Genomic DNA, 55,653 nt, shown 5'->3' with positions numbered 1-55,653 from the left:
CTTTAGCCACGTCTGGCCATACGTGTTCATTATGCCGGCGGATTTGACCGTGTTCTTTAAGATTAAGAAACACTATACGGCGGTTTCAAAGCAGCTGCGCTTACAGTATTTGAATAATCCAAAACAAAAGCAAGAACCATATGCCGGTTCAACGGCGATTGTCTTGGTTTCCAATTTGACCCAGGTAACCGCTGAGGCGATTAACTATGCTGAATCAGTCGCTACTAAAGTGATTGCGATGCATGTTTCCTTTGATATTCGGCCAGAAAAGGAAGCGAAGATTGCCGCTCAGTTTGCCGAAAACTTCCCGGATGTGCGCTATGTCGACGTGCATTCGTCTTACCGGTCAATTGTGAAGCCAATCATTGGCTTTGTGACCAAGGTCTCGAATCAGTCAAAGAAGACGAATCATTCGGTGACGGTTGTGATTCCACAATTCGTTCCCAAGAAGTCTTGGCAGAACATTTTGCACAACCAATCGTCATTGCGATTACGGACCGCCTTGTCGGGCCTAGATAATATTTCCATCTCAACTTACTATTATCACTTATCAGAATAATTAAAAGCCGTGACTGTCATTGAAGACAGCCACGGCTTTTTGATTGAAATTAAAATGTTTCGGCGGGAACTTGGTCAAGTTTCGCTTGCCAGTCAACGTCTGGATACTTGCGTGTTAATGCAGTTGCCAGAACACGCTTGGCCAGGTTACCGTTTCGGGTAAAGATTGGTCCGTGGAAGTATGAGCCATAAACGTTATGGTAAATCACTCCTTCGGTCTTATCCATGCCGTTGTTTCCTTGGCCGGCAGTAACGGTTCCAAGGGCTTTTTCACCCTTGCCCAAGAAGGTCCGACCTTGGTGGTTTTCAAAGCCGTGGTATTCTTCACCGGTTTCGTTATTCTTGATGACGATGTCACCGGTTAACCGGCTGCCTTTCAAGGTTTTGACTTGGTCATCCGTCATGTTCGTGGTGTAGTGGTCCATGACCCCAATCCCATCAACTGTAGACCCATCGGCCATTTCCATATAGTGGCCCAATAGTTGAAAGCCACCACAGACGGCCAGTAATGGGCCATCATTTTCGATGTATTCCTTCAAGTCGTCGGCCTTGGATTTCAAATCGTGCGCCACGACGGTTTCCTCGTAGTCTTGGCCACCGCCAAAGAGGACAAAGTCATAGGCCTTGGGATCAAAGCGGTCATCCAGCGAGACGAGTTGGTCGTTAATTTCAACGCCAATTTGCTTAGCGTAGTAACGCAAGGCGATGATGTTACCATAATCGCCATAGGTGTTCATTAAGTCACCGTAGAGGTGGGCGAGTTGTAGTTGATAATCTGCCATTAATATTCCTCCTTGATGTACCCTTTAGCACGCAATGCCGCGCGAATTTGCAACATTGCTGTATAGGTAGCGGCTAGGTAGACCTTATTGGTTGGTGCTTGACTGATGGCCTTTAAGACGTCTTCTGTCTTCGGGTAGGTCCCAGCCAGATCAAAGCCGGCCATCTTCAAGCGGACCGTGACGTCCTTGTAGCGTTCACCACCGGTAGCGACGGCCTGTAATTTGGTATTGTGCAGCCGTTCAAATTCGGCATCCCAAATCCAAGAGGTGTCAATGCCGTCGGCATAGTTGGCGTTTAACAGCGTAATTAGGGTAAATGGTTCTGTTTCCGTTTCCATCATATCGATGACGGAGTTCGTTCCAACCGGATTTTTGATCAACAAAATCGTCACGTCTTTGCCGTTCACATTGACGGATTCTTGCCGACCAAAGACTTGTCGGTCTTCTTCGAAAGCCTTTTTGATATCGTCTTGGCTTACATCAAAGACACGGCCGACTGCGTAGGCTGCGAGGGCGTTGTAAATGTTGTAGAGACCACCGATAGCAATTTGGTAAGAAACGCCATCAATGGCAAAAGAAGAGGACTTTGGCGTGAGCTGGTTCAGGGCAGTCACTGCGTAGTCCAGCTTTGGTCGCTTAAAGCCATCGGTCACGGAGAAGTAGCGGCCGAGGTTGGCGTAAGTGATGAAGTTATAGTGCAAAACGGAATTGTCGGTTGGGGACAAAATTCCGTCGGTGTTTGTTGGCGCCTTGAGGTCTTGATAATCGGCTTCTGCTACTTGGTCAAAACCGTAGTAAATCCGCTTGTTATCATAGCGACCACGAGCAAAAATTGGTGAATCGGCATTGGTGATGACTGCGGCGTTTGGTGCCTCATTAATCCCGCCGATAATTTTTTCGTAAGTTGAATAAATTTCACCGTAGCGGTCTAATTGATCGCGGAAGAGGTTGGTCAAGACAAAGTACTTGGGTTCAATGGCCTGGGCCAGTGACTTAACGTTGGCTTCGTCGACTTCCAAAACGGCAATCGGCTTCTTACCATTTGGTGAGGGCTTCACCTTGGTGGTTAAAAGTGCCCCAACGATTCCTTGAACCATGTTTGATCCAGAGGGGTTGGTTACAACGGAGTAACCGCCGGCCTGTAAAACCCGGGTAATTAGGGCGGTTGTTAAGGTCTTTCCGTTGGTTCCGGTAACAATCACCAGGTCGAATTCCTTTTCGATGGTATTCAAAACCTTGGGGTCGATGCGGACGGCGAGTTTGCCGGGCAAAGAGGTCCCACCACGACGTAAGACATTATGTAGGACGAAATGACTACTTTTGGCCGTAAATTTGGCAAATTGACTTTTTATTGACATAAAAAAGCCTCCCTTTTCTAAAAGCTTATTTTAACATGCAAAAAGTAAATTTTCCCGAAAATGGTCTAGGCAGTCGAGTTATTGGGCGAAAATTGCTATAATAGACGGATAGAATAGTTTGGATGAGTGAGGCAGAAAGTTGGCACAGTTATACTTTGAATACGGGGCAATGGGCTCTGGTAAATCAATCGAAATCCTAAAAGTGGCGCATAATTACGAGTCACAAGATAAAAAGGTCCTCCTGTTGACCCCTTTGGTTAACGACCGCGATGGAATTGGTATGATTGCATCACGGATTGGCCTGAAACGCCCAGCCACCGTTGTTAGCAAAGACGATAATCTCTTTGATATGATTGACCACGACAACAGCAAGGAACTTGCCGCTGTTTTGGTTGATGAAGCCCAATTTTTGACGGTTGACCAAGTCGACCAGTTGGCCTACGTGGTTGATAAGTTGGGGCTGCCGGTGATGGCCTTTGGCTTGAAGCAAGACGCCTTTAATCACCTCTTTGAAGGCTCACGGCGCCTCTTAGAAGTGGCGGATAAGCTCGAGGAAATGAAGACGATTTGCTCATTTTGCGGTAAAAAAGCCACAACGCAATTGCGCTTTGCCGATGGCAAGCCACAGTACTCAGGTAACCAGGTACAAATTGGTGGGGATGAAGCCTATTTGCCAACTTGCCGCTACCACTGGTACCACCCGGTTTTGGAAATGATTGCAGCAAAATAAGGAGACACGATGGATCCAATTTTTTCACAATTACAAGCGGTTGTTGACCGTTACGATGAATTGAACCAAATGCTGGCCGATCCCGATGTGATGGGGGATTCCCAACACTATATGGCATTGTCAAAGGAAGCCGGCGGGATTCGCGAAACGGTGGAAACCTTTAAGCATTACCAACAGGTTGTTCAGGATTTGTTGGATGCGGAAGAATTACTCGGTGATGCTGAGATGGGCGAGTTAGCCAAGGAAGATGTGGCGACTTTGAAACCCGAAAAGGCTGAGTTGGAGGAAAGACTTAAGGTGCTGATGCTGCCAAAGGATCCAAACGATGATAAAAACATCATCATGGAAATCCGTGGTGCGGCCGGTGGGGATGAGTCTTCTCTGTTCGCGGCTGATTTGCTGGGAATGTATCGTCGTTACGCCGAAAATCAAGGTTGGTCACTGCAAATTATTGATGAAACCACGACGGAAGTTGGCGGTTACAAAGAAGTTGTCGCGATGATTACCGGTGATAACGTCTATTCCAAATTGAAATTTGAATCGGGGGCGCACCGCGTTCAACGGGTGCCGGCCACTGAAACGCAAGGACGGGTTCATACCTCAACGGCAACGGTCGGGATAATGCCTGAATTCGAAGAGGTTGACGCGGAAGGTTTGATTGATCCAAAAGACGTTCGTGAAGACGTTTATCGTTCATCAGGTGCCGGTGGCCAGCACGTCAACAAGACTTCTTCTGCAATCCGCTTGACCCACGAGCCAACCGGCATTACGGTCGCCATGCAAGATGAACGATCTCAGCAGCAAAACCGTGCCCGCGCTTGGAAGATTTTGAATGCCCGGGTCTATGACCACTTTGCCCAGGAAAATGAGGCCGAGTACGCCGAACAGCGAAAAACGGTTGTTGGTTCCGGGGCTCGTTCGGAAAGAATTCGGACCTATAACTACCCACAAAACCGGGTGACTGACCATCGAATTGGTTTGACCCTCAACAAGCTTGACCGGATTATTGCCGGTGACTTGGGTGAAATCATCGATGCCTTAGTCTTAGCTGAACAGACGGCTAAGTTGGCCGAATTGGGCAAGTAACGATGGCTAATCTCGACAAGAATAATTTGCCAAGGGATAAACGGCCCGTCAAAATTTCATTGTTAGAAGCGCGCAAATGGGCGATTGCGGAATTAACCGCGGCCGGCCAAGACCCTGAACAAGCAACTGATAACGTTGACTTCCTCTTGACCGGGGCCCTGAAAGTTAACTACGGGATGTTACGGGCCAATTTGTCCCGGCAAATGCATCCTTGGTTGTCTGAACGTTGGCCAACCTGGATTGCACGCTTGATGAAGCAGGAACCAGCCCAGTACATCTTGGGCCAGGCGCCCTTTTATGGCGAGGAATTTGCAGTGGATGACCGGGTCTTGATTCCTCGGCCGGAAACGGAATTGTTAGTTGATTGGGTCTTGCAAGATTTAAAGGCAGCCCAGAAGGGGCCGGTCACGGTCTTAGATGTCGGAACTGGTTCGGGTGCCATCATCTTGACCCTGGCGAAGCAGTGGTCAACCATACGTGGTGTTGGCGCTGATATTTCGCGGAATGCCCTCCAGGTGGCTAAGAAAAATCGAAACGATTTTGGCCTAGCTGACCGGGTGGGATTAGTGCAATCCGACTTGCTATCAGCCTTTGAGGGGCAGCGTTTTGATGTGATTGTTTCCAATCCGCCGTATATTCGGCCGGATGGCCAAGCGGAAATGGACCAATCGGTGGTGACCTATGAACCCGACCTGGCCCTGTATGCGTCGGATGGCGGTCTCGCCCTTTATAAGCAGATGGCTAAGACCCTTTCTGACCATTTGAATCCGGGTGGGTCGGCCTACTTTGAAATTGGCTATGACCAAGGAGAAGACCTCAAGGCCGTCTTTCAGGCGGCATTGCCTACGGCCAAAGTTACTTTGAAACAGGATTTAGCAAAATTGGATCGAATGATCCGGGTGCAATTAAAAAATGAAAACGATTAATTTAACGAATACAGCGGCAGACATTGACCAAGCAGCGGCCTTAATTCAGGCTGGTGAAGTGGTAGCCTTTCCAACTGAAACCGTCTATGGTTTGGGGGCGGATGCTACAAACGACCAGGCGGTCCAAGCGGTCTTTACCGCTAAGGGTCGGCCGGCGGATAATCCTTTGATTATGACGGTCGGTAGTGCCAGTCAGTTGACACCCTATGTCGAAGTTTCTCACCAGGCCCGCCAATTGATGAACGCGTTTTGGCCGGGATCACTGACCATCATCTTACCGGTGAAGGACAATGCGGTGTCGATGCTGGTGACCGGCGGGTTGCAAACTGCAGCAGTCCGGATGCCAGATAACGAGGCCACCCGGGCAATGATTCGCCAGGCTGGTGTGCCAATTGTTGGTCCATCGGCGAACCTGTCCGGTAAGCCTTCACCGACGACTGCTGCCCATGTCCACCATGACATGGATGGGAAGATTGCGGCAATCCTTGATGATGGGCCCACTCAGGTTGGGGTGGAATCAACGGTGATTGACCTGACTGCTGCTGTACCGACGATTTTACGAACCGGTGCCGTGACGCAAAAGATGCTCCAGGTGATTTTGCAAAAAGAAGTCGTGGATGGAACTAGCCAAAAGTCATTGGCGGCCGACGAGGTTCCAAAGGCGCCGGGGATGAAGTACCGCCACTATGCACCGGATAAGCCGGTGATTGTCTTTGACCCACTCGATTGGCAGGACTTATGCCAGCAGTTGGTGGCGGGGGATGCGGTGATGGCCCAAGAGGCATTGCTAGCTGATTTGGACCAGCAAACTTGGCCAAATTGGTCCCTTGGCGAAGATGTTGCTTCGGCGAGCGAAAACCTCTTTTCTGGGTTACGTTACTTTGATGACAAAGAAGACGTCAAGCGGATTTTTGTTCAATCAATGCCAGAGATGGAATTGGGGAAGGCCTATAACAATCGTTTGGGCAAAGCCAGTGGTGGCCAGCACTTTAATTCGTAATAAATGATAATCTTCTTGCTATTTTGTAAGCGCTTTGATAAACTGAAATTGATAAAAAGACTTTTCCAAAAAGGAGAAATATTATGGCAGAAACACAAGATTTTAACATCATCTCAGAGACAGGTATTCACGCACGTCCAGCAACTTTGCTTGTTCAGGCAGCTTCAAAGTTTGTTTCTGAAGTTACCTTGTCATACCAAGGTAAAGAAGTTAACTTGAAGTCAATCATGGGTGTGATGTCACTTGGTGTTGGCCATGGTGCTGACGTAACAATCAAGGCCGATGGTGACGATGCCAAGGAAGCTTTGGCCGCTGTTGCTAAGGTAATGAAGGATGAAGGCTTGGCCAAGTAATTTGACTTCACGCTGGTCAAAAAAGCCCATTCAATAAAGAGTCGCTTTTTGCGGCTTTTTTTATTTGAAATGATTATTTTTTTTAGTAAAATGTATGGGAAGTAACCCGACCACTTAAAATGGTCGAACTGTTTGGATAAACGCTGCAATGGAGGGGTTTATGAAAGTTTTAGTGATTGATACGAGTAATCAGCCGTTGCTGGTTGCCTTGGCCGATGAAGGTCAGCTTGTTCAAAGCTTTTTAACGGATAAGCCCAAAAATCATTCGATTGATTTATTGCCAGCGATTCAAGAATTATTAGCCAAGCAGGGCTGGGCTTTGACAGACCTTGACCGGATTGCGATTGCCAAAGGACCGGGGTCGTTTACCGGCTTGCGGATTGGCGTTACGGTTGGGAAAGTTTTGGCAGATACCCTAAAGAAGCCTTTGTTGGCAATTTCTTCCCTTCATGCCCTGGCCAAGCAAGTCGAATTGGCCATGCGAAAAGATGCCGAATTTGTCAAACAAGTGAGCCAAGCCAATCCACACCCGGGCCAGTTGACTGAAAATGCCGTGGTGCTGGCGCTCTTTGATGCCCGCAATGACAACGTTTTTGCTGGCGCTTACCTCGGTGAGACGGTGGTCTTAGAAGACGGTCACTACCCACTCGAAGAAGTCCTTGATTTAATCGATCAAGTCGGTGAGCCGGTTGTGGTGGTGGGCGACGGTGCTCACTTTACCGAAACAATTGAAGAAGCGTTGGCGAATAAGCCGTTGGTCATCTTGGACCATGACCAGTCGCTACCAAATGGGCACGGTCTCGCCGAACTGGCAAAAACGGCCGAACCGGTTGAAGACGTTGCCAATTTGACGCCATCATACCTCCGTAAAACCCAAGCGGAATTAAATTGGGAAAAAAATCATCAAGGCGAGGCACAAGATCAGCCCTATGTTTTTAAAGTTCAAGAAGAAAAATAAAGAAAAACCAGTTGCTCAGCGGCTCATTAACTTTCCAAGCGAAATGTTTGAAGCGGCGGGGGAACAATTGCAGCTACGGGTAGCGACGGTCTCGGATATTCCCGGCCTCGTTGCTATCCAAGAAGCGGTTTATAACGGTTATACTCCCTGGGTTGCCCGTGATTTTTATCATGAGCTAACCCAAGAAAAAGACCGACTATATTTGGTGGCCTTGCGCCGGGACCAGGTGGTCGCTTTTATCGCCTTGGTCCGTCGTGATTTGGTGACCGACTTACATATTGCCAACATCGCGGTTTTGCCCATTTGGCAGGGCCGGCAAGTTGGTTCGTACCTGTTAAATACAGCCAAGGCGGTTGCCCGAGAAATCGGCCTGCCAACTTTATCGTTGGAGGCCCGTCGATCAAATACCGGGGCGCTTTCCCTATACGACCGTCATGGTTTTGTGGTTCAGGATGTGATTACTAGTTATTATATTGATAACCAGGAAGACGCGATTTCGATGGTGCTAGACCTTGAACATTAGACAAGCCACAATCGAAGATGCGGCTGCCATCCACGCTTTGGCCATGGCCGCCTTTGGCCGCGATCAAGTCCCCCTGACACTAATTGAGCAGCAACTAAATTTTGGTCGGGTGACCTACCTCGTGATGGAGGATTTTTCTGCCTTTTTGTCCTACCGGCAAACCTTGGATGAGGTGGATTTAAGCTTTGTTGCCGTTAAGCCAAATGCGCAGGGAAAAGGCCTTGGTCAATCTCTGCTGCAAGCAATGCTGGCACAGCTGCAAGATGTGACGGTTTATTTAGAGGTGGCGGAAAATAACCAAGTGGCCCGCCACCTATATGAAAAAGCCGGCTTTCAAATTTATGCCAGGCGTGAAAAGTATTACCATGACGGTCAGACCGCCATTATGATGGAGAAAAGTCTATGACAACCCTAATTGCATTTGAATCGAGTGCCGATGAAACCTCAGTTGCCTTGGTGAAGGATGGCCGAACGGTTTTAAGTAACGCAGTGGCCACCCAAATTAATTCTCACCAACGTTTTGGTGGCATTGTCCCTGAAGTGGCATCTCGTCATCATTTGGAATGGATTACCAAGACCTTGGATATTGCTTTAGAAGAAGCCAATGTGCCAATTGACGAAATTGACGGTGTGGCGGTGACCTATGGACCGGGCTTGGTTGGCTCGCTCTTGGTTGGCCTGATGGGCGCTAAGACCTTTGCGATGGCGCATAACCTGCCATTGATTCCAGTGAACCACTTGGCGGGGCATATTGCTGCCGCTAACTTTAACGAGCCGATTGTCTACCCAGCCTTGGCGTTAATGGTTTCTGGTGGTCACACGGAATTGGTTTTGATGAGGCAAGCAAATGATTTTCACATTTTAGGTGAAACCTTTGATGATGCGGCCGGTGAGTCCTATGACAAGGTTGGTCGCCTGTTAGACTTGCCATATCCAGCGGGAAAAGCCATCGATGAGTTGGCCCAGCAAGGGCAAGTGACAATTGACTTTCCGCAGGCGATGGCCAAGGAAGCCGGTTATGATTTCTCTTTTTCTGGTCTGAAATCAGCCGTTATCAACCAAGTGCACAATGCCGAACAGCGTGGTGAAACCATTGACCGCGCTGATTTGGCCGCTTCCTTCCAAGCAGCGGTGATTAAGGCCTTAATTGACCGGACTCGGCGGGCATTAACGGACTTTCCAGTGCGCTCACTCATTTTGGCGGGCGGTGTTGCTGCCAATTCGGGTTTGCGTCAAGCATTAACCGACTTGATGGTTGATTTCCCAGAAACGAAGTTTATTCCCGTGCCAAAGCAGTACACGGGTGACAACGCAGCGATGATCGGGGCAGCCGGCTATTGGAACTTCCAAGATCACATCTTTGCTGGGTTGGATTTAAATACTAACCCTGGCTTGGACTTCCCTTTGTTAGCGGAAGAAGAAAAATAATTCACAATTAATAATTGTGAAAAGTGACGAATTAATCGAAAAAGCCTAAATTTATGCTATAATAAAAACGATTTAGTTCACAAAGAACGGAGAAGCTCATGGATGAACAAGCAAAAATCCCACGTGCAACGGCGAAGCGGTTGCCAATTTATTATCGCTATTTAACCTTTTTAAATGACGCCGGAACGAACCGGATTTCTTCAGCTGAGTTGGCCGAAGCCACAAAGTTCGATGCTGCGACGATTCGCCGTGATTTTTCTTACTTTGGTGCACTAGGAAAGCGTGGTTATGGCTATGATGTTGAAGCCCTACTCGATTTCTTTGCCAAAGTTTTGGACCAAAACTCATTGATTAACGTCGCCTTGATTGGGGTTGGTCACTTAGGCCAGGCCCTGCTAAACTTTAACTTCCACCAATCATCAAACATGCGGATTGCGGCGGCCTTTGATATTAATGAAAACCGCGGCAAAATTTTGTCGGGTGTGCCAATTTATGATATGGCCGAATTAGAAGAACAAATTAAGGCGCAGCGGATTAATATCGCGATTTTAACGGTGCCACAAGATGTCGCCCAAGACATTACGGATACCCTAGTCCAAGCCGGTGTGAAGGGAATTATGAACTTTACGCCTTTGCGTGTCTCGGTTCCTAAGGGAGTCCGCGTTCAAAACGTTGACCTAACCAACGAATTGCAGACGTTGGTCTACTTTATTCAAAATTACGCCTCAATTACGACGGGAAAGTAAAACTATGACGGTCCTAGATTTAAGCGATGCCAAGCAGGTAGCGCGTTACCAAGACTTTGTGAAGACGATGCCGAAAGGTCAAGTAACTCAAGACCCACTTTGGGGTGAATTAAAGGCCAATTGGGGCCACTTGTACTTGTACCATGAAAACCAGGCTGGTGAAATCGACGCTGCCATGGCAGTGCTAACGGTTGAATCCGTTCCCGGTAAGTTGTTGGCTTATTGCCCAAAGGGGCCAGTCGCTGATGTAACGGATGTGGCTTTGGTGAAGAACTTGGTCCAAGAAGCTTTGGCTAATTTGCCCGAAAATGTTTTCTTGGTACGGATGGATCCAGAAATTGCCTATAGTCAGGAATTAGACCAGGCCTATCAAGCGGCTGGTTTCCAGACTCGCAATGTTAAGGTTGAAAATATGCACGGCAACATTCAACCGCGGAAAAACGTTGTCTTGTATTATGATGGCCGGGGTGAAGGTGCTGAGCCGATTACCAATGAAGAAGAGTTGATGCACCACTTCAAGAGCGATTATCGTAACCAAATTCGCCGGGCCATCAAAGATGGTGTGACGGTAACCTCTGGCCGGTCAAAAGAAGACATTGACGCCTTCTTTGCCACCTATACGATGATGGCGAAGGCGCAAGGCATCACTCACCGTCCGATTGAATATTTCTACCGGATGCAAGAACTGTGGGCTGATTCTGATTACTTTCGGGTTTTCTTGGCTCATTTTGAAGGTCAAGTCATCGCGGCCGGGATTGGCTTTGCCTATGGCGAAAAGATTTGGTACATGTATGCTGGATCAAACCGTGAGTTTGCCAAGCACTATGGACCTTATTTAGTGCAATGGGAAATGCTGAAGTGGGGCTTGTCACTTGGCAAGACTGCTTATGACTTCGGTGGTGTCGGTGCCTTTGACCATACAGATGGCCTATATAAGTTTAAACATGGCTTTGCCTACCATGATCCTCACGCGGAATATATTGGGGAACTGGATTGGGTAGTGGATGACGCTGCCTACCAACAATATCTAAAACAATTTGCCTAGCCGATTACGGTAGCCCCCAGCGGAAACTGGTCGACTAGCAAGAAGACACGAGAGGCACTCTATGACCATTAAAATGATTGCATCTGACATGGACGGGACATTCCTATCAGGTGATGAGACCTACAACCAAGAACGCTTTTCTAAAGTTTTAGCACAACTGAAGGCAAATGATGTTCGCTTTGTTGCCGCCTCGGGCCGTCAGGTGGAAAATTTGAAGGCGTTATTTGCCCCAATGGCCGAATATGGTTTGGCTGATCAAATTGACTTTGTCGGTTCAAACGGTTCGGTGGTGACGACCCCAACTCAAGAACTCTATGCCGTTTATTTGTCACCCGACTTGATTCGGAAGGTGATTGATTGGAATGCCTTGAATCCTAAGTCATCAGATAATGTGATTATCCTAGCTGGATTGAACGGGACTTATATTTCCAACCATGTTGGTCCAGAGTTCAAGCAAATGTTGGAAATCTTTTATCCAAAGGTCATCCAGGTCGAAAAGTTATTGGAAACTGGCGACCAAATTTTGGGTGTTTCCTTTGTTTGGCCACATGAAGAAGTCCAAGAGCACGTCGAGCAAATTGAGTCTGTCTTCGGTGACGAAGTTCATGTAACGGGTTCTGGCTTTGGAACGGTGGATATCTTACCAAAGGGCGTTGATAAGGCAGCGGCTTTGGAAGTCTTGCAAGACTACTATGATATTGCCGACCATGAAGTGATGGTTTTTGGGGATAACACCAATGATTTAGAGATGTTAGCCAAGTATGAAAACTCTTACTTGATGCCAAATGCCATGCCATTGATGCATGACGCTCACAAACAGTTGGCCTTGAAAACGAACGTTGAAGACGGTGTTTTAGCGACAATCGAATCTGAATTACAGTTAGAAGAATAAAAAAAGAGACCATACGGTCTCTTTTTTAGTTGGTTTCGTCTTCTGGAATCCCAAAGCGGTTGATAGCGATAGCAAATAAGACACCGACGAAGGTATCGAGAATGCGTAAGAAGACGTAATCAATCGTGGCATCCATGGGGATGGTCAATGAAATTAAGAGAAGGGCTGCTAAGCCGCCAATAACACCCAGACTGCAGTTTATGGCGTTTAGGATCACGATTGTGCAAACGACGAAAATCGGAATAATAATAATCGGCATCCAGGTGTTATGGTGTGAAAACTCTCGAATTAAGTAGTATAGCAGTGAGAAGAAACCACCAACACTGTTTGAGACGAGGCGAATCTTAGCAAATTGAATCGTGTTGCTCCAGTCTTCGCGGAGGGCGAAGACAGCTGCTAGTGCGGGAACGGCCGCTGGCCGGTCAATAAAGTGGTAAACGAGTAAGACTGCCATGACGACAATCGCGGTTTTAATCGTCCGCATGCCAACATGGACTTTTAGATGTTTCATGAGGTGCTCCTGTTTTCTTGTTACTATTTAGCGTATCATAGAAAGTAAGCTAATAGTAACAAACGTCAATTAAGTGGGGGTAAAGATGATTAAAAACCAAGTTTTGGACCAATTACATGCACACCAATCGATTCGCTCCTTTACGGACCAGCCGGTAACGGATGAAGAGATCGAAGCGATTTTTTCTGCAGCGTTAGCTGGACCAAATATGCAAAACTTCCAGCCAGTAACTTTTATTGAAATTACTGACCAGGATTTGAAGCGCAAGGTGACCGAAAAGGTCCACATGAAGTACATCGAAAATGCTACTCGCTACTTTGTGGTGGCCGTTGACTGGCACAAGGTTTTGCTCAATCAAGACCCGGAGACCCAGGCGGTGATTGAAGAACGGCTGTCTCATTATCAATACCTTGAAGGCGGAATTGTTTCAGCTTCGATTGCTCTGGGCCGAGCCCAAGTGGCAGCCGAATCCCTTGGAATTGGTTCAGTCACGATGGCTGGGGCGATGGGGGCCTTTGAGCTGTACGAGCAAAAATTGAATTTGCCCAAGTACGTTAAGCCAATTATGGGCTTTTCACTTGGTTATCCAGACAAAAAGCCTGGGGTAAAGCCAAAGCTACCATTGGCTGGGTCTGTGATGGTGGACCGCTACGATGACCAACAAATGGAGCAGGCAATTACTGACTACGATCAGACAATGGCCGAATACTTCAAGGGTCGTGATATTGATTCGACTTGGACGCAGCACAATGCCTCTTTGTTTAAGAAGATTCAGGCCAACCCTGGCTTATCACAGTACCCTAAGGACAAGGGTTTGAACATCAATTAATAAAAAATTTAATGTCTAAAAGCGTCTAAAACCATTGGTTTCAACCGTTTTTTTCTTTTGGTTAAATTTGCCAAATGTGTTGACAACCCTTGCAACGATGCTATACTAGTAGGTGGATTAGCACTCGAATATCAAGAGTGCTAAACAACAAAAATCGGAGGTGTGTTTCATGTTAAAGCCCTTAGGCGACCGGGTGGTCGTAAGTGTTGCAGAACAGAGTGAAAAGACGGTCGGTGGGATTGTCTTGGCAGCTAATACCCAGGAAAAGCCACTAACTGGTAAGGTTGTGGCCACCGGAACTGGTTTAGTGACCGACAGCGGTCAAAAGCTCGACATGACAGTTAAAGAGGGCAATCAGGTTCTCTTTGATAAATTTGCCGGTCAGGAATTGACTTATGATGGTCAATCCTACTTGGCTTTGCATGAAAAAGACATTATCGCAATTGTTGACTAACAATTAAGAAGATTGCTTGTAACGATTCATTTAAAGACGATTAAGCAAGAGGAGCTTCAGTCATGGCAAAAGATATTAAGTTCGCAGAAGATGCACGTTCAAAGATGAAGGTCGGCGTTGATAAGTTGGCCGATACGGTGAAGACAACAATTGGGCCAAAGGGTCGGAACGTTGTTTTGGAAGAATCATATGGTTCACCAACAATTACAAATGATGGGGTTACGATTGCCAAGTCAATCGAACTAGAAGACCACTTTGAAAACATGGGGGCTAAGTTAGTCGCCGAAGTTGCTTCAAAGACGAATGATATCGCTGGTGATGGAACCACCACTGCGACTGTTTTGACACAAGCGATTGTTGGTGAAGGCTTGAAGAACGTCACGGCTGGTGCTAATCCAGTTGGCATTCGGACCGGAATTGAAAAGGCAACGGCTGCAGCGGTTGAGAAGCTACACCAAATGTCACATGCCGTTTCAACTAAGGCAGAAATTGCCCAAATTGCTTCGATTTCTGCAGCCAGTGATGAAGTTGGTTCATTGATTGCCGAGGCGATGGACAAGGTTGGAAACGACGGTGTCATCACAATCGAAGAATCAAAGGGAATTGAAACAACCTTGAACGTGGTTGAAGGAATGGAATTTGACCGCGGTTATATGTCACAGTACATGGTGACCGATAACGAAAAGATGGAAGCTAACCTGGATAACCCTTATATCCTGATTACGGATAAGAAGATTGGAAATATCCAAGATATCTTGCCAGTCTTGCAGCAAGTGGTTGAGCAGGGTCGAGCAATGTTGATTATTGCCGATGACATTACCGGTGAGGCTTTGCCAACTTTGGTTTTGAACAAGATGCGTGGAACGTTCAACGTGGTTGCTGTTAAGGCCCCAGGATTTGGTGACCGTCGTAAGGCCATGTTGGAAGATATTGCCATTTTGACTGGTGGAACAGTGATTACCGAAGACCTTGGTTTGAACTTGAAGGATGTCACCATTGATCAATTAGGTCAGGCAAGTAAGGTGAACATCACCAAGGACAACACAACTGTTGTCGAAGGTGCCGGTGACAAGGCTGCTGTGAAGGATCGAGTTGAAACGATTAAGCAGCAAATTGCCGAAACAACATCAACATTTGATAAGGAAAAGCTGCAAGAACGTTTGGCAAAGTTGGCTGGTGGTGTTGCCGTCATTAACGTCGGAGCCGCTACTGAAACCGAACTTAAGGAACGCAAGTACCGGATCGAAGATGCTTTGAATGCAACTCGTGCCGCCGTTGAAGAAGGATTCGTTGCCGGTGGTGGAACGGCCTTGGTTAACGCTATGGACGCTGCGGCAGCTGTTGAAGCAGAGGGCGATGTAGCCACTGGTGTTAAGACGGTGGTTGCCGCCTTGGAAGCACCTGTCCGTCAAATTGCCGAAAATGCAGGTTTGGAAGGCTCTGTCATCGTCAATAAGTTGAAGGAACAATCCGAAGGAACTGGTTACAATGCCAAGACCGACGAGTGGGTTGATATGGTCAAGGCTGGTATCGTTGACCCAACCCAGGTGACGCGGTCAGCTTTGCAAAATGCCGCTTCAGTTGCTGCTTTGCTATTGACTACTGAAGCAGTTGTTGCTGAACAACCAAAGGCCGAACCTGAAATGCCAGCAGGTGCCCAGGGAATGCCAGGGATGATGTAAGCGATTTTCTGTAGACGATTAGTATAAAATAAGTGCTTAAATTGAAAAGCAGCCAGCATGGCTGCTTTTTTTTATTGGTTTTGGTCTAGTTCAAAGAGATTGGTCGATTGGCTGTGCTAAAATAGGAAAATGGAGGGAACTTATGACCTTTTACAGTGTTGATTATTTATCAAAGCAAAACAATTTAACGAATACGGTTGGGACTTTATTGGTGGTTATCACCTTTATTCTTTTAGCAGCGGGGCTGGTTGCCCGGTCGCGCCACCGTTTCAATACCCGTTATCGCGATTTAACAATTATCGCCTTTTTGTTCTTCTTGTTTTTTGCAGGGGTGCAGTGGACTAATTTGCAAAGTACCAATGCAAAGAACACGCAGCAAAGTGCGATGGCTAATTTTGCCAAAAATTATGTCAAAGAACAAAATGCCAAGAAGGGACAAGTAGCCTTCAATTCGACCTCTTTGGTGGACGGGATGATTGCGAAAGAGGGCAGTCGCTATTACCAAATTAATTTGTCAAAAGATGGTCAGTCTTACACCAGAACTCAGGTTTATCTGATTAATACGAAGACGGAGGTGCAAAAATGAACGTTTATTTGCCCATTATTTTAAAGCTTGGAATTGGTTTGATTGCGCTAATTGTCCAAATTAACATTTTCGGTAAGGGAAATTTGGCGCCATCGAATGCCTTGGACCAAGTGCAAAACTATGTCTTAGGTGGCATTATTGGTGGGACCATCTATTCTGAGACAATTACGGTGTTCCAATTTATTATCGTTCTAATTATTTGGACATTATTAGTGATGATTTTGAAGTTCTTAAAGGAGCACAATCACCTTGCCAAAAAGATTATCGATGGGACACCCTCAATCGTGATTGAACGTGGTAAAGTTAATGTAGATGCAGTTGTGATGGCTGGCCAATCCGCTTCGGACTTGATGTTTAAGCTTCGTGAACAAGAGGTTTATGACATTTCGCAAGTGAAGCGGGCGGTTCTGGAACAAAATGGTCAGTTAACGGTGATTGAATACGGTGACCAAAATCCAAAGTATCCAATCATCTATGATGGCCAAGCCAATTTAGATGTTTTGGATGCCATTGATCAGGATGAAGATTGGCTGAACCAACAGGTTATCGAAGCAGGTTACTCAGGTGTTTATGATATTTTCATTGGGGAGTATATCCAGGGGAAAGTCCGTCTAACACCTTACCAGCAATCGCAAACAAAAAAATAGAGTGTGGCCGCAAGGGCTATGCGAAAGGGGTAGCTCTTGACAGTTTCAAAAATGATTAATAAGGTTCGTGGTAGCGATGTTTGGCCGGTTCTGGCGCCACTAGTAGTCGGTGCGGCTTACGCCTGGTGGCGTTATCACCGTTTTTCTTTTGAGAATAGTTTGATTTTGATTGTGGTGGTTGCCGTGGTCAAATGGGCCTTGGACCTCATCACTCAGAATCATCGTTACGACCAGTCCTTGATTACCTTGTCTTGGATTGCGGATGTGATTTTACCATACCTACTTTTAGTTGCTCAGTTGGTTGTGAATACAAACTTCGCTTTGAGCCTTGGCTTTTTGCTTACTTGGTTTGGTGTTGCCTGGCCGTTAATCTTACTATCGGTTGCGGTTCGCTTGGCTAAGAATGTTCGGGTGGTCCGTGCCGAGGAAATTAGTGATCCAACGGGGGCGATTAAAGCCAGTTCTCGCTGGATTCGGCCATTATTTTTGACTCTGCCATTTTTGGCCTATGGTGAAATTTTGCTGTATACGCTGTCTGGTTATATGCCTGTCTTGTCCTGGGCAATGATTGTGCTATTCCCCTTGGTCTTAGCGCAGGCATTGGCCGTTGGACTGGAATCAGACTTGGACCGGTTGGCTGACTTACCAGCTCGAAACCTGTTTTTAACAGCCGGTGCCATGGTATTGGTCTTAGTTATTTCAAGTTCGTAAAATTAAAAAAAGCCGGTGAATTTTCACCGACTTTTTTATTTGGAGTTAAACGAACTCATCCAAGCTTTCAACAGATTGCACTTGGAAACGTTTGCGTTCGAGTTTAGTGATAATCTTGCGTAAGATGGGGGAATCAGCAGTCAAAGGCAAAGTGAATAAGACTGACTTTGGTTCGTTCTTTTCATTTTGGATGGAAAGAACCGATTCAATGTTGGTATAACGGGTAATGACGCGGGTGATTTGTTGTAAGTTGCCGCGTTCCTCTTGCTTCGTTTGCACCGCCAAGGATACACCACCTCGCTGGAGTGACCATGACTGTGACAGCAGGTCCATCAAAGATGAATGAGTTAACACGCCGACAAAGTGGTGGCTGTCGTCGAGAACGGCGATATGAGGCAAATCACGGATGGCAAAGAATAACTCGTAAAAATCGGCCGAAGTCGCAATAAACTTTGTTGAATTGCGCATGATGGATGTCGCTTTTTTGCTAGTGTCACCACCGCGAGCGATATATTCATAAACATGTTGCCGGTAAATATTGCCACGGAATAAGTGGCCAGTTGAATCCAAAATTGGGATAGTCCGAATGTGGTCGGCTTCTTTGCTTTCGAATAGGTCAAAAACTTCTTGAATGGTTGTGTCTTCCGTAATGGTCAATAATTGACTTTTAGGAACGATTAATGATTTTGGAAACATAAGTGTCCACCTTTATAAAAGTAGTCTCTAAGCTATATCCTAACATATTTTAACGGAAACTTGCGTGTTATAATGTTAAGATTAAAATGTTAGTAAAAGTGTTTGAAAGGACGTCCTGATGAAATTTATTTTTGGCCTTGGAAATATTGGCGAAAGCTACGACCAAACAAGGCATAACATTGGTTTTATGGCCCTAGACCACTTTGCCGAAAGCCAAGGAGTTAGCTTTGCGCCGACAAAGTTGTTTGGGGCTGCGGCAAAGACTCAGATTGACGGTGAAACGGTTTGGCTAGTCAAGCCTAGTACTTATATGAATGATTCAGGTCAGGCCGTCCGTGCCTTTTTAGACTTTTATGGTGGGGATGTCCAAGACATTTTGGTCTTAGCCGATGATATGGATTCCGCCTTTGGTAAAATCCGTTTCCGGGCGAAGGGATCGGCTGGTGGCCACAACGGCTTAAAGTCGATTATGTCCCACGTCAAAACGCAGGAATTTTTGCGATTGAAATTTGGCATTGGTCATCCAGACCATGACCACCAGTCAGTCGTGAACTATGTTTTGGGGAAGTTTTCCAAAGAAGACCTGGCAGCCTGGGACCAAACCTTTACAAAGGTCGACCAGGCCTTAGTGGATTGGGTCAAGGGCGCTGATGCGGCCAAATTAAGTAACCAGTACAACGGGTGACTATGACGTTAACAAAATTTCTTGGTAACAGTGAAACAATTAAAAATATCAGTGACCACCAACAGCCTGGCGAACGCCAGCTCCTGTTAGGGGTCAATGGGGCAGCCAAGGCTGCGGCAATTGCTGCCCTCTATCAAAAAAAGCCACAGGTGATGATGGTCCTTACGGATACTCAGGCCCATGTGGATGATTTAGCAACTGACCTCCTCGACCTGATGGCTGAGGAGGATATTTATCGTTTCTCGGCTGAAGAGGCCTTGGCGACCGAGTTGGCGATTTCGTCAAATTCCTTTGTGACGGACCGGGTGGTGGCAATGACCGCGCTGGCCGAAAAGAAACCGGGAATCTACCTGACGAACTTAGCGGCCTTTACCCGCTTAGAACCGCAAATGGCTGATTTTATGGCTGCTCAACTGGTTTTGAAGGTTGGTGGCAGCTATGACTTTGCGGCGTTGAAAACTGCCTTTGTCACTCTGGGTTATCAACTGGTACCCCGTGTGGAAAACCCAGGCGAATTTGCCCAACGTGGTTCGATTTTTGACGTTTTCCCACCAATGGGGACAGAACCCTATCGGTTGGATTTCTTTGACGATGAGCTTGATGTAATTAAGACTTTTGATCCTGTTAGTCAAAAGGGTAGCGGCACGGTGGAAGATTTGACAGTCTTGCCAGCGACTGATTTTGTGATTGATGAAGACCGCTTCCAGGCCGGTAAAGAAAGGCTAGAAGCAGAGTTTGTTTCCTATCGCAAGGAATTGCCCGGCGTTGAAAAAAAGCACGCGACAGAAGGCTTTGACGCTACCCAGCAGGCATTGGATGAGGGCCGGCGTGATCAAGCGATTTTGCCCTATGCGCAGTGCTTTTATCCAGAAAAGACGACGATTATTGATTATTTAGACCCGGCGGGTCTCTTAGTGATTGATGATTATGCCCGGCTGCAGGAAGCGGATTTGTCACAAAAAACCTTGGATGCGGAGTGGCTTGACCAACAGGTGAAGACCTATCAGCTCTTGCCTGCTTTGGGTTTGAAGGATGACTTAGAAGATATTTTGAGCCGCCGCCACCAGGCGGAATTGCTGATTGCTAATTTTCAACGGGGGCTGAACCGCTTGACCTTGGCTCACCTAGAAGAGGTGACCTCACGGCCGGCAACACAATATTACGGTCAATTGCAGGCCTTAGTGCCGGACTTGCAAATTGCTAAAGACCAGGGCAAGACGGTGGTTTTGTTGATTCCGGACAAAACCCGGGCAGAGAATTTCCTAGCCTCCTTGGCCGATCACGACTTGCAGCTGCCAATTAACAAAGAAATTCAGGCCAACCAGGTCCAAATTGTGATTGGCAATCTGGGGGCTGGTTTTGAGTGGCCGAAGGCCCATTTGTCGGTATTAACGGAACGCGAGCTCTTTGACAAGGCCCGTAAACCGGTTGCAAGACGGTCACGCAAGATGGCCAATGCTGAACGGTTGAAGTCTTATAACGAACTGCAAGTCGGTGACTATGTTGTTCACCTGAACCATGGAATTGGTCAGTACCAAGGCCTGGAGTCGCTGGAAGCTGATGGTGGTAAGCAAGACTACTTGGTGATTGCCTACCAAAAGAATGCTAAAATTTTCTTGCCTGTCACGCAATTGAATTTGATTCAAAAATACATTGGTGGGTCGGATGCCGGTAAGGCACCTAAAATTAATAAATTAGGTGGGACTGAATGGCAAAAGACTAAGAAGCAGGTCCAAAACAAAATTGAGGACATTGCCGATGAACTGCTGGAACTCTACGCGGAACGCGAGGCCAAGCAGGGTTATGCCTTTCCACCCGATGATACGAAGCAGCTAGAATTTGATACCGCCTTTCCTTACCCAGAGACACCAGACCAGGTGCGCAGTATCGAAGAAATCAAGGCCGATATGCAAAAGGTGCGGCCAATGGACCGCTTGCTCGTTGGGGATGTTGGCTTTGGTAAGACCGAAGTGGCCTTACGGGCGATTTTCAAGGCGGCCCATGCGGGAAAGCAGGTGGCCTTTTTGGCACCAACCACTATCTTGGTCCAACAGCACTTTGAAACGATGCAGGAGCGGTTTGCAGACTTCCCTGAAATTCGCATTGGCCACTTGTCTCGTTTCCAAACGGCTGCTGAAAATAAAAAGACAATTCAGGCTTTAAAAGACCATGAATTGGATATTGTCGTTGGAACGCACCGCTTGCTGAGCGCCGATGTTTCTTTTGCTGATTTGGGTCTCTTAGTGATTGATGAGGAACAGCGCTTTGGTGTGAAGCACAAGGAAAAGTTGAAGCACCTGCGGGCCAACGTGGATGTTTTGACGTTGACGGCGACACCAATCCCCCGAACCTTAAACATGGCGATGGTGGGGGCCAGGGACCTGTCCGTGATTGAAACACCACCATTGAACCGCTACCCAATTCAAACCTATGTGGTCGAGCTTGATTGGACTTTGGTTCGTGATGTCATTAGTAAAGAATTGGCCCGTAACGGTCAAGTCTTTTACCTCCATAACCGGGTGGCTGATTTGGCGGGGATTGCTGACCACATCCAAGACCTTCTGCCGGATGCCCGGGTGGCTGTCATCCACGGTCAAATGTCTGAGGTGCAGCTTGAGGGAATTTTGTATGCTTTCTTAAACCAAGAATTTGATGTGTTGGTGACAACTACCATCATCGAAACTGGTGTTGATATTCCAAACGCCAACACGCTGATTGTCGACAATGCGGATCACATGGGTCTGTCACAGCTTTATCAGCTGCGCGGCCGGGTTGGCCGTTCTGCCCGACTGGCCTATGCCTACTTTACTTATCCTTTTACTCGGACACCAAGTGAAGAGGGGCAAAAGCGTCTGGAGGCCATTCGTGACTTTACTGAGCTCGGCTCAGGCTTTAAAATTGCCATGCGCGACCTATCGATTCGTGGGGCTGGTGACTTACTTGGTAAGCAGCAGCACGGCTTCATCGACTCGGTTGGGTATGACCTGTATACCCAGATGCTCAAAGAAGCAGTAGCGAAAAAGCAGGGGGATGAAGCTCCGGTTGAGGAAAACCGAACAGATGCTGAGCTCATCTTAGGAGTCTTGGCCTTTTTGCCAGACGACTATGTTGCTGATAGCTCGGAAAAGATTGACCTTTACCGGCAAATTCGCCAGGCGAAGAGTGACGAAGAATTTGAAGACGTCGAGTCGGACCTTATTGATCGTTTTGGCGACTTCCCAGACGAGGTCGCTCGCTTATTGCTGGTATCGCGGATTAAAAACCTAGCGGACATGGCCGGGGTTTTGCAAATTCGCCGGCAGAAGAACCAGGTCACCGTGCGCTTCTCGGCTGAGATGTCAACCGAGCTAGCTGGGGAGACAATCTTTGCTGCTTTGCAAGACGTGCCTTATAAGGCGGTTGTCGATGGCAAGACGGCCGAGTTAGCGGTAACGTTGACCGTTAATTTGAAAGAGGAGTCGGCCTACTGGCTGAATAATTTGCGAAACTTCTTACTAGTAGTTTTGGATTTGACGAAAAAGGATAAAGAAAATGCGGATTGATAAATATTTGAAGCTGTCACGAATCATTAAGCGCCGGGCAGTCGCCAAAGATTTGGCCGACCAAGGTCGAATCGAAATCAATGGCAAACAGGCAAAATCGGCTGCCAATGTTGGCACAAATGACCTCGTGACGATACACTTTGGTAACAAGACTTTAACAGTTAAGGTCCTGAAATTAGCCGAGATTGTGAAAAAAGAAGAAGCGCAAGAAATGTATGAAGTCGTTTCAGAAACTTATGAACGTGACTTTCAAGAAGATTAAGTTTGGTTAAAAAGCCGGTTTTAAGCCTTGCAAGTCCTCACTAACTGTGCCAAAATAATAGCAAGAGGAGTGAGTCAATGGCAGATGATAGTCGACTACAATCGAATATTCGACCGCTGAACGCTCGGATTGCCCAGCAGATTGCTGCTTCCGATGCGCGACGGGAAGCTAGTCGCCGCCATTATGACCATGCTCACCGTTTACGAGAAAAACGGATTATCTTGGTTGGATTGGCTGTTGCTTCGATCTTCTTAGTGCAATTAATTCTGGGTCAGGTCCGCTTACATGCGGCTAATCAGACATTAAGCAAGTCGGAAGTATCGTTGCAATCAGTGCAAAAAGACGGTAAAGCTTTACACAAAACCGCCGAACAATTAAAAGATCCTGCTTATTTGCAACAAATATTACGTGATAAGTATGGTTACTCACGCAAGGATGAAATTATCTATAACTTACCTGACCGATCATAATGGTCGTTGAACCACCCGTGTTCGGGTGGTTTTTTATATAAATAAAAGATGAAAAATACTGTTCGTACTACAATTCAGGGGCAAAGTTGGCCCCAAAAAGTTGTCTTAGCCGTTTCGGGTGGCTTGGACTCGACTAGTCTGTTGGATGCCTTTGTTCGTTATGCTCCGGAAGTGGACTTGGTCGTGGCCCATGTCAATTACCAACTAAGGGATGAGGCGGATGGGGATGCTCAATTTGTTCAAGATTTCTGCCAGCAATTAGGCGTTCCCTTTTATCAAAAGTTGGCCCCGTTGACTGATGAGGTCGGCGTAGAAGACCGAGCGCGGGCGATTCGCTATGATTTTTTTGACGAGATTGCGACTCAAACATCTGCCAGCCAAATTGTCCTCGCCCAACACCAAAACGATCAGGTAGAAACACTGCTGTTGCAGTTGGTTCGCGGTGGCTATGCTCAAAGTTGCGGTGGCATGCAAGCGGCCAGTGGTCGCTATCGTCGCCCATTTTTGTCGTTAACCAAGCAAGACCTACTGGCCTATGCCAAGGAAAACGGTTTGTCATGGCGAGAGGACCAAACCAACCAAGACCCAACCTACACTGGGCGTAACTTACTGCGACAAGAAGTCATTCCGGCTTTGGAAACCATTAATCCGCAGGCAAGGCAGCACCTCGCTGATTTTGCCGACAAACTTCAGGCGGATCAAAAATTAATTTTGGACCAAGCAGAGTCATACTTGCCGGCTCTGGAAGAGGACTTCCACCTGGTGCCTCTCCCCTGGTTGGAAAAGGTGCTATTTGTCTGGCTGCAACAACAGCAAGTATACGACGTGAAACACAGCCAGTTGCAGGCCTTCATGGCGCTGTTAATGAATGAAAAAAAGCCCAGCGCTTCGATTGATTTGGGTGCGGGCATCTTGTTAGAAAAAAGTTATCAAAAAGTCCGGCTGACAAATGTGCAAAAAAATGCAAAAATTGACCGAAAGCCCGAAGGACTTGTGTTAAAATTAGACCAATGGCAATTTTTTGACCATGGTCAGCTTCTTTGGACGACAAAAAAGCCCCAAAAGGCTGATCAAGTGCTGGTTTTACCCGAACATTTCCAAGGAGGTCTCACGCTTGTCTTAGCAGATAAGCAGGACCGAATTTTCTTAAAGTCGGGTAGTAAAACGGTGCGCAGGCTCTTAATTGACAAAAAAGTTCCGGCAGAAAATCGGGATAGGACCTGGTTTTTACTGGATGAAACCAAGACAGTGTTAGCAGTCTGGTTAGGCCAAACAAGCTGGTATGTACCAGCCAATGTTGACCGTCCGAATGTAGCTAAGCAGTGGATAGTATGGCGAATTGAGGAAAATTTGTGAATAACGATATCGAAGAAATTTTATTTGACCAGCAACAGATTCATGAAGCGGCTGTTCGTTTAGGGCAGCGCATCACTGAAGATTATGCAGGGCAGAAGCCTTTAGTTTTGTCTGTTTTGAAGGGGGCTTACCTCTGGACGGCCGATTTAATTCGAGAGATTGATCTCTATGTAGACTTGGAGTTTATCAAGATTTCCTCGTACCACGGTGGTGTCACATCATCAAACGAAATTCAACTTGTGACAGACGTTCAATCAGATGTGAAGGACCGTGATGTTTTGATTTTGGAAGACATTGTTGATACTGGTCAGTCATTGCAGTTCTTGAAGGACTTGCTGAAGGACCGTGGTGCTCATTCTGTCCAAGTAGCTACGTTCCTTGATAAGAAGGAAGGGCGCAAGATTGAGATTGATGCCGACTATGTGGGCTTTGACGTTCGCAATGAATTCGTCGTTGGCTATGGCTTAGACTATGCCGATCTTTATCGCAATTTACCCTATGTTGGTATTTTGAAAAAAGATATTTATAGTTAACTTGCATTTAATCTAAAAGTTGTATACTATATAGCAAATTTTAATGGATTGAGGATTTCCGATGAAAAAAAATAATGGTGGTTTCTTTCGAAGCTCCTTTCTATATGTCATCATCTTCTTGGCAGTAATTGCTGGGATTTATTCCTTTGTTGGTGGCTCAAGTGGTGGGACCAAGAGCCTATCATCATCTGATTTTGTAAAGCAGTTGTCAGACAAAGAAATTGATTCCTTTTCAATTCAGCCTGGTAACGATGTTTACACCGTCACTGGAACCTATAAGAGCAGTCAAAAAACAAGTACTGGTAACAATTCCGGCTTGAACGCCTTGATTGCTAGCCAGTCACAGACAACTAAGTTCTCAACGTCTGTTTTGGCCAATGATGCTTCCTTGAAGCAGATTACTGATTTGGCTAAGCAGACGAATACAGACATGACAACGAAACCGGCTGCTTCATCTGGCTTTTGGTTGAACCTAATCATCTCGATTGTGCCATTGCTGTTGATTGTTGGTGTCTTTTACCTAATGATGTCACAATCAGGCGGTAAGGGCGGCCAAGGCGGCATGATGGGCAACTTTGGTAAGTCAAAGGCTAAGCCTTCTGATCCAAAGGATAACAAGATTCGCTTTGAAAACGTTGCTGGTTCTGATGAAGAAAAAGAAGAATTGGTTGAAGTTGTTGAATTCTTGAAATCACCCAAGAAGTTTGTTGACATGGGTGCCCGCATTCCAAAGGGTGTTTTGCTTGAGGGACCTCCGGGAACTGGTAAGACTTTGCTTGCTAAAGCCGTTGCCGGTGAAGCTTCCGTACCATTCTTCTCAATGTCTGGTTCTGACTTCGTCGAAATGTTCGTCGGTGTTGGTGCCTCACGTGTTCGTGACTTGTTTGAGCAAGCTAAAAAGGCAGCTCCTGCCATCATCTTTATTGATGAAATTGATGCCGTCGGTCGCCGTCGTGGCTCTGGTGTCGGTGGTGGTAACGATGAACGTGAGCAGACTTTGAACCAAATCCTGATTGAAATGGATGGGTTTGAAAACTCTGAAGGTGTCATCATCTTGGCATCAACTAACCGTTCAGATGTCTTGGATCCAGCCTTGCTTCGTTCTGGCCGTTTTGACCGAAAGATCTTGGTTGGGGCCCCTGATGTTAAGGGTCGTGAAGCCATCTTGAAGGTTCACGCGAAGAACAAGCCGTTGGCTCCTTCCGTTGATTTGAAGGCCATCGCTCACCAAACTCCTGGCTATGTCGGGGCTGATTTGGAAAACTTGTTGAACGAAGCTGCTTTGTTAGCTGCTCGTCGCGACAAGAAGTTGATTGACTCAGCTGATTTGGATGAAGCCGAAGACCGGATTTTCCAAGGACCTGCCAAGGCAAACCGGGCAATGTCTGAGTTGGAACGGAAGACAACTGCCTTCCACGAAGCTGGTCACGCTTTGGTTGGTTTGGTTCGTTCAAACGCATCCGTTGTTCGTAAGGTCACGATTGTGCCTCGTGGACGCATCGGTGGTTATGCCTTGATGACGCCAAAGACGGACCGTTATAACATTCGTTATTCAGAAGCCAAGGAACAGTTGGCTGGTTTGATGGGTGGACGCGCTGCCGAATTGGCAACTTTTGATGAAGCATCATCTGGAGCTGCAAATGATTTCCAGCAGGCAACTAATTTGGCCCGTCAAATGGTGACAGCCTATGGTATGTCTGAAAAGTTGGGAATGGTCCAATTGGAAGGAAATGCTTCTGTTGGCTATAGCGAACAGGGTGGCGCTCAATCATACTCTGATGAAACAGCTGCCTTGATCGATGAGGAAGTTCGTCGTTTGACAAAGGAAGCCTTTGATGAAGCAACCAAGATTTTGACGGAACACAAGGATAAGCTGGCAGCCATTGCCAACGCCTTGTTAGACGTTGAATCATTGGATGAAAAGCAGATCAAAGACATCTACGAAACGGGTTCTTTCACCAAGAAGGGTGAAGAAGACGAAGACGATGCCAAGTCATTTGATGAGACAAAGGCTTCTTTGGATCACAAGGAAGACGAAGTCGAAGAACAAGAGGAAAAGGGTTCAGCAGAACCAACTAAGCCACTTGATCAAGATGACGACCAGGCAGAAAAGTCTGATGATACAACTGATTCTGATAAATAATATTTGTGAAAAGCTGGCTTAGGCTGGCTTTTTCTTTTACAATTGATAAAGAAAAAGAAATAAGGGATTGTGTATGTCAGATCAATTAATTAAAGTGATTACGAAAGATGAAGCATTCCGTGCTTTTGCTGTGGACGGGACCAAATTGGTCCAAGAAGCCGTTAGTGCCCATCACGCTTCGCGGATTGCGGCCGTTGTTTTAGGCCGGGCACTCTTGGCCACGGAAATCCTCGCTCAAGCAACCTTGAAGGGTGAGGAACGTCTTGGTGTCAAAATGGATGGAAAAGGTCCGATTGGGAACGTGGTGACCGAAGCGGACGCCCACGGAGCTGTTCGTGGCTATGTGACCAATCCACAATTGCAGCCAATCGTTAACGATGATGATCAGCTGAATATTGCCGGTGTGGTCGGGAACCATGGCTTTTTTCAAGTCACCAAATTAGCACCATATTCAAAGCCATATTTGGGACAATCAATTATTGTTTCGGGTGAAATTGGTGATGATTTTACTTACTATTTGACTCAATCGGAACAGATTCCATCAGTCATCGGGGTCGGGGTGACCATGAACCCAGATGATACGGTGGCCTCAGCAGGTGGTTTTTTGGTTCAGGCCCTGCCTGGTGCCACGGATGCACAACTGGACCAGTTAGATGCTGATTTAAAGAAAATGACACCGCTTGCCACGCTTTTGTCCGAAAAGAAGGGGCCATTAGCAATTTTGGATGACCTTCTCGGCCAGGACAACTATACTTCCCTGGACTCAGTGGCGATTGGTTTGGCAGCTGAGCCGCCAAAGGAAGCCTACGCAGAAATGTTAAAGACATTGCCTTCACATGAAGTCCAAGCAATGATTGATGAAGACGGTGGCGCTGAAATTGTCGGTCGTTTTTCTGGCAAAAAGCACTACTTTGAAGCGGCAGAACTTGAAAAGATTTTGAAAGAAATTCTTCACCGCGAAAGCCAAGCAGAAGCGGACGCAACTGATGAAGGGCAAAAGTCTGATTCTGCAAAAGACTAAGCAAATGAAATCAGTGACAGTGCCAAGACAGTAGGGATATCCCTTTTGTCTTGGTCCGGCATTTGTTATACTTAAACAAGATAATCTAGCGAATTTTCGCCGACAGGAAGGTAAGATAGACATGGCTGAAGAAAAAGCCTTAAACGATCAAATGGTCGCCCGCCGTCAAAAGATGAAGGCTTTGGTTGATGATTTGAACGTTGATCCATTTGGTCACCGTTTTGACCGCGACTCATTGGCAGCAGATTTGCATGCTAAGTACGATGATCAGACACAAGAAGAATTAGAAGAAAACCCGGTTGAAGTGATTATTGCTGGCCGGATGGTTGCCAAACGTGGCGCTGGAAAGGTAATTTTTGCCGACTTGCGCGATGGTTCCGGACAAATTCAAATCTACGCTCGTCGTGATGATTTGGGTGATAATTACCCAATTATTAAGCGAGCTGATTTGGGTGATTTCTTGGGAATCAAGGGAACGATGATGAAGACAGAAGCTGGCGAATTGACGGTTTTGGTTTCACATTTGACCCACCTGTCAAAGGCTTTGCGCCCAATGCCAGATAAGTTCCACGGAATTTCTGACGTTGAAACGCGTTACCGTAAGCGTTACCTGGACTTGATTGCCAACAACGAATCATTGGTTCGTTTCCAAAATCGGTCAAAGATTGTAGCGGCTATCCGTGAACATATGGATGCCAACCACTTCTTGGAGGTTGAAACACCAATCTTGCAGACGCAAGCCGGTGGGGCAGCTGCTAAGCCATTTATCACGCACCACAATGCTTTGAACATTGATATGTACATGCGTATCGCAACTGAGTTGTATTTGAAGCGGTTGATTGTCGGTGGGATGGAACGAGTCTATGAAATTGGCCGGATTTTCCGGAACGAAGGAATGGACCCTAAGCATAACCCAGAATTTACCACTCTGGAATCTTATGCTGCCTACTGGGACTTTACGGATGTGATGGACGAAACGGAAGGTATCTTCCGTGCAGCAGCAAAGGTTGTTCACCCAGATTTGCAAGTTAATTACCAGGGAACTGACATTGATTTGAGCAAGCCATTTGCCCGCAAGCACATGGTTGACTTGATTAAGGAAAAGACTGGTGTTGATTTCTGGCCTGAAATGACCCTTGAAGAAGCCCGTCAATTGGCCGATGAACATCATGTGAAGTATGAAGAATACTGGCAGGTTGGTCACATCATCAATGAATTCTTTGATAACTTTGTCGAAGATACTTTGTCACAACCAACCTTTGTTTACGGTCATCCGGTGGAAGTCTCACCATTGGCGAAAAAGAACGCTGATGACCCTCGCTTTACCGATCGTTTCGAGCTTTACATCGTTGGTTCCGAATTTGCCAATGCCTTTACTGAATTGAATGATCCAATCGATCAGCGGGCCCGTTTTGAAGCGCAAGCCGCTGAACGCGATAACGGAAACGATGAAGCGGAAGGAATCGACGAAGACTTCTTAGAGGCGCTTGAATACGGTATGCCACCTACAGGTGGTTTGGGAATTGGTATTGACCGTTTGGTCATGCTCTTGACGGATGCTGCATCAATTCGTGATGTGGTTTTGTTCCCAACAATGCGCCCAGAATAATTCCTGATTTTTTCAAATAAATGATTGACGCGTTTGGCTTTCTTTTGTATAATATTTAAGTTGAGCCAAGCGCTTTATTCCGACTTAGCTCAGTTGGTAGAGCACCTGACTGTTAATCAGGTTGTCGCCGGTTCGAGCCCGGCAGTCGGAGTATTGAAGTCAAGACAGTGATGTCTTGGCTTTTTTTGTACAAAAATTTAAAGAAATAAAGTTGCCCTTGCCAAATTAGAAAAGTTACGCTATTATGTTCAATAGTGATTTGCCAATCCCGGCAGCACTGGAGAAATAATTGGCCCCCGTGAGCGTCAGTTTTGAAAGGATGTTTTTTTAGTATGGCAGATATTCCCCTTACGCAACCAACAGAAGTGTTGCGTCACAAGCATTTTTCTAAGAACCAGAAATTAACTTTGTGGTCAACCACAGCTGGTTTTGGGCTCGAGAACATGGACGTGATGTTCATCTCCTTTGCCCTTTCTTCAATCATTGCTTCTTTGCACATTAGCAACTTTGCTGGTGGTTTGATTGCAACGATTTTTTCACTAGGAACATTGGTCGGTGGCCTCTGTTTTGGAATGTTGGCAGACCGTTTTGGTCGCGCCCGTGTCTTTACTGGGACACTGTTTATCGTCGCCTTTGCGACGGCAGGGATGTACTTTGCTCATAACATTTGGGTTTTGTATGCATTGCGCTTTATCGTTGGTGCCGGAACGGGTGCTGAATATAGTGCTGGGGTCACGATGGTGGCCGAAGCCTTTTCTGGTAAGAAGATTGGCCGCTTAATGTCAATTGTTCAAATTGGTGGACAGGGTGGATCAATCTTAGCCGCCTTAGCAGCTGCCTTTATCATTCCACGCTTTGGTTGGAATGCCTTGTTCTTGGTTGGCTTGGTGCCAGTCATCTTCGCCTTTGCCATTCGAATTCATTTGAAGGACAGTGACGAATTTGAGCAAGCCAAGCAGGCTCGCCAACAAAAAGAAGAAGCAACGACAACCAAGGTACCGGTCCTAGCGGTTTTTAAGACGCCAACCTTGGCCCTGCAAACTTTGGGCTTGATTCTAATGATGATGGTGCAAACTGGTGGCTATTACGGTTTGATGAACTGGTTGCCAAAGATCATGCAAAAGCAGCTGGGCTTGTCCATCTCATCATCTTCACTGTGGATGATTGCTACAATCGTTGGGATGTCCCTAGGAATGTATGCCTTTGGTTATCTGTTGGATAACTTCGGTCCACGTTTGGCCTTTGGAATCTTCTTGGTGGTCGCCGCTGCTTCCGTTTACTTGATTCCGATGGCAAATGGGGCCTGGTCATTGTTGTTGATTATGATGATGGTTGGTTTCTTCTCAAACGGCATGTATGGTGGTTATGGGGTCGTCGTTTCCCGCTTATACGGAGTTGATATCCGCGTGACTGCTAACTCGGTTGTTTCTTGTTTTGGAAAGCTACTGGGTGGGTTCTTCCCAGCCTTGGTTGGCTTGATGATGGACAAGACATCACTTTCAGTAGTAATGATGTTCTTCTCAGCCATTTACGTCTTTTCCTTTATCGTGATGCTGCTAATCCCGGCATTGGGTAAGAAAGTTCAATTTTAATTTTAAGTAAAGTAAAAAGCCAGGCAGTGCGCCTGGCTTTTTGATTTGTGTTCATGATGAAATTTCCCACGTTTGCCTTATACCTGTTGTTCGGGTATAATAAAAAGAAAAGTAGGAAATGAGAAGATGATTCGAAGTTTTGCTGATAAAGAAACGGAAAAAATATTTCAACAAAAATTTTCTAAAAAACTACCACAGAGCATTCAAAGAATTGCCCTACGAAAATTAATTATGATGGACAATGCTGCTGACATAAATGATTTACGAGTACCACCAGCAAACCACTTGGAACAATTAATGGGTGATCGTCGGGGCCAATATAGTATTAAAATTAATGTTCAGTATCGACTATGCTTTACTGTGGCCAATAGGAACGATTTTATGAATGTCGAAATCGTTGATTATCATTGAGAGGGAGAGCAATATGGGAAAGATACCCACACCAACAATTAGTGAAATTTTAAAAACTGAATTCATGGATCCACTTGAGCTCTCTGCTTATTCTCTTGCCCAAGATATTCATGTACCAGTATCACGTATTCAAGATATTTTACACGATCGGCGGAAAATTACGGCCGATACTTCCATTCGTTTAGGACGAGCATTTGGAATTTCGGACCGGTATTTTTTGAACCTACAAATGGATATTGATGTTCGTAATGTTGAAGAAAATAGCAAAATGGAATATCAACAAATTGAGAAAATTCGAGTATAAGTAAAAAGCCAGGCTGTGAGCCTGGCTTTTTGATTAACAATTTTATTTAACGAGAGCAAAGCCACCGGTCCAGCCAATTTTTTCACTGGCAGCAAGCGTCATTTGCAGGAAGCCAACAGACTCCAGCTCGTGGGCGCGCTTCAGCAAACCGGCATCGACAACGGCGAGGTCACTACCTTCCAATGCCTTGGCTAAGACTTCCTTGCTGTCCTTGTGATCGCCGGCCACCAAGACCGTTGTTTGGTTGTCGCCAACCTTACCACTGACCAGGTTGGCAGCAAAGACCGTGTTGAAAGCCTTGAGAACATAGCTCTTTGGTAGGGCTTTTTGCAGTTCAGCGGTTGCAGAACTGTCGCTTGGAACCTCTAGCCCATCAAATGTCTTGAAATTGACGGGGTTTGAGGTTTCAACAATTGTTTTACCTGCAAATTGGTCCTGGTATTCCTGGGCGATACCTGCCATTGCGGCGAATGGGACTGCTAAAACAACTAAGTCGGCAATGTGATTGGGTTTTGATTCCGATGTGGCATAATTAACCTGATTACCAGCTTTTTCAAACTGGGCACCAACGGCGGAGCCGATGTTACCCTTACCAAATACAGTGATTTCCATCTTTGTTCTCCTTTGCTATTCCTTTGCCCTCATTGTAAATCGAAAGTGATCAATCGTCAAAAATAGTGAGAAGGTTATGGAGCTTTTTTAGGGAGAAAATATCGAAATAAAGTGCGAAAATGATTGACAGAGTGGGCGGTAAATGGCATAATTAAATAGTTGTTTTGAACAACAAGTCATTCCGACTTAGCTCAGTTGGTAGAGCACCTGACTGTTAATCAGGTTGTCGCCGGTTCGAGCCCGGCAGTCGGAGTTTCAAGCCGACGTAGCTCAGTTGGTAGAGCACGGGTATCGTAAACCTGGGGTCGGAGGTTCGATTCCTCTCGTCGGCATCTACTAAAAAACCGCTAATTTTAGCGGTTTTTTTGTTGTTTAATTTGTTATGATGTTAATAATCATTACAAAGGGGAAGTCGTTTATGTGGCATATTAAAAGTTTTAATGAATTAACAAATCAAGAAATTTGGGCGATTTATCGAGCACGAGCAGCGGTTTTTGTGGTTGACCAACAAAGCCTTTATCAAGATGTCGATGAGGTTGATTTGGAAGCCTTACACGTCTTTTATGAAGAAGATGGTGAATTGCTGGCCTATGGGCGTGTCTTTGTCAAAGAAGGCGATATTCTTTCATTTGGACGTGTATTGACGGTGCCGGCAGCTCGTGGCCGTGGTCTGGGCAAAGAATTAATCCAGCAAATGATGACGGTGATGGCAGAACGTTTTGATCAAAAAGATATTGAAATTGAAGCACAACAACATGTGATTGAGCTTTACAAGCGCTTTGGCTTCACCGAAGTTGGTGATATCTTTATGGATGCCGGCGTGCCGCATATTTTAATGGTTACTCAAAATGAAGCAGCGACAAAATAATGTCACTGCTTTTTTATTTTATCCAACAATTGTTGTTTAATTGGTGGCTGTCATGATTGTTTCAGAGACGTAAACTGGTGGCAACAATCAAAGGAGGATTTGTTAATGGCATACGGACGTGTAATGGATACAGCAGCTGATTTTGAAAAATTTGGTGTGAACCCTAACAAGGTTGAGAACTGGGAAGATGGCCGTCGTGATAATGACGAACCAGGCCCCGGTGAAATTTGGTATATCGATTGTAGCTTTGACGATAAAACAACACTCGTTTTGGGATTCCGACCAAAGTCACCTAGTCAGGTGAACCAAAAAGGTTTCAACCCCAACATCGCGATGAATTATAGTACGATTGCCGGCGAACCCTTCAATGATTACCGCGCCTACAAAGCGGATGAAGTGTTCACCAGTGATAAGGCTGCTGATTTGAAGTGGGGTGAAAACACGCTCAAGGGCCAGGACTGGAAAACTTATGATGTTCATATTGAACCAGAAGATGACTATGAAGTTGAGTTCGACGGTAAAAAGTCGACTGAACACAAGACAGCCATGGACCTACACTTTGAAGCAGAAGTAGCACCCTTCCGACCGGGAAATGGTTATATTTCTTTTGGACAAAATGATGAATATTATTATAACTTTATTTGTGTCACGAAATTAAAGGTCACTGGTCACCTAGTGATTGATGGGGAAGACAAAGAAGTTACCGGGCAGGCTTACTATAACCATCAATGGTTTAACATCAGCCCAGTCGAAGCCTTCCATAGCTGGGTTTGGGGTCGTCAAAACAGTGGAAAGTATTCTGTTTTGCTTTACGACATGGTTGGATCAGACCGCTTTGGTCAGCCAAAGATTCCGTTGTTTACGGTTGATGATGACCAAGGAAATCGCATTTTGGAAAACATTGATGATCAAAATGCGGAAGTAAAAGTCTTGGACACTTATGTGCAGGAAAAGACTGGCAAGACCTATCCAAAGGAGCTGCAATATCGCTTTACGCAAGGTGATGTTGAGGCGGAATTCACGATTAAGAATCCAGAAGAAATTAACTTAATTGATATTTATGGTATGGCACCTGAAGCCGCCCAAAAACAATTTGATAAGGCGGGCTTGCAGCCAACCTATACGCGTTATTTGGCCGAAACAACGCTGAAAGTAACGCGGAATGGTCAAACAGATACAGTCAACGATAAGATGCTCTACGAGATTAATTTCCCAGCAAAGACATTTTAATATTACGGCTTAGTAAGAGGCGTTCTCCAAAGGAGACGCCTTTTTATTTTGATGAAAAATAATTTGCTGCTGTTGTAAGAAAAAAGGCAGGCCCAAGATTGGGTCTGCCCTTTGTGTTGCCTGCAAATTACTTGCAAATGCTCAAAAACGCTGATATATCAACGTTTGCCTATGCGGCTGGCGGGAGTCGAACCCGCACGTCCTAAAGCGGACACAGGATCCTTAATCCTGCGCGTCTGCCAATTCCGCCACAGCCGCAACAATGCAACTATCAAATTTTACCTAGAAAAAATCCCTTTGTCAAGGCTGGGAGAGCAATGTTGAATTTATTCGGATTTACTGGCCATTTTTGTTAAAATAGAAATGATTGGAGAATACTTATGAAGTTATTTAATTGGTCGAACAAAAAAGACCAGCAAGACAAAGAAATCCAAACTCAAGTTGATTATTTGCAAACGGAAAATGACCAACTCTTGAATCAGGTCGAAAGCTTAAAACTTGATTTGAGTGAGTTTAAAGAAGAAAACGAACGTTTAAAAGAAGCGCTTAACCGGTCACAGTTCCGTCGTGGCTTGATCAAAATGGGAATTGGAATGGCCATCTTGGTTGTTTCCTATATTCTTTTGGTCTTAGTCGGTGAACGTAACACTAATTTGCCCTGGATTCTTTTAATTGAAGCTGCCTTTATTTTCTTCATGCTAAATCGAGGAGAAAGCAAATGAGTGAGCAAAAGCGGCGGCCCTTTGTTTTAGCCAATTGGAAAATTAACATGGAACCGCGCGAGGTTGGGCCGTATTTGGAAAAAGTTTTACCGGCCTTAGCTGACGAACACCAGGTTGAAGTTGGGATTGCGGCTCAGGACTTGTACCTCAGCCAAATGTTGGCAGCGGCCAAGGGCAACCCTTTAACCATTGTTGGCGAAAACGCCCACTGGGAGGACGCCGGTGCCTTTACCGGTGAAACCTCACCAAAGGCTTTGGCCCAAATGGGTGTCGAATATGTTTTGATTGGTCACTTCGAACGGCGCAAATTTTTCAACGAAACCGATGAAACGGTGAACTTGAAGACGTTGGCGGCCCTGCGCAACGGTTTGAAGCCGATTGTTGATTTGGATGAAGACTTATCCGCTTATGGGAATTTAGTACCGGAAAAGGTCGTTTTGGCCCAATTGAAGGCGGCCTTGGACGGTGTGATGGCTGATGAGATGGATCAAGTCACAATTGCCTATGAGCCAACCTGGGCGATTGGGTCAGGAGAGGCGGCCTCGGCTGATCAAGCGCAAGAAGCGGCGGCTTTGATTCGGCAAAGTTTGGCGAACTTGTATGGCCGCGACCTGGCAGAAAAAATCCGCATCTTATACGGTGGCTCGGTGACGCCGGCAAACGGGCAAAACTTCCTGTGCCAGCCAGATATCGACGGTATTTTGGTTGGAAAAGCAGCATTAAATCCAGAAAAGTTTTTAGCATTAGTTGATGAAGCGAGAAAAAATGGATAGTTTTCAAACAAATTAGCCAAAACCGTTGGCTAACCTAGGGCCAACCTTAGATTCGTGTTCATTTTAATCAACAAGGGTGTTATAATTTACTTGGTTTTATAAATATTAACCACAGACAAAAGGAGAGCATAAAATATGTCTTTGATTTCAGATATCATTGCACGTGAAGTTCTTGACTCACGTGGAAACCCAACAGTTGAAGCCGAAGTTATCACTGAAGTTGGTGGCTTTGGTCGCGGAATCGTGCCATCAGGTGCATCAACCGGTGAACACGAAGCTGTTGAATTGCGTGACGGCGACAAGAACCGTTTCGGTGGTAAGGGTACTACTAAGGCCGTTGCTAACGTTAACGGACCAATCGCTAAGGCTTTGGTTGGTAAGTTTGACGTAACTGACCAGCGCGCCATTGACGAAGCAATGATTGCTTTGGATGGTACTCCTAACAAGGGTAAGCTTGGTGCCAACGCTATCTTGGCTGTTTCAATCGCTGCTGCTCGTGCAGCTGCTGATGAATTGGGTGTTCCTTTGTTCTCATACATTGGTGGTATGAACTCTTACGTTTTGCCTACACCAATGATGAACGTTATCAACGGTGGTGCTCACTCAGATAACAAGGTTGACTTCCAAGAATTCATGATCATGCCAGTTGGTGCTCCTTCAATCAAGGAAGCTATCCGTTATGGATCAGAAACTTTCCATGAATTGAAGAAGTTGTTGGCTGCTGACGGTAAGGCAACTTCAGTTGGTGACGAAGGTGGATTTGCTCCTGACTTCGCTAACAACGAAGAACCATTGCAATACTTGATCAAGGCCATCGAAGGCGCAGGCTACAAGCCAGGTAAGGACATCGCCATTGCTGTCGATGTTGCTTCTTCTGAATTGTGGGATGCCGACAAGTCAAAGTATGTTTTGCGTTGGTCAACTAAGGAAGAATTCTCAACTCCAGAATTCATCAAGTACTTGGAAGGCTTGGCAGATCGTTACCCAATCATCTCAATCGAAGATCCTATCGACGAAAACAATTGGGATGACTGGGCTGAAATCACTAAGGAACTTGGCAAGAAGGTTCAATTGGTTGGTGACGACTTCTTCGTTACAAACACTGAATACTTGGCTAAGGGAATCCGTATGGGTGCTGCCAACTCAATCTTGATCAAGGTTAACCAAATTGGTACTTTGTCAGAAACGATGGACGCCATTGAAATGGCTAAGGAAGCTGGTTATACAGCAATCGTTTCACACCGTTCAGGTGAAACTGAAGATACTACTATCTCTGACTTGGTTGTTGCGACAAACGCCGGCCAAATCAAGACTGGATCAATGTCACGTACTGACCGTATTGCAAAGTACAACCAATTGATTCGTATCGAAGAATTGCTTGGTGACACTGCTAAGTACAAGGGTGTTCACTCATTCTACAACTTGTCAGCACAAGCTCGTGAAGATATCCAAGCTAAGTAATGACTTTAAATGAAAACGCCCTTTGGGCGTTTTTTTGTACATAAATTCGTCTAATCGAATAAGCAATTAAAAGTGAACAGTAGCAGACTGGAGGAATAGCAAATGGTCAAACGATGCCGGTGGGTGAGCGATAGTCAAGATGAAAAGATGGTGGCCTACCATGATCAGGAATTTGGTCAACCAGTCTTTGATGATGACCGCCTGTTATTTGAGCTGTTGACGCTCGAATTATTCCAATCAGGTCTAAGTTGGAAAACGGTTTTAAATAAACGAGAAAATTTCAAACGAGCCTTTGCTGACTTTGATGTTGAAAAAGTGGCGACCTTTGACAATCAAGATGTCGAGCGTCTATTGGCGGATTCGGGTATTATTCGTAACCGAATGAAAATTGACGCAACCATCAATAATGCCAAGCAAATTCAGCGCTTACAGAATGAAGGCAAGAGCTTTTCTGAGCTCGTCTGGCAGCCAACTAATGGGCAAACCCTACAAATCGGTGTTGGCGCAAACGAACATGTGCCCAGTCAAACGGACCTGTCAGTTGACTTTAGCAAAAAGTTGAAGAAGCTTGGTTTTAAGTTTGTTGGACCGGTCACGATGGAATCGTTTTTGGAAGCGGTGGGCGTTGAAAATGCCCATGACTTGGATTGCGCTTTTCGCTAAGAATAATTGGAATAAAAAAAGACCTAACATGATAATGTTAGGTCTTTTTAAATATCTTAATGCGCGATCCGGGAGTCGAACCCGGATTGCAAGAACCGGAATCTTACGTGCTATCCATTACACTAACCGCGCGAACTAGATAATTATAACCTACTTTGCTGGAATTTCCAAGTAAGTCTCGCCAATTATTTCAAAGGAGATTCTGCCGGAAAATTGATTGGTTAGTTCTTCTTCAAAGGCAGCAACTTCGTCTGGGGCAACGGCTACCTGGTGATGGACGGCAGTATCGAAGTCGGTCGCCAGTAGTGGATATGCCTCCTGGTTGAGCCAATACGTTAGCTGGTCGTTGTTTTGGTAGTCAATCGTAATTAAGACCCGGTCCCGCCAAAGACGTTCCACCAGGCCAACGGCATCGAGCCCTTGGGCGACCGTTCCGGCATAAGCCCGAATCAGACCACCAGCACCCAATTTAATGCCACCAAAGTAACGGGTGACGATGGCGAGGACGTTGTGAATTTGCCGCTTTTGTAAGACTTCCAGCATTGGCACGCCAGCTGTTCCAGACGGTTCGCCATTGTCCGAATAACGTTTGATTTCATCGTTATCACCCAAAACGTAAGCAAAAACGTTGTGATTGGCCTTATGGTGTTCTTTGCTGACCTTTTCAATCAAGCGCTGGGCTTCTTCTTCATCGCTGATACGAAAGAAGTTGACGATAAAGTCGGATTTTTTAATTGTTTGCTGCCAGAAAGCGGATTCCGGGGCAAGTAAGTAAAAGTGCTCCATAACTCGTATTATATCATGACGGCTAAGTTAGGAGGTCTTACAGATGGATGACACACTATTTTACGGCCGGCTAGTGACCTGGCCGCAGTCCGAACCAATTGATCGAGAGCATTATCAACTTTTGTCGGCCTTTGTTGGCAACCGGTGCCAGCGTTGTGGCCAAGACGACCGCGCATCCTTACCAAACGGCGGCTTTTACTGTCTAGCCTGTCTGAATTTGGGACGGGTAGCCAGCCATGATGTCTTATTAACGCTAGCGGAGCCAAATGATTTTCCAGCATATGGCAAAATGCCCTGGACGGGGCAGCTAACCGCCAGTCAAGGCCGGGTGAGCCAGGAATTAATTGATTCGTATCAAAAAGGGGAAGACCGGTTGGTCTGGGCGGTAACGGGTGCTGGTAAAACCGAAATGCTCTTTCCGCTTTTAGAACATGCCCTCCAAGGCCGTGGGCGCGTGGCCGTTCTGTCACCCCGAGTCGATGTTGTTTTAGAGTTGGCGCCGCGGTTGCGAGCCGCATTTGGCATTGAGATTCAGGTCTTACACGGTCACCAAGAAGAGCCGTACCAGTATGGACAGTTTGTTTTGGCGACGACTCATCAGGCGCTGCGTTTTCGGCAAGCCTTTGATTTAATTGTGATTGATGAGGTTGATGCTTTTCCGTATCGGGGTGATCCGGTTTTGAACTATGCCGTTAACCAAGCCCGTAAGCAAGGCGGTGTCCTGGTCTATCTGACGGCAACGCCAACACCAGACTTATTACGGCAGGTGCGGCAGGGGAAGTTGCGCCAATCGTATTTGCCAAGGCGATTTCATCAGGGTTTGCTCCCACAAATTCAGACCCGAAAGGTGGGGAATTGGCGCAAACGCTGTCCGCAGCGTTTGAAAGTGGTGGTCTTAGCCTGGCAACAGGAACAAATACCTTTCCTAGTTTTCGTTCCGCAGGTTAAGGACCTGGCCAATGTGGACAAATGTCTACAAAAAGTACTAAAAATCATGGGCGGAACAGTGCATGCTGGCGACCCGGACCGAGCCGCTAAGGTGTTGCGGTTGCGGTCAGGTGACTGGCGGTATTTAGTCACAACAACGATCCTGGAGCGGGGTGTGACTTTGCCGGGATTGGAGGTCGTGATTCTTGGTGCGGATGACCCGGTCTTTTCGACAGCCGCTTTGGTGCAAATTGCCGGTCGAGTTGCTCGGGCTAAAGAAAAACCAACTGGCTTGGTTTTAGCCCTAATTGAGGAGCCAACACTGGTTTTACGGCGAGCGCAACAGCAAATCGACCAACTTAATCAATTAGCCGAAGAAATGGGAGGGCAGTCATGAATTGTTTACTGTGCCAAGAATTTTTAGCCCAACAATCAAGCGCGCTTTCGTTGTTAACGGGTCGGCAGGCAGGATCAGACCTCGTTTGTTCCCGTTGCCTCAGTCAATTCACGCCGATTACTCGGGTGATTTGCTACGATTGTGGACGCGACAGTCTGCCAAATGAAGAAACGATTGACAAAATGTCTGATAATGAGACTAAGCCAGGCCAACAGCTCTGCCATGATTGTCAACGCTGGCAGGCCATGGGCCAGTCCTCCTTGCGACACCAGGCCCTTTACCGTTATGACGAACAAATGAAGGAGTATATGAGCCGCTATAAGTTTATTGGCGATTACCGTCTTCATCTTGTTTTTCAAAAAGAAATGCGCCAGGCCATTCGCCGGTTAATCAAGCAGGAACGAATTGACTGGGTAGTGCCGATTCCCTTGACCCAAAGTCGGTTGGCTAAACGCGGTTTTAATCAGGTCGAGCCCTTCCTGTCTGGCAAAGTGTTGGCCGGGTTGGTGACGAAAGAACAACAAAAGGTAGAGCAATCGAGTCTTGACCGCAAAAAGCGGATGGAGGGGGAACAGCCATTTAAATTAGCAGCAGGTGTTGGCCCGAATATTGTGAACAGAACAATCCTGTTAGTCGATGATATCTATACGACTGGCCGGACTTTGCATTATGCAGCCAGCTGTCTTTATCAAGCAGGTGCCGCTCAGGTCTTTTCGATTTCTTTAGCGCGCTAAGGTCACTGCTTGACAGCTAAAATTTGCTATAATAGAGGAACTAAAAGAGCAATTTATGTCACCTATTTTTACGTTTCTAATGACGGTCGTTGCCATCTACTTTACCTTTTATTTAATTCGACCAATTGATTTAACAAAGATATTGCCGCAAAGCCCCCGGAATGCAGCTTTATTAAAGGTTGTCTTAGCGACGATTATCGGATTTTTGCTGGCCACCGCTTTGGTTGGTTTGCTGAATGAGGCTTTACAAATTCCTAGCAGTCTTTTAAAAGATTTGTAAAGGATTCCGGCTGTAATTGGCTAAGTATGGTATAATTTAAAGGATTGTAGGGGCTATCGTCCTGATTTTTCCCCTACTGAACACGAATTTTTTTGGAGAAATAATAACCATGGCAAGAGATATTGGAATTGATTTAGGAACTGCCAACGTTTTGATTTATGTTGAAGGCGAAGGCGTTGTCCTTAACGAACCTTCAGTTGTCGCTGTTGACGATAAGACTGACCGCGTTTTGGCCGTTGGAGCCGAAGCCTACCGGATGGTTGGTCGGACACCTGGAAACATCCGTGCCGTTCGTCCATTGAAGGATGGTGTCATTTCTGACTTTGATATCACCGAAGCAATGTTGACTTACTTTGTGAACAAGTTGAATGTTAAAGGCTTCATGTCAAAGCCAAACATCATGATTTGTGCCCCAACGAACATCAGTGAAATCGAGCGTAAGGCCATCATTCAGGCCGCTGAAAAGGCTGGTGGTGCGAAGGTTTATTTGGATTACGAACCAAAGGTTGCTGCTATTGGTGCCGGTTTGGACATCTTTAAGCCAGTTGGCTCAATGGTTATCGACATGGGTGGTGGAACTTCTGATATCGCTATCTTGTCATTGGGTGACATCGTTGTTGCCGAATCAATCCGCGTTGCCGGTGATCGAATGAACATTGACATCGTGAACTACTTGAAGCGTGAACACGGCTTGGTAGTTGGTGAACGCTCAGCTGAAACGATTAAGATTGAAATCGGTTCTGCCTTGCAATCAGATAACCCAAAGACGATGACGGTTCGTGGTCGTGATAACTTTGAGGGGATGCCACAAACGATTACGGTGAACTCAAACGAAATCGAAACGGCTTTGCACGAAACATTGGTACAAATCGCTGACGCTGCCCACTTGGCTTTGTCAAAGTTGCCACCTGAATTGGCAGCAGACATCATCGATCGTGGTGTGATGTTGACTGGTGGTGGTGCCTTGCTAGACGGAATGGATCGCTTTATGGCCGACCGTTTGAGCGTGCCAGTCTTTGTATCAGAATCACCTTTGGACAACGTTGCCAAGGGAACTGGTGCATTGCTTGAACACATGATGGCTAAGGGATAAGGAGCAGTCATGAGCAAAAAAAATCAGAGCTTTGGGGTTTCTTTAGTAACAAAGGACGACCAAATCCAGGTTTTGGTTGATGACCAACCAATCGGCACAATCGAACAAAATCAGGGGAGCTACACTGGTGTTTTAGGCAAGCAAGTCGTTATTGCCACAGCTCAATCGACGGACGAAGCCTTACAGGCAATCCTTGCATCATTTAATCTCTACCATTAATTTTTAAAAGAATCCTTTGCTGGTTGTGGCAAGGGGTTTTTGTACATATAAATTAACTTAATTTTGTTAAAGGAAGTTTCACCATGCAGCAACGTCTCGCATCTCATAAAACCGACCGCCCATCTGCGTCAGAGTTAGATTGGGGAATGATTTTGATTCTCATCTTGCTGATGTTAATTGGCTTATACTCCCTCTATTTTGCGATTTTAAACGGTGGGAAGGACGCTTCACCGCTCAGGGCTGTCATTATGCAAGTTGCTTATTGGATTGCCGGGGCGATAATGATTGCCTTCATTATGCATTTTGACGCCTTTCAATTGTGGCGGTTAGCACCGATTTTGTATGGCCTTTGTTTTGTCTTACTAATTGCGGTTCTGATTTTCTATAACCGGGCCTTGTATGTGAATGCGGGGGCCAAGTCATGGATTGTGATTGGACCGATTTCGATTCAGCCGGCCGAATTTGTTAAACCATTTTACATTGTGATGCTGGCCAAAGTGGTTGCTAACCATAATCGCTTGTATCTAACCCACCAAGTTGAATCCGATTGGATCTTGTTGGCTAAAATTGCCGGTTGCTTTTTGCCAATCGCCTTCTTGATTGCCTTACAAAATGATTTGGGAACGTTACTAGTCTTTATGGCCATTACCGCCGGAGTGATTGTTGTTTCGGGAATTACTTGGCGCATTTTGGGCCCTTGCTTTGCGGCTGTTGGTGCCCTTGGATCATTGATGATTTTCTTGGTTGCTTCCACGATTGGTCGAACAATTCTTGGGGCAATGGGCTTCCAGGCTTATCAATTTGCCCGAATTGATGCTTGGTTACATCCCGGTCAGGATACGTCAAACACCGGCTATCAGACTTACCAAAACCTAAAGGCAATCGGTTCTGGTCAGCTCTTTGGTTCTGGTTTTGGAAACATGCGTGTTTTTGTGCCGGTGCGTGAATCAGATATGATTTTTTCAGTGATGGGGGAGTCATTTGGTTTCGTTGGTGGTGCCTTCCTAATCGCACTTTACTTCTTCTTGATTTACCGGATGATCAGGGCCACCTTTAAGGCGCGTAATGCCTTTTATGCCTATATCTCAACCGGGGTCATTATGATGGTGCTCTTCCACGTTTTTGAAAATGTGGGAATGAACATTGGGCTATTGCCTTTGACCGGAATTCCATTGCCTTTCATCTCGCAGGGAGGGTCATCACTTGTTTCCAACATGATTGGTGTTGGTTTGGTCATGTCGATGTCCTACCAGCAGCAAAGTCGGACCTTTAACGATACGAATGATTTTAATATGTAAAGGATGGCTATGGACGAACTTGCACTTATTCACGAAAAGACGAAAGGACTCTTGGAGCAACTGCGGAATGGGGACTTGTATGAGTCTCTGCCGGAGCTTCTCTTTGTCTTGAAGGAAAACGTTGACTTAGAACCTGCTGAGCCAACACCGCGTCCGAGTGATTCAATGGCAGCCATGGAGAAAATGAATGGCTATCAGGAACGCTGGGCTGAGGATATCTTTGAGCGTTCAATTTCGGATACTGACTTGCGCCAATTTGTGGAGCAATTAAAGTCACCTAGTGCGAAGATTCGTGATACCGGAACCTTTTTCTTCCTCGGTAATGCCATTCAGAATAATCATTTGACCAAAGAACAAATGGATTGGCTCACGGCTGAATTAATCGGTGACCAATTCTTGCTCAACCAAATTTTGGAAGAGGAAAATGATGGGGCTTATGGCCGGTCATTTGCACTGGCCATTTTAACGATTCTGTTAATTGCTGACCAACAAGCGGCAGAACCATTCATTTCGCCTGAATTGCTTTCGGCGATTGTTGAGCAAGTGGCACTTTATGCCCTTTTGGAGACGGACACCCGCGGCTTTGTTCCGGGACATGGTTGGGTACATGCCTATACCCATTTGTCCAATGTCTTAAGTGCCATCTTTGATCGAGCGGATGTCCCTCGAGCTGACAAACTCTTTTTGTTGGCCTGCCTGATGACGAACTTCCGCCAGGTGAATACGCCGCTGACGATGGGCGAAATCGGCCGCATCGTCGGTGTCATTCTAAGCTTAACCAAAAAGCACGCACTTTATGCGGAATATTTCCTGATGTCATTGAAATTATGGCGGCAAGACCTGGTGAATGAACCCTTCGCCCAAACACGGTCGCGCTGGCAAAAACTGTACATCCGGGTGGATTTCTTCCAGCAAATTTTGGCCTATGGTCCTGAAATGGTGCCGGAAAAAATTTGGGCTTATGTGCAAGAAACCAAAAATTATTTATCTTAACTTTGTGATTTAACCGGCCTTGAATCGGCCAAATCAAAAAATACTCATGACTACAGTGCCAAGCACTGCAGTGATAAAAGGAATTCGTTATGAGCAAGAAACATGTTGTCTTACTATTTGGTGGAAATTCTTCGGAACACGACGTTTCGAAGCGTTCAGCCTATAACTACTATCAGGCCTTGAAGCAAACTGGCAAGTATGATTTGTCGGTGATTGCCATTGCCCAAAACGGTTACTTCATTGACGCCGAGCGTTCATTTGAAATTATGAATCAGGCTGACGAAGGGCCATTGGTTGATGCCTACATGCAAACTGTCGCGCAAGACGAAATCTTGTCACCAATTGCTGCTTTGCAGGCCTTGCCAAAGATTGATATCTTTTTCCCGGTTGTCCATGGGAACTTGGGTGAAGATGGGACTTTGCAAGGGTTGTTCCGCTTGTTGCAAAAGCCTTATGTTGGGGCATCTTTGCGCGGCCATGCGATTTCTTTTGATAAGGTGATTACCAAGGAAATCTTGACGGCCAACGGCATTCGTAACACGAAGTACCTGGTGACTTATCAAAACGACGAACAGCCATTGACTTGGGCCAAGGTTGAAAAGGAATTGGGTTCACCAGTCTTTGTGAAGGCTGCCAACCAGGGCTCATCCGTTGGAATTTCTCGCGCAGAAAATGAAGCGGAGTTCGAGGCTGCTTTGGCGGATTCCTTCCAGTATGACCGCAAGGTCTTGGTTGAAGCGGCTGTGAACGGTCCGCGCGAATTGGAAGTTGGTGTAATCGGTAATGATGACATCTTAGTTTCCGAAATTGGGGCCCACCAAGTGCCTGATCAAGGTGGCGATGGTAAGGGTTGGTACGATTACCAATCAAAGTTCGTTGACAACTCAGCCGTTTCCTTTGAAATTCCTGCTAAATTGCCGGAAGAAGTGACGGCAGAAATTAAGGCGATGGCTAAAAAGGCTTATCAGGTCTTGAACCTTGCCGGCGAAGCCCGGATGGATTTCTTGATTGATAATAATAACGTGCCATATTTGGGTGAACCAAACACGTTGCCTGGCTTCACAAATATGTCATTGTTCAAGCGTCTTTGGGATTATTCTAATATCGACAACGCTAAGTTAGCCGATATGATGGTTCAGTATGGCTTTGAGGCCTTTGACCGCGATCAACAAATTTCTTACTCATTTGAATCTTTGGGTGAAGAAAAGGTTGGAACCTTTAATGGTAAAAAATAACAAATAAAAGAGACTTTTCTTGGGAGAAAAGTCTCTTTTTTGTTGGTAATCAATAATAGTGTTTGCTCAGGCGTCAGGCGCGGACGACTAAGACATCAATTTTAGCGGAATGGGTAACGTAGGCAGTGACGGAACCAATGACAATCCGTTCCATCGCATTAAGGCCAGTGGCACCAATCACAATCAAATCGGCCTTGATTTCTTCTGGCAAATCGTCAGCAATCATAGCGCGTGGGGAACCGTAATCGATTCGGTAACTAACGTCGGTCACGCCAGCATCTTGGGCTCGCTTTTTATACGTTTCGAGGGATTGGCGGGAATCTTCGGCCATGGTATCAAGCATTGAATTATCAAAGGAACTGATATTTTGAATGGCCCGAGTGTCAATCACGTTGGCAATTGTCAGACGAACATTCTGCCCCTCCTTGGCCAGTGCAATGGCTCGGTTCAAAGCAGCTTCGGCTTCCTTTGAACCATCCACCGGAACTAAAATGTTGTGATAGAATGCTGTCATGGAAAAATACCTCGCTTTCTACCCACATTATAGTCTTTTGCGACTTGAATAAAAAGCAATAAAAAAAGCCCGCCCGAAGGCAGGCCGTGGGTCATGCCCACGATACTCTTTTGGCACCGTTAACCGTCGCTCAGATTTTCCTCGAGTTTATCGAGGTGGGCGTTTCACTTGTGGTTTTGACTACCAAACGAAAGGGCATGTCATTGCCGTGAAGATCCCCGTCCAAATAAAAAGGGTGTAAGGAAAAAGCTGTAAATGCAACAATGCGTATACCAGAGTATTCATATATAGTATACCCGTTGATTTATAAAATACTAGTCTTGACATTCATACTTTTGTGAGTAAAATGTCTATCGCCTGTTTTGGCTTGTTCCCTAGTATTACCATACCAATTGATTAATTGGTCTAGTTCACTTGAGGCCGTCATCTTGCTGCTTTTTTAGGCTCTGGTTGACCTCTTTTAGCTGCTTTTCAAAGGTCGAATTCCCCTTAGGCTGGAAGTAACGGTCCGTGGCAATGCCGTCCGGCAAATATTGTTGAGCCACCCAATCGTTTGGATAGTCATGGGGGTAAATATACTCATTACCATGGCCAAGTTTTTCAGCACCCTTGTAATGACTATCGCGCAAGTGATTTGGAATTGCCTGGGCTTTGGCTCGGCCAGCCTGAGCAATGGCTGCATCCATTGCGGTGTAGGCCGAATTTGACTTTGGTGAAAGCGCCAACTCGATGATGGCATTGGCCAGTGGAATCCGCGCTTCCGGCAAACCGAGTTTTTCGGCGGTTTGAATGGCCGTGACGGCGCGTTGCGCTCCATTAGGATTAGCCAGGCCGATGTCTTCATAGGCAATTACAATCAAGCGGCGCACCAAGATTTGCAAATCACCAGCAATAATCAACCGGGCCGCATAGTGTAGGGCGGCATCGACATCCGAACCGCGGATTGACTTTTGCAAAGCGGAAATAATGTCGTAGTGCGCATCACCATCCTTGTCGGCGACGAGGGCCTGGCGCTGAGTCGTTTCTTCGACTACGGCCAAGGTAATCTGAATCACGCCATCGTCGTCTGGCTTGGTTGATAGGACCGCTAGTTCGAGTGAATTCAAGGCAGAGCGGAGGTCGCCATTGGTAGCCTGACTCAAATGATTCAAAGCTTCCTCTGACAAATGGGTCTGGTACTGACCGAGACCATTTTCTTGATCGCTAAGGGCACGCCTAATGGCCACCTTAATGTCTTCTTGGGATAGCGGTTGTACCTGAAAAATTTGTGTCCGCGAGCGAATGGCTGGTGTGACGTTCAAATAAGGATTTTCAGTCGTGGCCCCAATTAAAATAATCGCCCCGGATTCGAGGTGGGGTAGCAAGAAATCTTGTTTCACCTTATTCAGGCGGTGAATTTCATCCAAAAGCAAAACGACTGTGCCAGACATTTTGGCTTCTTCGGCCACAACTTGGAGGTCCTTTTGCGAATCGGTCGCCGCGTTGAGGGCCCGAAAGGCGTAATGAGTCGACCCGGCAATTGCCGAGGCAATCGAGGTCTTACCAGTTCCTGGGGGTCCATACAAAATCATCGAGGATAGGCGCTTGGCTTCAACCATTCGCCAGATAATCTTGTTTGGCCCAACCAGGTCTTGTTGGCCGACGATTTCTTCAATTTTTTGTGGCCGCATCCGGTAGGCCAATGGTTTTTGTCCGGGCATGGCAGTCTTCCTTCTAAAATTAAATGAAAGAGCCGACATTGGTCGGCTCTTGATTATAAATCAATACTTTCTTGGTTAACCGCTGTTTTGGCAGTCAAAACGACGGCATAAGGGTCATCGGTTTGTGTTGTTTTTTCACTGTTCGAAAGTAGGGTATAGGCGTGATTGGTGCTGACGGCCATCATCAAATAGTCCGTGTAGGCAGCGCCGCAGGCATCTTGATCAATCAAGAGCGTGGTATCCGGCCAATTATTGAGGGCGGCTTTCAATTTTTCTTGAGCATCGCCGTAGTCAACCCGTGATTGCTTCACGGCTGCTACGACTCGTTCGCGAAAGGTGCCAAGATATAAGCGCTGTTCGTCCGGGTTAATCTTTGGACCACCAGTACCTTGCTGTGCTTGTTCCAAGCGGCTATTGACATCATCCATTGTGACTGTCCTCCTGTTTCTTATACTTCAATTATACGGAAAAAGTCAGCAAGACACAAAAAAACCGCTGAATAATCAGCGGTTAACCAACAGAAAATGGCTTATTGTTTGCTTCTTGTTTGAAAAATCATGACGGCTCCAGCACCAATTAGAAAGCCACCAAAGGTATACCAGTCTTGACCCTTGAGTGAGCTGACTGCCGTTATAATCAGACCGACCACAATGTAAGAGCCACCAAAAGCTAGTGCTAGTTTTCGGCGCGAGCTCTGCTTTTGAATTTTTTGAATACGCCTCACGGGGACGAAGGTAATCCAAACGAAGATAAATAAGATGACAAAATTATATAACCAGGACATTTTTCTCTCCTAACTCCAGTAAAAATTTCTGCTTATTCTACTTTAACATTTTTTTCTAGAATTAAAAGGGCAATGATAATTTGCCCGTCAATTTTTTAGACAAACAAAAAACCACTGCGATAGCAGTGGTTTTCCAACCTGTAAGAGATAAAAGATTAGCCCAAACGGTTGTAGTATTCGACGATCAAAGCTTCGTTGATGTCAGCATCCAATTCTTCACGTTCAGGCAAACGAACGAAAGTACCTTCAAGCTTGTCGGCATCAAATGAAACGAATTGTGGACGTGAAACTACTGATTCAACAGCAATTTGGATTGGCACAATGTTCTTTGACTTTTCGCGAACAGAGATAACTTGGCCAGGAACAACTTCGTATGATGGAATATCAACGCGCTTACCATCAACCAAGATGTGGCCGTGGTTTACCAATTGACGTGCTTGTTGGCGAGTAGTTGCCAAACCAAGACGGTAAACCAATGAGTCCAAACGGCGTTCCAAGAAGATCATGAAGTTAGTACCGTGAGTACCTTGACGAACCTTGCCGGCCTTGTTGAACAATGAGTGGAATTGACGTTCAGTCAAACCATAAGTGAAACGCAACTTTTGCTTTTCGCGCAATTGCATTCCATATTCAGAAACCTTTCCGCGACGGCCTTGGCCATGGTCACCAGGTGCGTAGGCACGACGTGACAATTCCTTACCAGTTCCAGAAAGTGAAACACCCAAACGACGTGAGATACGCCATTTTGGTCCAGTATAACGTGACATGTATATGTCCTCCAAAATGTATTTTGCTGTACATTTGAGGGCCGGCACCAGATGCGTGCAGCGTCAAGAAAAATCGTTTCTCAGTGACTGTAGCTAAGTCCTTACTAACGAGTTGAGACGTTGTTGACGCGCTTCTTTACCGACTGCTACTCAATACAACTCCTACTAGTATAGCGAATGCCCGGCAAAAAGGCAAGCTTGGCGGGCAGAATCCGTTAAATTTGTCAGCGTTATGAAACGCAGTTGTAAAGGATAGTCCTAGAAAGGTTTAAAAATCTTAAGAAAGGGATAAAAGCATTGAGGATGCGCCGATTATTACTGGTTTTAGTGTATTGTAAAGATAATAAATAAGGATGAGGGTTAGTACATATGTGGATTATTATTACCATCATCGTCATTGTAGCTCTTGTTATCGGCCTAGTTTGGGCGGTTCTCGCACAGCGTCAAGCAGCATCACAAGTCGGCGATTTTAATTTAGCTAAAAAAGCTTTAATGGATGAAAATGTCGCAAAAGGTTTAGTGGCAGCACGAAAAATCGCTCTAACGGGACAGTCTTTGCACGATTATCAAGAGCTTGAAAAAATGTATAAGCAATTGCGCGACCGGCAATTCTTGGCAATTGACCATGAAATTAGTCAGGCAACTCGGTTAGCGGCTGGTTTAAATGTTTGGAAAACTCGGCAATCACTGCAATCATTGCTTGATTTGATGACGGAAGCGGCTTCCTTGCAGAAATCAATTGTGAACGGCTTGGACCGAATTGAAAAGCAAAATCAATTGAACCACCGAGCTATTGATCAGCTACACGAAGAGTATCCAAAAATTCGTGAAAAGGTTTTGCATGATCTGGATTCCTTTGGCCCTGCGTCTGCAAAGTTGATGGAGCTGTTGGAACAAGAAGAACAGTCCTATCAAGATTATCAACAGTATATTGAAGATGGCGATAAGGTTAAGGCGGCTGAAGTTTTTGAAGAACTTGGTTTTGAGAGTAGCCAGATTTTGGACTATATGCAAAACCTCCCGGGCCTTTTTCAGCAGTTGAATCAGAAGTATCTCGATCAAATGAATGAAATCAGCGATAGCTGGACGGATCTGGTTGACCGCGGGGTGATTTTTGCTGAAGATCAAATTCAAAAGGGCCTGGATCAAGTTGACGCTAACCGTTTGAAGGGACTTCAAGCCATTCGTGAATTAAAGTTGAAGGAAGCTAATTCCTTGTCGCGGGACGTTAATGAACAAATTCAGGGGCTGTATGACCTCTTGGAACAAGAATACAAGGCCTACAATTTTTACTTTAAGCAGCAAGAACAGTTCAGTGAAAAGTTTGATCGGGTGAAGGAACAAAACCATTCATTAATGCTTGAGTTGACCTACTTGCGTGGCCGTTTTGCCTTAACTCATGGTGAAGACGACCGACAAAACGAATATAAAGACGAAATTGAGGGAATTGTTGGCCGGCAAAAGTCAGTTCAAGAATCTTTGAAGGCCAAAGAAATTGGCTACACGGAGGCAGTGGAAGAACAGGGAAAGTGGTTGTCCTTGCTCGAACAGCTGGATGAAGACCAAGTGGCTCTGTTCAAACAGATTGAGGAATTCCAGCCGGCTTTGGCCTCAGCCAAGAAGCATAGTGTCGACTATATTGATCAAATCAGAGGATTGAAGCGGTCGTTGGAACGACGCGATTTGCCTGGGTTGCCAGCAGAATTTTTGGACCAATTCTTCTCAGTTAGTGATGAAATGAAGCGCCTGGACGAAGCGGTTGCAGCTAGCGAAGTTGGTTTGGATGATGTTCAGCGTCAATTAAACATTGTGGCAGCGGACTTTGATACGCTGAAGGAAGCGGCTTTGGATGTGCTTGTTCAAGCTGACCTGGCGGTCTCACTCCTGCAGTATTCAAACCGTTATCGGGATGATGAGCAGGTTGCTCAGGCAATTAAGTCAGGCCAGGCCCTTTATCAAGACGACTTTGACTATGCCGGGGTGGTGAACTTGCTGCGCCCCGCCTTAACAAATGTGGAACCAGGTGCCTACGAACGACTAGTACAAAATCGCGATACAATTGAACTATAAATAGTAGTAAATAAAAAGGATGGTTAATCGTTTGATGACCATCCTTTTTTATTGCCGATATTTTTACTTGTTATTATTCTAAATAAAATGATATACTGCCCCCAAGAAACGTAGTGAGAGATTGGGGGAGATGATGAAGAAGAAAGTATGGATTGGAATGATTGCGGTTGTGCTGACTTTTGTTATTTTTGTAGCGGGCAGCCGGCTGACTGGTAATGCTGATAAAAGCCAAAGCAGTGGTAATCACGCGTCAAAAAGCAGCCAAATTGCTCAAAACAAAAGTGAGCAGAGCAGCCAAGCGGCTACTTCATCGGCAACCAGTAATGCCAGTCAACCAACAAATGTGATTGCACCAACCGAATCATTGAAGGTTTCCGGAACACAGGCGGCGGGTAAGGGTCCTGCAGTTAATAGTGCAACCGATGCTGAGGCGCTGGTTAAATTTATCTTAGGTGATAACCAGACCTTGAGGCCGGAGGCAAGCGCCAAGAATGACGGCTCATATGACGTCAAAGTATTTTCTACTGCAGCTGCCAATAAAGTGGTCGGCGACTACCAAGTGGCGGCCGACGGCACGTATCAGGTCCAGAACTAATTTGCCAAAGAAAAAAGAGTCGACTGTCAAGTCGGCTCTTTTATTGATTATTTCTGATTAAGAGAAGAGTGGCGGATACCGTAACTAAAGTACCAAACCAAGCCAATCACAACCCAAATTCCGTAAAGCTTAAGCGTTTCCAATGGCAAACGTAGAATCAAAACCAATGAAAGGATAGCGGCTAAGGCTGGCAACATAGGGTAAAGTGGCATCTTGAAGCCCTTGTGTGCCAAGTCCTTGCGGCGGCGGAGGAAGATAACCCCTAAACTAATGAAGAAGAAGGCGGTTAAGGTTCCGATATTGATCAGGCTTGCTAGGGTACTCAATGGCACCAAACCAGCGATAAAGGCTTCAACTGCGACCGCCAGGATAATGGCGTTTTGTGGTAGGCGGTGCTTACCGTTCACCTTACCGAGTCCCTTTGGTAGCAAACCATCACGACCAAATGAGTAAGCCAAACGTGATGAGGCAAAAATCAAGGCCAAAACAGCGGTGAACATTCCAATCAATGCCCCGATTGTAATCACAACCGAGAATTGTGTTTGCTTAACTGCCTGCAAGGCAAAGGCGGCTGGATCATCAACGCCAAGCTTCTTGTAGTTAACGATTCCCGTCAAAACAATGGCGAAGAGGGTATACAAGACGGCTGAAATGGCAACCGTTCCCAAGATACCGCGTGACATTGTCTTGGTTGGGTTCTTAACTTCGGCTGCGTGAGCGGCGATTGTATCAAAACCAAGGAACGAGAAGATGATGGAAGCAGTCGCTGCCGTAATCCCACCAAGTCCTAGGAAACCAGTTTGGAATTGCTTAGGATAAAAATCAACGTAGTTATGTCCCTTAATAAAGAAGGCGCCACCGATAATGAAGAGGGCGATGATTGCCACTTTCAAAACAACCCCAGCGTTTTCAATCTTTTTTGATTGACTCACACCCGCAAATAAAATCACGGCTGAAATCAAAATAATAATGACGGCCATCAAGTTGATGACACCACCTTGACCGGGTCCAGCTTGTAAAGCGGTTGGCAATGACCAACCCATTTGCCCAAGCAAGTTATTGAAGTAAGCTGAAAATCCGGTAGCGATAGCTGATACGGCAAGGAAGTATTCAAGGATTAATGACCAACCAAGGACCCAACCGATGACCTCACCATAAATTACGGAACCGTATGAATAGGCGGAACCGGCAACGGGCATTGCTGAAGAAAATTCGGCGAAGGCCATTCCACAGATTCCGGAAAAGATAGCGGCGATTAGAAAGGCGACGGAAACTGCAGGGCCAGCGTTAGTGGCGGCTTCGTGTCCGGGAAGAATAAAGATTCCTGAACCAATCACGGTTCCAACTCCCAATCCAATCAAATCTTTTGTTGTTAACACGCGGTCCATTTGCTGGTCCTTTTCCAAGTAACCAGTGACGGATTCACGTGCAAACGCTCTTTTTAGTATTTGCATGTTGTTTCTCACCTTTTTTTAATATAACCGCTACAATTGTACCAACTTTTAACTGGCTTGTCGATTCTGATGATGATAAGATTGGGGAAATGGATTTAGGGAGAGGAAAATGTCTGAAAAACGGGTGATTGTTTTGACTGGTCCTGCCGGTGCGGGAAAAACATCGATTGCTACTTATTTAAAGGAAAAATGGGGAATCCCACAGGTGATTACTCATACCACTCGGGCCAAGCGGACGGGCGAAGTGGATGGTGTTGATTACTACTTTGAAACAGAAGAAAGTTTTCCCAAGAATCACTACCTTGAATCTGTTCATTATGGGCAAGCTAATTATGGTTCTTCTATAGAAGGATTGGAAAAGGCTTGGCAAGAAAATTCTTTTGCTTCTATTGTATTGGATACAAAGGGAGCCGAAACGTACCTATCCGTTTTAAAGGAACAAGCTTGGGTTTGGTATGTCACGATTCAAGACCTCGATAAGCTGGAGAAACGCTTGGTTGAACGAGGAGACCATGAAAGTGAAGTGAAGAAGCGGTTGAATTCAGCTGAATTCCGTCGTGACCTCACCCTGCCAAAGGAGTTAGCTGGCCATGCAGAGGTCTTAGTTAATGATGAATGGCAGTTAACCTGTCAACGAGTTGATACGTTAATCAAAGGGTCAAAACACTCGTAAGCTTTTCTTAATAAAATCTCTGAAAAAAACAGTTGACTCAAACGGCGCAAGCCAGTATACTAGTTATTGTTCGTTACGAAGCGAAGGTGCTTCTAACGAGGAGCTGGGGTCTGGCAACAGGAACCGGACAACAAAAAGTTTTCCAAAAAGTCATTGACAAGCGTTGATGATTCAGGTAAACTAAATGAGTTGCCCTAACAAGGCATCGCACATTGAAAACTGAACAAAACTTTGAACAAACAAATCTGTAACGGTGGCTACTTGGTAAGTAGTCACAAACAAATTTGCGAAGTCAATTCGTAACAAACAATAAACGGATAGGCGTTATCGAGAGATAATAACTAGTCAGTTTAATCGAAGAGCAATCTTCAAACTT

At 45.9% G+C, this 55,653-nt stretch carries 60 protein-coding genes and 5 tRNA genes (1 of these 65 only partly in view); 51 read left to right on the top strand and 14 right to left on the bottom strand.

Features of this window, described 5'->3' with window-relative positions; genetic code table 11:
- Positions 1-559: the final stretch of an APC family permease gene (locus BLW39_RS03760; RefSeq protein WP_059378467.1), read on the top strand. The gene continues 1,286 nt to the left of window position 1, outside the view; 559 of the gene's 1,845 nt are visible here — the last part of the coding sequence; its start codon lies off the left edge, out of view; the stop codon is at positions 557-559.
- Positions 560-608: 49 nt separating this feature from the next.
- Here BLW39_RS03760 and BLW39_RS03755 read toward each other — a convergent pair whose 3' ends face one another.
- Entirely contained in the window at positions 609-1,340 is a 732-nt protein-coding gene (locus BLW39_RS03755; RefSeq protein ID WP_059378469.1) for a type 1 glutamine amidotransferase, read from the bottom strand.
- Positions 1,340-2,698, bottom strand: a complete 1,359-nt coding sequence (locus tag BLW39_RS03750) for a Mur ligase family protein (protein WP_059378471.1) — start codon at positions 2,696-2,698, stop codon at positions 1,340-1,342. Before BLW39_RS03750 ends, BLW39_RS03755 begins: the two co-directional genes overlap by 1 nt.
- 139 nt (positions 2,699-2,837) lie before the next feature.
- Between BLW39_RS03750 and BLW39_RS03745 the strand changes: the two genes are divergently transcribed.
- The 12 genes from BLW39_RS03745 (at position 2,838) to BLW39_RS03690 (ending at position 12,385) form a co-directional block, all read left to right on the top strand.
- Positions 2,838-3,428, top strand: a complete 591-nt coding sequence (locus BLW39_RS03745; RefSeq protein ID WP_059378473.1) for a thymidine kinase — start codon at positions 2,838-2,840, stop codon at positions 3,426-3,428.
- Between the two features lie 9 nt (positions 3,429-3,437).
- A complete protein-coding gene (prfA, locus tag BLW39_RS03740) occupies positions 3,438-4,514 on the top strand; it encodes a peptide chain release factor 1 (RefSeq protein WP_059378476.1) in 1,077 nt (358 codons plus the stop codon).
- Between the two features lie 2 nt (positions 4,515-4,516).
- Positions 4,517-5,440 (top strand): peptide chain release factor N(5)-glutamine methyltransferase, encoded by a 924-nt coding sequence (gene prmC / locus BLW39_RS03735; RefSeq protein ID WP_059378478.1) that lies wholly within the window; start codon positions 4,517-4,519, stop codon positions 5,438-5,440.
- A complete protein-coding gene (locus BLW39_RS03730; protein WP_059378480.1) occupies positions 5,427-6,440 on the top strand; it encodes an L-threonylcarbamoyladenylate synthase in 1,014 nt (337 codons plus the stop codon). The genes prmC and BLW39_RS03730 overlap by 14 nt, the downstream gene beginning before the upstream one ends.
- A gap of 83 nt (positions 6,441-6,523) precedes the next feature.
- Positions 6,524-6,793: a phosphocarrier protein HPr gene (locus BLW39_RS03725; RefSeq protein ID WP_059378483.1), complete on the top strand. Its 270-nt coding sequence runs from the start codon at positions 6,524-6,526 to the stop codon at positions 6,791-6,793.
- 160 nt (positions 6,794-6,953) lie between these two features.
- Positions 6,954-7,751, top strand: a complete 798-nt coding sequence (gene tsaB / locus BLW39_RS03720) for a tRNA (adenosine(37)-N6)-threonylcarbamoyltransferase complex dimerization subunit type 1 TsaB (RefSeq protein WP_059378485.1) — start codon at positions 6,954-6,956, stop codon at positions 7,749-7,751.
- Positions 7,723-8,274: a ribosomal protein S18-alanine N-acetyltransferase gene (gene rimI, locus BLW39_RS03715; RefSeq protein ID WP_059378489.1), complete on the top strand. Its 552-nt coding sequence runs from the start codon at positions 7,723-7,725 to the stop codon at positions 8,272-8,274. The genes tsaB and rimI overlap by 29 nt, the downstream gene beginning before the upstream one ends.
- Positions 8,264-8,680, top strand: a complete 417-nt coding sequence (locus BLW39_RS03710; RefSeq protein WP_059378491.1) for a GNAT family N-acetyltransferase — start codon at positions 8,264-8,266, stop codon at positions 8,678-8,680. Before rimI ends, BLW39_RS03710 begins: the two co-directional genes overlap by 11 nt.
- Positions 8,677-9,702, top strand: coding sequence for a tRNA (adenosine(37)-N6)-threonylcarbamoyltransferase complex transferase subunit TsaD (tsaD, locus tag BLW39_RS03705; protein ID WP_059378494.1), 1,026 nt, complete (start codon positions 8,677-8,679; stop codon positions 9,700-9,702). Before BLW39_RS03710 ends, tsaD begins: the two co-directional genes overlap by 4 nt.
- A gap of 98 nt (positions 9,703-9,800) precedes the next feature.
- On the top strand, positions 9,801-10,448 hold the full coding sequence (locus tag BLW39_RS03700; RefSeq protein WP_059378498.1) for a redox-sensing transcriptional repressor Rex: 648 nt from the start codon (positions 9,801-9,803) through the stop codon (positions 10,446-10,448).
- 4 nt (positions 10,449-10,452) lie between these two features.
- Entirely contained in the window at positions 10,453-11,493 is a 1,041-nt protein-coding gene (locus BLW39_RS03695; RefSeq protein ID WP_059378501.1) for a lipid II:glycine glycyltransferase FemX, read from the top strand.
- Positions 11,494-11,554: 61 nt separating this feature from the next.
- The gene (locus BLW39_RS03690) at positions 11,555-12,385 is read left to right on the top strand and encodes a Cof-type HAD-IIB family hydrolase (RefSeq protein ID WP_059378505.1); all 831 of its coding nucleotides are present in this window, start codon (positions 11,555-11,557) and stop codon (positions 12,383-12,385) included.
- Between the two features lie 25 nt (positions 12,386-12,410).
- On the opposite strand, the gene BLW39_RS03685 is transcribed toward BLW39_RS03690, so the two are convergent.
- The gene (locus BLW39_RS03685) at positions 12,411-12,896 is read right to left on the bottom strand and encodes an aromatic acid exporter family protein (RefSeq protein WP_059378511.1); all 486 of its coding nucleotides are present in this window, start codon (positions 12,894-12,896) and stop codon (positions 12,411-12,413) included.
- An 88-nt stretch (positions 12,897-12,984) separates the two neighbouring features.
- On the opposite strand from BLW39_RS03685, the gene BLW39_RS03680 reads away from it, so the two are divergent.
- The 6 genes from BLW39_RS03680 (at position 12,985) to BLW39_RS03655 (ending at position 17,805) form a co-directional block, all read left to right on the top strand.
- Positions 12,985-13,725, top strand: coding sequence for a nitroreductase family protein (locus tag BLW39_RS03680; protein ID WP_059378631.1), 741 nt, complete (start codon positions 12,985-12,987; stop codon positions 13,723-13,725).
- A gap of 169 nt (positions 13,726-13,894) precedes the next feature.
- On the top strand, positions 13,895-14,179 hold the full coding sequence (groES, locus tag BLW39_RS03675; protein ID WP_059378514.1) for a co-chaperone GroES: 285 nt from the start codon (positions 13,895-13,897) through the stop codon (positions 14,177-14,179).
- A 62-nt stretch (positions 14,180-14,241) separates the two neighbouring features.
- Positions 14,242-15,861 (top strand): chaperonin GroEL, encoded by a 1,620-nt coding sequence (gene groL / locus BLW39_RS03670; protein ID WP_059378516.1) that lies wholly within the window; start codon positions 14,242-14,244, stop codon positions 15,859-15,861.
- Between the two features lie 142 nt (positions 15,862-16,003).
- Positions 16,004-16,447: a DUF3290 family protein gene (locus tag BLW39_RS03665; RefSeq protein WP_059378519.1), complete on the top strand. Its 444-nt coding sequence runs from the start codon at positions 16,004-16,006 to the stop codon at positions 16,445-16,447.
- Positions 16,444-17,094 carry a DUF421 domain-containing protein gene (locus tag BLW39_RS03660; protein ID WP_059378522.1) on the top strand — a complete coding sequence of 217 codons (651 nt, stop codon included), beginning with the start codon at positions 16,444-16,446 and terminating at the stop codon, positions 17,092-17,094. Before BLW39_RS03665 ends, BLW39_RS03660 begins: the two co-directional genes overlap by 4 nt.
- Positions 17,095-17,130: 36 nt before the next feature.
- Positions 17,131-17,805 (top strand): hypothetical protein, encoded by a 675-nt coding sequence (locus tag BLW39_RS03655; RefSeq protein ID WP_059378528.1) that lies wholly within the window; start codon positions 17,131-17,133, stop codon positions 17,803-17,805.
- 45 nt (positions 17,806-17,850) lie between these two features.
- On the opposite strand, the gene cbpA is transcribed toward BLW39_RS03655, so the two are convergent.
- Positions 17,851-18,501 (bottom strand): cyclic di-AMP binding protein CbpA, encoded by a 651-nt coding sequence (gene cbpA, locus BLW39_RS03650; RefSeq protein WP_059378532.1) that lies wholly within the window; start codon positions 18,499-18,501, stop codon positions 17,851-17,853.
- Positions 18,502-18,619: 118 nt separating this feature from the next.
- Between cbpA and pth the strand changes: the two genes are divergently transcribed.
- The 13 genes from pth (at position 18,620) to BLW39_RS03585 (ending at position 32,429) form a co-directional block, all read left to right on the top strand.
- Positions 18,620-19,186, top strand: coding sequence for an aminoacyl-tRNA hydrolase (gene pth, locus BLW39_RS03645; RefSeq protein ID WP_059378533.1), 567 nt, complete (start codon positions 18,620-18,622; stop codon positions 19,184-19,186).
- A 2-nt stretch (positions 19,187-19,188) separates the two neighbouring features.
- Positions 19,189-22,728 carry a transcription-repair coupling factor gene (mfd, locus tag BLW39_RS03640; protein ID WP_059378535.1) on the top strand — a complete coding sequence of 1,180 codons (3,540 nt, stop codon included), beginning with the start codon at positions 19,189-19,191 and terminating at the stop codon, positions 22,726-22,728.
- The gene (locus BLW39_RS03635; RefSeq protein WP_059378537.1) at positions 22,718-22,990 is read left to right on the top strand and encodes an RNA-binding S4 domain-containing protein; all 273 of its coding nucleotides are present in this window, start codon (positions 22,718-22,720) and stop codon (positions 22,988-22,990) included. The genes mfd and BLW39_RS03635 overlap by 11 nt, the downstream gene beginning before the upstream one ends.
- Positions 22,991-23,067: 77 nt before the next feature.
- A complete protein-coding gene (locus tag BLW39_RS03630) occupies positions 23,068-23,460 on the top strand; it encodes an FtsB family cell division protein (protein ID WP_059378539.1) in 393 nt (130 codons plus the stop codon).
- A gap of 48 nt (positions 23,461-23,508) precedes the next feature.
- The gene (tilS, locus tag BLW39_RS03625) at positions 23,509-24,816 is read left to right on the top strand and encodes a tRNA lysidine(34) synthetase TilS (RefSeq protein WP_059378543.1); all 1,308 of its coding nucleotides are present in this window, start codon (positions 23,509-23,511) and stop codon (positions 24,814-24,816) included.
- Positions 24,813-25,349 carry a hypoxanthine phosphoribosyltransferase gene (gene hpt, locus BLW39_RS03620; RefSeq protein WP_059378547.1) on the top strand — a complete coding sequence of 179 codons (537 nt, stop codon included), beginning with the start codon at positions 24,813-24,815 and terminating at the stop codon, positions 25,347-25,349. Before tilS ends, hpt begins: the two co-directional genes overlap by 4 nt.
- A 61-nt stretch (positions 25,350-25,410) precedes the next feature.
- Positions 25,411-27,492, top strand: a complete 2,082-nt coding sequence (ftsH, locus tag BLW39_RS03615; RefSeq protein WP_059378550.1) for an ATP-dependent zinc metalloprotease FtsH — start codon at positions 25,411-25,413, stop codon at positions 27,490-27,492.
- 73 nt (positions 27,493-27,565) lie between these two features.
- The gene (hslO, locus tag BLW39_RS03610; RefSeq protein ID WP_059378552.1) at positions 27,566-28,513 is read left to right on the top strand and encodes an Hsp33 family molecular chaperone HslO; all 948 of its coding nucleotides are present in this window, start codon (positions 27,566-27,568) and stop codon (positions 28,511-28,513) included.
- A gap of 121 nt (positions 28,514-28,634) precedes the next feature.
- Positions 28,635-30,122 carry a lysine--tRNA ligase gene (gene lysS, locus BLW39_RS03605; RefSeq protein WP_059378556.1) on the top strand — a complete coding sequence of 496 codons (1,488 nt, stop codon included), beginning with the start codon at positions 28,635-28,637 and terminating at the stop codon, positions 30,120-30,122.
- 78 nt (positions 30,123-30,200) lie between these two features.
- A tRNA-Asn gene (locus BLW39_RS03600) sits at positions 30,201-30,273 on the top strand.
- Between the two features lie 181 nt (positions 30,274-30,454).
- The gene (locus BLW39_RS03595) at positions 30,455-31,714 is read left to right on the top strand and encodes an MFS transporter (RefSeq protein ID WP_082138841.1); all 1,260 of its coding nucleotides are present in this window, start codon (positions 30,455-30,457) and stop codon (positions 31,712-31,714) included.
- A 126-nt stretch (positions 31,715-31,840) separates the two neighbouring features.
- A complete protein-coding gene (locus BLW39_RS03590) occupies positions 31,841-32,125 on the top strand; it encodes a type II toxin-antitoxin system RelE/ParE family toxin (protein WP_059378558.1) in 285 nt (94 codons plus the stop codon).
- 13 nt (positions 32,126-32,138) lie between these two features.
- Positions 32,139-32,429, top strand: coding sequence for a HigA family addiction module antitoxin (locus BLW39_RS03585; RefSeq protein ID WP_059378559.1), 291 nt, complete (start codon positions 32,139-32,141; stop codon positions 32,427-32,429).
- A gap of 42 nt (positions 32,430-32,471) precedes the next feature.
- Here BLW39_RS03585 and BLW39_RS03580 read toward each other — a convergent pair whose 3' ends face one another.
- A complete protein-coding gene (locus tag BLW39_RS03580) occupies positions 32,472-33,041 on the bottom strand; it encodes an NADPH-dependent F420 reductase (protein ID WP_059378561.1) in 570 nt (189 codons plus the stop codon).
- Positions 33,042-33,221: 180 nt separating this feature from the next.
- On the opposite strand from BLW39_RS03580, the gene BLW39_RS03575 reads away from it, so the two are divergent.
- From BLW39_RS03575 to BLW39_RS03560, 4 genes are all read left to right on the top strand, one after another.
- Positions 33,222-33,294: transfer RNA gene (locus tag BLW39_RS03575), tRNA-Asn, on the top strand.
- 6 nt (positions 33,295-33,300) lie between these two features.
- Positions 33,301-33,373, top strand: a tRNA-Thr gene (locus BLW39_RS03570).
- Between the two features lie 86 nt (positions 33,374-33,459).
- The gene (locus tag BLW39_RS03565; RefSeq protein ID WP_059378563.1) at positions 33,460-33,909 is read left to right on the top strand and encodes a GNAT family N-acetyltransferase; all 450 of its coding nucleotides are present in this window, start codon (positions 33,460-33,462) and stop codon (positions 33,907-33,909) included.
- 105 nt (positions 33,910-34,014) lie between these two features.
- Entirely contained in the window at positions 34,015-35,139 is a 1,125-nt protein-coding gene (locus BLW39_RS03560) for a lipocalin-like domain-containing protein (RefSeq protein WP_059378565.1), read from the top strand.
- 172 nt (positions 35,140-35,311) lie between these two features.
- On the opposite strand, the gene BLW39_RS03555 is transcribed toward BLW39_RS03560, so the two are convergent.
- Positions 35,312-35,397: transfer RNA gene (locus tag BLW39_RS03555), tRNA-Leu, on the bottom strand.
- Between the two features lie 122 nt (positions 35,398-35,519).
- Between BLW39_RS03555 and BLW39_RS03550 the strand changes: the two genes are divergently transcribed.
- The 4 genes from BLW39_RS03550 (at position 35,520) to BLW39_RS03535 (ending at position 38,758) form a co-directional block, all read left to right on the top strand.
- Positions 35,520-35,861, top strand: a complete 342-nt coding sequence (locus BLW39_RS03550; protein ID WP_059378567.1) for a hypothetical protein — start codon at positions 35,520-35,522, stop codon at positions 35,859-35,861.
- On the top strand, positions 35,858-36,634 hold the full coding sequence (tpiA, locus tag BLW39_RS03545) for a triose-phosphate isomerase (RefSeq protein ID WP_059378570.1): 777 nt from the start codon (positions 35,858-35,860) through the stop codon (positions 36,632-36,634). Before BLW39_RS03550 ends, tpiA begins: the two co-directional genes overlap by 4 nt.
- Before the next feature lie 135 nt (positions 36,635-36,769).
- Positions 36,770-38,095, top strand: coding sequence for a phosphopyruvate hydratase (gene eno, locus BLW39_RS03540; protein ID WP_059378572.1), 1,326 nt, complete (start codon positions 36,770-36,772; stop codon positions 38,093-38,095).
- A 102-nt stretch (positions 38,096-38,197) separates the two neighbouring features.
- Positions 38,198-38,758, top strand: a complete 561-nt coding sequence (locus BLW39_RS03535; protein WP_059378575.1) for a DNA-3-methyladenine glycosylase I — start codon at positions 38,198-38,200, stop codon at positions 38,756-38,758.
- 60 nt (positions 38,759-38,818) lie between these two features.
- On the opposite strand, the gene BLW39_RS03530 is transcribed toward BLW39_RS03535, so the two are convergent.
- Positions 38,819-38,890: transfer RNA gene (locus tag BLW39_RS03530), tRNA-Arg, on the bottom strand.
- A gap of 18 nt (positions 38,891-38,908) precedes the next feature.
- On the bottom strand, positions 38,909-39,544 hold the full coding sequence (locus BLW39_RS03525; protein WP_059378579.1) for a YigZ family protein: 636 nt from the start codon (positions 39,542-39,544) through the stop codon (positions 38,909-38,911).
- Positions 39,545-39,587: 43 nt separating this feature from the next.
- Between BLW39_RS03525 and BLW39_RS03520 the strand changes: the two genes are divergently transcribed.
- The 8 genes from BLW39_RS03520 to BLW39_RS03485 all read left to right on the top strand — a co-directional run bounded on the left by BLW39_RS03520 (position 39,588) and on the right by BLW39_RS03485 (position 46,720).
- On the top strand, positions 39,588-40,868 hold the full coding sequence (locus BLW39_RS03520) for an ATP-dependent helicase ComFA (RefSeq protein WP_059378585.1): 1,281 nt from the start codon (positions 39,588-39,590) through the stop codon (positions 40,866-40,868).
- Entirely contained in the window at positions 40,865-41,602 is a 738-nt protein-coding gene (locus BLW39_RS03515; protein WP_074717759.1) for a ComF family protein, read from the top strand. Before BLW39_RS03520 ends, BLW39_RS03515 begins: the two co-directional genes overlap by 4 nt.
- 55 nt (positions 41,603-41,657) lie before the next feature.
- Entirely contained in the window at positions 41,658-41,882 is a 225-nt protein-coding gene (locus tag BLW39_RS03510; RefSeq protein ID WP_059378587.1) for a DUF1146 family protein, read from the top strand.
- A gap of 109 nt (positions 41,883-41,991) precedes the next feature.
- Positions 41,992-42,975 (top strand): rod shape-determining protein, encoded by a 984-nt coding sequence (mreB, locus tag BLW39_RS03505; RefSeq protein WP_059378589.1) that lies wholly within the window; start codon positions 41,992-41,994, stop codon positions 42,973-42,975.
- Between the two features lie 9 nt (positions 42,976-42,984).
- A complete protein-coding gene (locus BLW39_RS03500; protein WP_059378591.1) occupies positions 42,985-43,194 on the top strand; it encodes a DUF2969 family protein in 210 nt (69 codons plus the stop codon).
- A gap of 83 nt (positions 43,195-43,277) precedes the next feature.
- The gene (locus BLW39_RS03495; RefSeq protein WP_059378593.1) at positions 43,278-44,492 is read left to right on the top strand and encodes an FtsW/RodA/SpoVE family cell cycle protein; all 1,215 of its coding nucleotides are present in this window, start codon (positions 43,278-43,280) and stop codon (positions 44,490-44,492) included.
- Between the two features lie 9 nt (positions 44,493-44,501).
- Positions 44,502-45,485 carry a DUF2785 domain-containing protein gene (locus BLW39_RS03490; protein WP_059378596.1) on the top strand — a complete coding sequence of 328 codons (984 nt, stop codon included), beginning with the start codon at positions 44,502-44,504 and terminating at the stop codon, positions 45,483-45,485.
- An 89-nt stretch (positions 45,486-45,574) separates the two neighbouring features.
- A complete protein-coding gene (locus BLW39_RS03485; protein ID WP_059378598.1) occupies positions 45,575-46,720 on the top strand; it encodes a D-alanine--D-alanine ligase family protein in 1,146 nt (381 codons plus the stop codon).
- Between the two features lie 73 nt (positions 46,721-46,793).
- On the opposite strand, the gene BLW39_RS03480 is transcribed toward BLW39_RS03485, so the two are convergent.
- The 5 genes from BLW39_RS03480 to rpsD all read right to left on the bottom strand — a co-directional run bounded on the left by BLW39_RS03480 (position 46,794) and on the right by rpsD (position 50,485).
- Complete coding sequence (locus BLW39_RS03480) at positions 46,794-47,234, bottom strand: universal stress protein (RefSeq protein WP_059378603.1); 441 nt, start codon at positions 47,232-47,234, stop codon at positions 46,794-46,796.
- Between the two features lie 410 nt (positions 47,235-47,644).
- Entirely contained in the window at positions 47,645-48,934 is a 1,290-nt protein-coding gene (locus BLW39_RS03475; RefSeq protein ID WP_059378606.1) for a replication-associated recombination protein A, read from the bottom strand.
- 53 nt (positions 48,935-48,987) lie between these two features.
- Entirely contained in the window at positions 48,988-49,362 is a 375-nt protein-coding gene (locus BLW39_RS03470) for a DUF1694 domain-containing protein (RefSeq protein WP_059378610.1), read from the bottom strand.
- 101 nt (positions 49,363-49,463) lie between these two features.
- Positions 49,464-49,718, bottom strand: a complete 255-nt coding sequence (locus BLW39_RS03465; protein WP_059378615.1) for a hypothetical protein — start codon at positions 49,716-49,718, stop codon at positions 49,464-49,466.
- 155 nt (positions 49,719-49,873) lie between these two features.
- Entirely contained in the window at positions 49,874-50,485 is a 612-nt protein-coding gene (rpsD, locus tag BLW39_RS03460; RefSeq protein ID WP_047974713.1) for a 30S ribosomal protein S4, read from the bottom strand.
- A gap of 369 nt (positions 50,486-50,854) precedes the next feature.
- On the opposite strand from rpsD, the gene BLW39_RS03455 reads away from it, so the two are divergent.
- Together BLW39_RS03455 and BLW39_RS03450 are read left to right on the top strand one after the other, a co-directional pair.
- Positions 50,855-52,555: a septation ring formation regulator EzrA gene (locus tag BLW39_RS03455; RefSeq protein WP_059378618.1), complete on the top strand. Its 1,701-nt coding sequence runs from the start codon at positions 50,855-50,857 to the stop codon at positions 52,553-52,555.
- A 133-nt stretch (positions 52,556-52,688) separates the two neighbouring features.
- Positions 52,689-53,150 carry a hypothetical protein gene (locus BLW39_RS03450; RefSeq protein WP_059378620.1) on the top strand — a complete coding sequence of 154 codons (462 nt, stop codon included), beginning with the start codon at positions 52,689-52,691 and terminating at the stop codon, positions 53,148-53,150.
- Positions 53,151-53,197: 47 nt separating this feature from the next.
- Here the strand turns inward: BLW39_RS03450 and BLW39_RS03445 are convergent, their stop codons facing one another.
- Positions 53,198-54,604, bottom strand: coding sequence for an APC family permease (locus BLW39_RS03445; RefSeq protein WP_059378623.1), 1,407 nt, complete (start codon positions 54,602-54,604; stop codon positions 53,198-53,200).
- 109 nt (positions 54,605-54,713) lie between these two features.
- Between BLW39_RS03445 and BLW39_RS03440 the strand changes: the two genes are divergently transcribed.
- Positions 54,714-55,277 carry a guanylate kinase gene (locus BLW39_RS03440; protein WP_059378625.1) on the top strand — a complete coding sequence of 188 codons (564 nt, stop codon included), beginning with the start codon at positions 54,714-54,716 and terminating at the stop codon, positions 55,275-55,277.
- The last annotated feature ends 376 nt before the right edge of the window (positions 55,278-55,653 follow it).

It is taken from the genome of Fructobacillus pseudoficulneus, assembly GCF_900108455.1.
GTDB classification, from domain to species: Bacteria; Bacillota; Bacilli; order Lactobacillales; family Lactobacillaceae; genus Fructobacillus; species Fructobacillus pseudoficulneus.
The sequence above is the reverse complement of the archived record's forward strand: the minus strand, read 5'-3'. Positions and strand labels throughout refer to the sequence as shown.

What these genes read in the sequence shown, in the direction of transcription:
- BLW39_RS03755 (WP_059378469.1), bottom strand. Translation starts at nt 1,340, where the DNA reads ATGGCAGATTATCAACTACAACTCGCCCACCTCTACGGTGACTTAATG.
- BLW39_RS03750 (WP_059378471.1), bottom strand. Translation starts at nt 2,698, where the DNA reads ATGTCAATAAAAAGTCAATTTGCCAAATTTACGGCCAAAAGTAGTCAT.
- prfA (WP_059378476.1), top strand. Translation starts at nt 3,438, where the DNA reads ATGGATCCAATTTTTTCACAATTACAAGCGGTTGTTGACCGTTACGAT.
- prmC (WP_059378478.1), top strand. Translation starts at nt 4,517, where the DNA reads ATGGCTAATCTCGACAAGAATAATTTGCCAAGGGATAAACGGCCCGTC.
- BLW39_RS03730 (WP_059378480.1), top strand. Translation starts at nt 5,427, where the DNA reads ATGAAAACGATTAATTTAACGAATACAGCGGCAGACATTGACCAAGCA.
- BLW39_RS03725 (WP_059378483.1), top strand. Translation starts at nt 6,524, where the DNA reads ATGGCAGAAACACAAGATTTTAACATCATCTCAGAGACAGGTATTCAC.
- tsaB (WP_059378485.1), top strand. Translation starts at nt 6,954, where the DNA reads ATGAAAGTTTTAGTGATTGATACGAGTAATCAGCCGTTGCTGGTTGCC.
- rimI (WP_059378489.1), top strand. Translation starts at nt 7,723, where the DNA reads ATGTTTTTAAAGTTCAAGAAGAAAAATAAAGAAAAACCAGTTGCTCAG.
- tsaD (WP_059378494.1), top strand. Translation starts at nt 8,677, where the DNA reads ATGACAACCCTAATTGCATTTGAATCGAGTGCCGATGAAACCTCAGTT.
- BLW39_RS03700 (WP_059378498.1), top strand. Translation starts at nt 9,801, where the DNA reads ATGGATGAACAAGCAAAAATCCCACGTGCAACGGCGAAGCGGTTGCCA.
- BLW39_RS03695 (WP_059378501.1), top strand. Translation starts at nt 10,453, where the DNA reads ATGACGGTCCTAGATTTAAGCGATGCCAAGCAGGTAGCGCGTTACCAA.
- BLW39_RS03690 (WP_059378505.1), top strand. Translation starts at nt 11,555, where the DNA reads ATGACCATTAAAATGATTGCATCTGACATGGACGGGACATTCCTATCA.
- BLW39_RS03685 (WP_059378511.1), bottom strand. Translation starts at nt 12,896, where the DNA reads ATGAAACATCTAAAAGTCCATGTTGGCATGCGGACGATTAAAACCGCG.
- groES (WP_059378514.1), top strand. Translation starts at nt 13,895, where the DNA reads ATGTTAAAGCCCTTAGGCGACCGGGTGGTCGTAAGTGTTGCAGAACAG.
- groL (WP_059378516.1), top strand. Translation starts at nt 14,242, where the DNA reads ATGGCAAAAGATATTAAGTTCGCAGAAGATGCACGTTCAAAGATGAAG.
- BLW39_RS03665 (WP_059378519.1), top strand. Translation starts at nt 16,004, where the DNA reads ATGACCTTTTACAGTGTTGATTATTTATCAAAGCAAAACAATTTAACG.
- BLW39_RS03660 (WP_059378522.1), top strand. Translation starts at nt 16,444, where the DNA reads ATGAACGTTTATTTGCCCATTATTTTAAAGCTTGGAATTGGTTTGATT.
- cbpA (WP_059378532.1), bottom strand. Translation starts at nt 18,501, where the DNA reads ATGTTTCCAAAATCATTAATCGTTCCTAAAAGTCAATTATTGACCATT.
- pth (WP_059378533.1), top strand. Translation starts at nt 18,620, where the DNA reads ATGAAATTTATTTTTGGCCTTGGAAATATTGGCGAAAGCTACGACCAA.
- mfd (WP_059378535.1), top strand. Translation starts at nt 19,189, where the DNA reads ATGACGTTAACAAAATTTCTTGGTAACAGTGAAACAATTAAAAATATC.
- BLW39_RS03635 (WP_059378537.1), top strand. Translation starts at nt 22,718, where the DNA reads ATGCGGATTGATAAATATTTGAAGCTGTCACGAATCATTAAGCGCCGG.
- BLW39_RS03630 (WP_059378539.1), top strand. Translation starts at nt 23,068, where the DNA reads ATGGCAGATGATAGTCGACTACAATCGAATATTCGACCGCTGAACGCT.
- tilS (WP_059378543.1), top strand. Translation starts at nt 23,509, where the DNA reads ATGAAAAATACTGTTCGTACTACAATTCAGGGGCAAAGTTGGCCCCAA.
- ftsH (WP_059378550.1), top strand. Translation starts at nt 25,411, where the DNA reads ATGAAAAAAAATAATGGTGGTTTCTTTCGAAGCTCCTTTCTATATGTC.
- hslO (WP_059378552.1), top strand. Translation starts at nt 27,566, where the DNA reads ATGTCAGATCAATTAATTAAAGTGATTACGAAAGATGAAGCATTCCGT.
- lysS (WP_059378556.1), top strand. Translation starts at nt 28,635, where the DNA reads ATGGCTGAAGAAAAAGCCTTAAACGATCAAATGGTCGCCCGCCGTCAA.
- BLW39_RS03595 (WP_082138841.1), top strand. Translation starts at nt 30,455, where the DNA reads ATGGCAGATATTCCCCTTACGCAACCAACAGAAGTGTTGCGTCACAAG.
- BLW39_RS03590 (WP_059378558.1), top strand. Translation starts at nt 31,841, where the DNA reads ATGATTCGAAGTTTTGCTGATAAAGAAACGGAAAAAATATTTCAACAA.
- BLW39_RS03585 (WP_059378559.1), top strand. Translation starts at nt 32,139, where the DNA reads ATGGGAAAGATACCCACACCAACAATTAGTGAAATTTTAAAAACTGAA.
- BLW39_RS03580 (WP_059378561.1), bottom strand. Translation starts at nt 33,041, where the DNA reads ATGGAAATCACTGTATTTGGTAAGGGTAACATCGGCTCCGCCGTTGGT.
- BLW39_RS03565 (WP_059378563.1), top strand. Translation starts at nt 33,460, where the DNA reads ATGTGGCATATTAAAAGTTTTAATGAATTAACAAATCAAGAAATTTGG.
- BLW39_RS03560 (WP_059378565.1), top strand. Translation starts at nt 34,015, where the DNA reads ATGGCATACGGACGTGTAATGGATACAGCAGCTGATTTTGAAAAATTT.
- BLW39_RS03550 (WP_059378567.1), top strand. Translation starts at nt 35,520, where the DNA reads ATGAAGTTATTTAATTGGTCGAACAAAAAAGACCAGCAAGACAAAGAA.
- tpiA (WP_059378570.1), top strand. Translation starts at nt 35,858, where the DNA reads ATGAGTGAGCAAAAGCGGCGGCCCTTTGTTTTAGCCAATTGGAAAATT.
- eno (WP_059378572.1), top strand. Translation starts at nt 36,770, where the DNA reads ATGTCTTTGATTTCAGATATCATTGCACGTGAAGTTCTTGACTCACGT.
- BLW39_RS03535 (WP_059378575.1), top strand. Translation starts at nt 38,198, where the DNA reads ATGGTCAAACGATGCCGGTGGGTGAGCGATAGTCAAGATGAAAAGATG.
- BLW39_RS03525 (WP_059378579.1), bottom strand. Translation starts at nt 39,544, where the DNA reads ATGGAGCACTTTTACTTACTTGCCCCGGAATCCGCTTTCTGGCAGCAA.
- BLW39_RS03520 (WP_059378585.1), top strand. Translation starts at nt 39,588, where the DNA reads ATGGATGACACACTATTTTACGGCCGGCTAGTGACCTGGCCGCAGTCC.
- BLW39_RS03515 (WP_074717759.1), top strand. Translation starts at nt 40,865, where the DNA reads ATGAATTGTTTACTGTGCCAAGAATTTTTAGCCCAACAATCAAGCGCG.
- BLW39_RS03510 (WP_059378587.1), top strand. Translation starts at nt 41,658, where the DNA reads ATGTCACCTATTTTTACGTTTCTAATGACGGTCGTTGCCATCTACTTT.
- mreB (WP_059378589.1), top strand. Translation starts at nt 41,992, where the DNA reads ATGGCAAGAGATATTGGAATTGATTTAGGAACTGCCAACGTTTTGATT.
- BLW39_RS03500 (WP_059378591.1), top strand. Translation starts at nt 42,985, where the DNA reads ATGAGCAAAAAAAATCAGAGCTTTGGGGTTTCTTTAGTAACAAAGGAC.
- BLW39_RS03495 (WP_059378593.1), top strand. Translation starts at nt 43,278, where the DNA reads ATGCAGCAACGTCTCGCATCTCATAAAACCGACCGCCCATCTGCGTCA.
- BLW39_RS03490 (WP_059378596.1), top strand. Translation starts at nt 44,502, where the DNA reads ATGGACGAACTTGCACTTATTCACGAAAAGACGAAAGGACTCTTGGAG.
- BLW39_RS03485 (WP_059378598.1), top strand. Translation starts at nt 45,575, where the DNA reads ATGAGCAAGAAACATGTTGTCTTACTATTTGGTGGAAATTCTTCGGAA.
- BLW39_RS03480 (WP_059378603.1), bottom strand. Translation starts at nt 47,234, where the DNA reads ATGACAGCATTCTATCACAACATTTTAGTTCCGGTGGATGGTTCAAAG.
- BLW39_RS03475 (WP_059378606.1), bottom strand. Translation starts at nt 48,934, where the DNA reads ATGCCCGGACAAAAACCATTGGCCTACCGGATGCGGCCACAAAAAATT.
- BLW39_RS03470 (WP_059378610.1), bottom strand. Translation starts at nt 49,362, where the DNA reads ATGGATGATGTCAATAGCCGCTTGGAACAAGCACAGCAAGGTACTGGT.
- BLW39_RS03465 (WP_059378615.1), bottom strand. Translation starts at nt 49,718, where the DNA reads ATGTCCTGGTTATATAATTTTGTCATCTTATTTATCTTCGTTTGGATT.
- rpsD (WP_047974713.1), bottom strand. Translation starts at nt 50,485, where the DNA reads ATGTCACGTTATACTGGACCAAAATGGCGTATCTCACGTCGTTTGGGT.
- BLW39_RS03455 (WP_059378618.1), top strand. Translation starts at nt 50,855, where the DNA reads ATGTGGATTATTATTACCATCATCGTCATTGTAGCTCTTGTTATCGGC.
- BLW39_RS03450 (WP_059378620.1), top strand. Translation starts at nt 52,689, where the DNA reads ATGAAGAAGAAAGTATGGATTGGAATGATTGCGGTTGTGCTGACTTTT.
- BLW39_RS03445 (WP_059378623.1), bottom strand. Translation starts at nt 54,604, where the DNA reads ATGCAAATACTAAAAAGAGCGTTTGCACGTGAATCCGTCACTGGTTAC.
- BLW39_RS03440 (WP_059378625.1), top strand. Translation starts at nt 54,714, where the DNA reads ATGTCTGAAAAACGGGTGATTGTTTTGACTGGTCCTGCCGGTGCGGGA.